This is a genomic window from Pseudomonas sp. NPDC099000, from assembly GCF_044759925.1.
In the GTDB taxonomy this organism is placed as follows: Bacteria; Pseudomonadota; Gammaproteobacteria; order Pseudomonadales; family Pseudomonadaceae; genus Aquipseudomonas.
On sequence record NZ_JBIWAF010000010.1, the window covers coordinates 1 to 56,250 of the forward strand.

52 protein-coding genes and 1 pseudogene (1 of these 53 only partly in view) are annotated in these 56,250 nt (G+C 59.3%); 25 read left to right on the forward strand and 28 right to left on the reverse strand.

The genetic code is table 11. From position 1 onward, the window contains the following. Positions 1-105: bL21 family ribosomal protein (locus ACIQV9_RS14385; RefSeq protein WP_403102762.1), on the reverse strand; the 105-nt coding region annotated here is incomplete at its 3' end. A 240-nt stretch (positions 106-345) separates the two neighbouring features. On the opposite strand from ACIQV9_RS14385, the gene ACIQV9_RS14390 reads away from it, so the two are divergent. From ACIQV9_RS14390 to ACIQV9_RS14400, 3 genes are all read left to right on the forward strand, one after another. Then, positions 346-1,314, forward strand: coding sequence for a polyprenyl synthetase family protein (locus ACIQV9_RS14390; protein WP_403102393.1), 969 nt, complete (start codon positions 346-348; stop codon positions 1,312-1,314). Between the two features lie 190 nt (positions 1,315-1,504). Further along, positions 1,505-1,846: a zinc ribbon domain-containing protein YjdM gene (locus tag ACIQV9_RS14395; protein WP_010467527.1), complete on the forward strand. Its 342-nt coding sequence runs from the start codon at positions 1,505-1,507 to the stop codon at positions 1,844-1,846. A 206-nt stretch (positions 1,847-2,052) separates the two neighbouring features. Then, positions 2,053-2,310 carry a hypothetical protein gene (locus ACIQV9_RS14400; protein ID WP_283181734.1) on the forward strand — a complete coding sequence of 86 codons (258 nt, stop codon included), beginning with the start codon at positions 2,053-2,055 and terminating at the stop codon, positions 2,308-2,310. A gap of 131 nt (positions 2,311-2,441) precedes the next feature. On the opposite strand, the gene ACIQV9_RS14405 is transcribed toward ACIQV9_RS14400, so the two are convergent. The 3 genes from ACIQV9_RS14405 to ACIQV9_RS14415 all read right to left on the reverse strand — a co-directional run bounded on the left by ACIQV9_RS14405 (position 2,442) and on the right by ACIQV9_RS14415 (position 4,190). Further along, entirely contained in the window at positions 2,442-3,059 is a 618-nt protein-coding gene (locus tag ACIQV9_RS14405; RefSeq protein ID WP_403102397.1) for an FKBP-type peptidyl-prolyl cis-trans isomerase, read from the reverse strand. 121 nt (positions 3,060-3,180) lie between these two features. Then, positions 3,181-3,492 (reverse strand): DUF6482 family protein, encoded by a 312-nt coding sequence (locus ACIQV9_RS14410; RefSeq protein WP_403102400.1) that lies wholly within the window; start codon positions 3,490-3,492, stop codon positions 3,181-3,183. A gap of 209 nt (positions 3,493-3,701) precedes the next feature. Further along, complete coding sequence (locus ACIQV9_RS14415; protein ID WP_403102403.1) at positions 3,702-4,190, reverse strand: TIGR00645 family protein; 489 nt, start codon at positions 4,188-4,190, stop codon at positions 3,702-3,704. Between the two features lie 159 nt (positions 4,191-4,349). Here ACIQV9_RS14415 and ACIQV9_RS14420 point away from each other — a divergent pair, with 159 nt between their 5' ends. After that, positions 4,350-6,179: a hypothetical protein gene (locus ACIQV9_RS14420; RefSeq protein WP_403102405.1), complete on the forward strand. Its 1,830-nt coding sequence runs from the start codon at positions 4,350-4,352 to the stop codon at positions 6,177-6,179. A 24-nt stretch (positions 6,180-6,203) separates the two neighbouring features. Here ACIQV9_RS14420 and ACIQV9_RS14425 read toward each other — a convergent pair whose 3' ends face one another. Continuing rightward, positions 6,204-6,524 carry a hypothetical protein gene (locus ACIQV9_RS14425; RefSeq protein ID WP_403102407.1) on the reverse strand — a complete coding sequence of 107 codons (321 nt, stop codon included), beginning with the start codon at positions 6,522-6,524 and terminating at the stop codon, positions 6,204-6,206. Positions 6,525-6,830: 306 nt separating this feature from the next. Then, positions 6,831-9,269, reverse strand: a complete 2,439-nt coding sequence (locus ACIQV9_RS14430; protein WP_109634985.1) for a Lon protease family protein — start codon at positions 9,267-9,269, stop codon at positions 6,831-6,833. A gap of 276 nt (positions 9,270-9,545) precedes the next feature. On the opposite strand from ACIQV9_RS14430, the gene ACIQV9_RS14435 reads away from it, so the two are divergent. From ACIQV9_RS14435 to ACIQV9_RS14450, 4 genes are all read left to right on the forward strand, one after another. Beyond that, positions 9,546-10,034: a DUF3015 domain-containing protein gene (locus tag ACIQV9_RS14435; protein WP_403102410.1), complete on the forward strand. Its 489-nt coding sequence runs from the start codon at positions 9,546-9,548 to the stop codon at positions 10,032-10,034. A gap of 93 nt (positions 10,035-10,127) precedes the next feature. Beyond that, the gene (locus tag ACIQV9_RS14440; protein WP_403102412.1) at positions 10,128-11,981 is read left to right on the forward strand and encodes a DUF4105 domain-containing protein; all 1,854 of its coding nucleotides are present in this window, start codon (positions 10,128-10,130) and stop codon (positions 11,979-11,981) included. Positions 11,982-12,197: 216 nt separating this feature from the next. Beyond that, entirely contained in the window at positions 12,198-12,554 is a 357-nt protein-coding gene (locus ACIQV9_RS14445; RefSeq protein WP_010467512.1) for a hypothetical protein, read from the forward strand. Between the two features lie 70 nt (positions 12,555-12,624). Then, positions 12,625-13,119 (forward strand): GreA/GreB family elongation factor, encoded by a 495-nt coding sequence (locus tag ACIQV9_RS14450; protein WP_403102416.1) that lies wholly within the window; start codon positions 12,625-12,627, stop codon positions 13,117-13,119. Positions 13,120-13,302: 183 nt separating this feature from the next. Here ACIQV9_RS14450 and ettA read toward each other — a convergent pair whose 3' ends face one another. Further along, on the reverse strand, positions 13,303-14,967 hold the full coding sequence (gene ettA / locus ACIQV9_RS14455) for an energy-dependent translational throttle protein EttA (protein WP_403102419.1): 1,665 nt from the start codon (positions 14,965-14,967) through the stop codon (positions 13,303-13,305). 285 nt (positions 14,968-15,252) lie between these two features. Between ettA and ACIQV9_RS14460 the strand changes: the two genes are divergently transcribed. Together ACIQV9_RS14460 and glyA are read left to right on the forward strand one after the other, a co-directional pair. Further along, entirely contained in the window at positions 15,253-19,101 is a 3,849-nt protein-coding gene (locus ACIQV9_RS14460; protein ID WP_403102422.1) for an EAL domain-containing protein, read from the forward strand. A gap of 267 nt (positions 19,102-19,368) precedes the next feature. After that, complete coding sequence (glyA, locus tag ACIQV9_RS14465; RefSeq protein ID WP_403102425.1) at positions 19,369-20,622, forward strand: serine hydroxymethyltransferase; 1,254 nt, start codon at positions 19,369-19,371, stop codon at positions 20,620-20,622. Positions 20,623-20,805: 183 nt separating this feature from the next. On the opposite strand, the gene yjiA is transcribed toward glyA, so the two are convergent. The 3 genes from yjiA to ACIQV9_RS14480 all read right to left on the reverse strand — a co-directional run bounded on the left by yjiA (position 20,806) and on the right by ACIQV9_RS14480 (position 24,214). Further along, complete coding sequence (yjiA, locus tag ACIQV9_RS14470; RefSeq protein ID WP_403102428.1) at positions 20,806-21,774, reverse strand: GTPase; 969 nt, start codon at positions 21,772-21,774, stop codon at positions 20,806-20,808. Positions 21,775-21,935: 161 nt separating this feature from the next. Beyond that, positions 21,936-22,133, reverse strand: coding sequence for a YbdD/YjiX family protein (locus ACIQV9_RS14475; protein ID WP_007895266.1), 198 nt, complete (start codon positions 22,131-22,133; stop codon positions 21,936-21,938). A gap of 14 nt (positions 22,134-22,147) precedes the next feature. After that, complete coding sequence (locus tag ACIQV9_RS14480; protein ID WP_403102431.1) at positions 22,148-24,214, reverse strand: carbon starvation CstA family protein; 2,067 nt, start codon at positions 24,212-24,214, stop codon at positions 22,148-22,150. 158 nt (positions 24,215-24,372) lie between these two features. On the opposite strand from ACIQV9_RS14480, the gene ACIQV9_RS14485 reads away from it, so the two are divergent. Next, entirely contained in the window at positions 24,373-24,741 is a 369-nt protein-coding gene (locus ACIQV9_RS14485) for a PilZ domain-containing protein (protein WP_403102434.1), read from the forward strand. A 129-nt stretch (positions 24,742-24,870) separates the two neighbouring features. Here ACIQV9_RS14485 and radA read toward each other — a convergent pair whose 3' ends face one another. The 3 genes from radA to katB are packed head-to-tail and all read right to left on the reverse strand — an operon-like array spanning position 24,871 to position 28,427. Then, entirely contained in the window at positions 24,871-26,238 is a 1,368-nt protein-coding gene (radA, locus tag ACIQV9_RS14490) for a DNA repair protein RadA (RefSeq protein WP_010467488.1), read from the reverse strand. A gap of 45 nt (positions 26,239-26,283) precedes the next feature. Then, entirely contained in the window at positions 26,284-26,826 is a 543-nt protein-coding gene (locus tag ACIQV9_RS14495; protein ID WP_403102437.1) for an ankyrin repeat domain-containing protein, read from the reverse strand. A 59-nt stretch (positions 26,827-26,885) separates the two neighbouring features. Continuing rightward, complete coding sequence (gene katB / locus ACIQV9_RS14500) at positions 26,886-28,427, reverse strand: catalase KatB (RefSeq protein WP_403102440.1); 1,542 nt, start codon at positions 28,425-28,427, stop codon at positions 26,886-26,888. Between the two features lie 286 nt (positions 28,428-28,713). On the opposite strand from katB, the gene mscL reads away from it, so the two are divergent. Next, the gene (mscL, locus tag ACIQV9_RS14505; protein WP_403102443.1) at positions 28,714-29,127 is read left to right on the forward strand and encodes a large-conductance mechanosensitive channel protein MscL; all 414 of its coding nucleotides are present in this window, start codon (positions 28,714-28,716) and stop codon (positions 29,125-29,127) included. Positions 29,128-29,174: 47 nt separating this feature from the next. Here mscL and ACIQV9_RS14510 read toward each other — a convergent pair whose 3' ends face one another. Beyond that, complete coding sequence (locus ACIQV9_RS14510) at positions 29,175-29,951, reverse strand: ferredoxin--NADP reductase (protein WP_403102446.1); 777 nt, start codon at positions 29,949-29,951, stop codon at positions 29,175-29,177. A 338-nt stretch (positions 29,952-30,289) separates the two neighbouring features. Here ACIQV9_RS14510 and ACIQV9_RS14515 point away from each other — a divergent pair, with 338 nt between their 5' ends. Both ACIQV9_RS14515 and ACIQV9_RS14520 read left to right on the forward strand, forming a co-directional pair. Beyond that, positions 30,290-31,000 carry an autoinducer binding domain-containing protein gene (locus ACIQV9_RS14515; protein WP_403102449.1) on the forward strand — a complete coding sequence of 237 codons (711 nt, stop codon included), beginning with the start codon at positions 30,290-30,292 and terminating at the stop codon, positions 30,998-31,000. A 187-nt stretch (positions 31,001-31,187) separates the two neighbouring features. Next, positions 31,188-32,312: a methyltransferase gene (locus ACIQV9_RS14520; protein WP_403102452.1), complete on the forward strand. Its 1,125-nt coding sequence runs from the start codon at positions 31,188-31,190 to the stop codon at positions 32,310-32,312. Positions 32,313-32,391: 79 nt separating this feature from the next. Here ACIQV9_RS14520 and ACIQV9_RS14525 read toward each other — a convergent pair whose 3' ends face one another. The 3 genes from ACIQV9_RS14525 to ACIQV9_RS14535 are packed head-to-tail and all read right to left on the reverse strand — an operon-like array spanning position 32,392 to position 35,067. Continuing rightward, positions 32,392-32,559: a DUF2474 domain-containing protein gene (locus tag ACIQV9_RS14525; RefSeq protein ID WP_010467474.1), complete on the reverse strand. Its 168-nt coding sequence runs from the start codon at positions 32,557-32,559 to the stop codon at positions 32,392-32,394. 57 nt (positions 32,560-32,616) lie between these two features. Beyond that, on the reverse strand, positions 32,617-33,624 hold the full coding sequence (gene cydB / locus ACIQV9_RS14530; protein ID WP_403102455.1) for a cytochrome d ubiquinol oxidase subunit II: 1,008 nt from the start codon (positions 33,622-33,624) through the stop codon (positions 32,617-32,619). A gap of 3 nt (positions 33,625-33,627) precedes the next feature. Next, the gene (locus ACIQV9_RS14535) at positions 33,628-35,067 is read right to left on the reverse strand and encodes a cytochrome ubiquinol oxidase subunit I (protein WP_403102458.1); all 1,440 of its coding nucleotides are present in this window, start codon (positions 35,065-35,067) and stop codon (positions 33,628-33,630) included. Between the two features lie 547 nt (positions 35,068-35,614). Here ACIQV9_RS14535 and ACIQV9_RS14540 point away from each other — a divergent pair. Beyond that, positions 35,615-36,853 carry an MFS transporter gene (locus ACIQV9_RS14540; protein WP_403102461.1) on the forward strand — a complete coding sequence of 413 codons (1,239 nt, stop codon included), beginning with the start codon at positions 35,615-35,617 and terminating at the stop codon, positions 36,851-36,853. Here ACIQV9_RS14540 and ACIQV9_RS14545 read toward each other — a convergent pair. The 3 genes from ACIQV9_RS14545 to ACIQV9_RS14555 are packed head-to-tail and all read right to left on the reverse strand — an operon-like array spanning position 36,850 to position 40,564. Then, positions 36,850-39,051, reverse strand: a complete 2,202-nt coding sequence (locus ACIQV9_RS14545; RefSeq protein WP_403102463.1) for a xanthine dehydrogenase family protein molybdopterin-binding subunit — start codon at positions 39,049-39,051, stop codon at positions 36,850-36,852. The genes ACIQV9_RS14540 and ACIQV9_RS14545 overlap by 4 nt on opposite strands. Continuing rightward, positions 39,048-40,037 (reverse strand): FAD binding domain-containing protein, encoded by a 990-nt coding sequence (locus tag ACIQV9_RS14550; RefSeq protein WP_403102465.1) that lies wholly within the window; start codon positions 40,035-40,037, stop codon positions 39,048-39,050. Before ACIQV9_RS14550 ends, ACIQV9_RS14545 begins: the two co-directional genes overlap by 4 nt. Further along, positions 40,034-40,564, reverse strand: a complete 531-nt coding sequence (locus ACIQV9_RS14555; RefSeq protein WP_403102468.1) for a (2Fe-2S)-binding protein — start codon at positions 40,562-40,564, stop codon at positions 40,034-40,036. The genes ACIQV9_RS14550 and ACIQV9_RS14555 overlap by 4 nt, the downstream gene beginning before the upstream one ends. Positions 40,565-40,765: 201 nt before the next feature. Here ACIQV9_RS14555 and ACIQV9_RS14560 point away from each other — a divergent pair, with 201 nt between their 5' ends. Both ACIQV9_RS14560 and ACIQV9_RS14565 read left to right on the forward strand, forming a co-directional pair. Next, positions 40,766-41,044, forward strand: a complete 279-nt coding sequence (locus tag ACIQV9_RS14560; protein WP_403102471.1) for a type II toxin-antitoxin system RelE/ParE family toxin — start codon at positions 40,766-40,768, stop codon at positions 41,042-41,044. Positions 41,045-41,057: 13 nt separating this feature from the next. Beyond that, complete coding sequence (locus ACIQV9_RS14565; RefSeq protein WP_403102474.1) at positions 41,058-41,345, forward strand: HigA family addiction module antitoxin; 288 nt, start codon at positions 41,058-41,060, stop codon at positions 41,343-41,345. A 6-nt stretch (positions 41,346-41,351) separates the two neighbouring features. Here ACIQV9_RS14565 and ACIQV9_RS14570 read toward each other — a convergent pair whose 3' ends face one another. Together ACIQV9_RS14570 and ACIQV9_RS14575 are read right to left on the reverse strand one after the other, a co-directional pair. Then, entirely contained in the window at positions 41,352-41,903 is a 552-nt protein-coding gene (locus ACIQV9_RS14570; protein ID WP_403102477.1) for a DJ-1 family glyoxalase III, read from the reverse strand. Between the two features lie 67 nt (positions 41,904-41,970). After that, entirely contained in the window at positions 41,971-42,426 is a 456-nt protein-coding gene (locus ACIQV9_RS14575; RefSeq protein WP_403102765.1) for a DUF4879 domain-containing protein, read from the reverse strand. Positions 42,427-42,641: 215 nt separating this feature from the next. Between ACIQV9_RS14575 and ACIQV9_RS14580 the strand changes: the two genes are divergently transcribed. Together ACIQV9_RS14580 and trmA are read left to right on the forward strand one after the other, a co-directional pair. After that, positions 42,642-43,937 carry an NCS2 family permease gene (locus ACIQV9_RS14580; RefSeq protein ID WP_403102479.1) on the forward strand — a complete coding sequence of 432 codons (1,296 nt, stop codon included), beginning with the start codon at positions 42,642-42,644 and terminating at the stop codon, positions 43,935-43,937. Then, positions 43,934-45,013, forward strand: coding sequence for a tRNA (uridine(54)-C5)-methyltransferase TrmA (gene trmA, locus ACIQV9_RS14585; RefSeq protein ID WP_403102481.1), 1,080 nt, complete (start codon positions 43,934-43,936; stop codon positions 45,011-45,013). The genes ACIQV9_RS14580 and trmA overlap by 4 nt, the downstream gene beginning before the upstream one ends. A 54-nt stretch (positions 45,014-45,067) precedes the next feature. Here the strand turns inward: trmA and ACIQV9_RS14590 are convergent. Beyond that, positions 45,068-45,301: pseudogene (locus ACIQV9_RS14590) on the reverse strand (hypothetical protein); the annotation flags it as partial. A 51-nt stretch (positions 45,302-45,352) separates the two neighbouring features. After that, positions 45,353-45,559: a 4-oxalocrotonate tautomerase family protein gene (locus ACIQV9_RS14595; protein ID WP_010467451.1), complete on the reverse strand. Its 207-nt coding sequence runs from the start codon at positions 45,557-45,559 to the stop codon at positions 45,353-45,355. Between the two features lie 116 nt (positions 45,560-45,675). Between ACIQV9_RS14595 and ACIQV9_RS14600 the strand changes: the two genes are divergently transcribed. The 3 genes from ACIQV9_RS14600 to ACIQV9_RS14610 all read left to right on the forward strand — a co-directional run bounded on the left by ACIQV9_RS14600 (position 45,676) and on the right by ACIQV9_RS14610 (position 48,028). Next, complete coding sequence (locus ACIQV9_RS14600) at positions 45,676-46,587, forward strand: LysR substrate-binding domain-containing protein (protein WP_403102484.1); 912 nt, start codon at positions 45,676-45,678, stop codon at positions 46,585-46,587. A gap of 140 nt (positions 46,588-46,727) precedes the next feature. Beyond that, positions 46,728-47,168 carry a type II 3-dehydroquinate dehydratase gene (aroQ, locus tag ACIQV9_RS14605; RefSeq protein WP_403102486.1) on the forward strand — a complete coding sequence of 147 codons (441 nt, stop codon included), beginning with the start codon at positions 46,728-46,730 and terminating at the stop codon, positions 47,166-47,168. 5 nt (positions 47,169-47,173) lie between these two features. Next, the gene (locus ACIQV9_RS14610; RefSeq protein ID WP_403102488.1) at positions 47,174-48,028 is read left to right on the forward strand and encodes a shikimate dehydrogenase; all 855 of its coding nucleotides are present in this window, start codon (positions 47,174-47,176) and stop codon (positions 48,026-48,028) included. A 73-nt stretch (positions 48,029-48,101) separates the two neighbouring features. On the opposite strand, the gene ACIQV9_RS14615 is transcribed toward ACIQV9_RS14610, so the two are convergent. Both ACIQV9_RS14615 and quiC read right to left on the reverse strand, forming a co-directional pair. Next, a complete protein-coding gene (locus ACIQV9_RS14615; protein ID WP_403102491.1) occupies positions 48,102-48,779 on the reverse strand; it encodes a TetR/AcrR family transcriptional regulator in 678 nt (225 codons plus the stop codon). Positions 48,780-48,881: 102 nt separating this feature from the next. After that, complete coding sequence (gene quiC / locus ACIQV9_RS14620) at positions 48,882-50,783, reverse strand: 3-dehydroshikimate dehydratase QuiC (RefSeq protein WP_403102493.1); 1,902 nt, start codon at positions 50,781-50,783, stop codon at positions 48,882-48,884. 457 nt (positions 50,784-51,240) lie between these two features. On the opposite strand from quiC, the gene ACIQV9_RS14625 reads away from it, so the two are divergent. After that, on the forward strand, positions 51,241-52,542 hold the full coding sequence (locus ACIQV9_RS14625) for an MFS transporter (protein ID WP_403102496.1): 1,302 nt from the start codon (positions 51,241-51,243) through the stop codon (positions 52,540-52,542). A 49-nt stretch (positions 52,543-52,591) separates the two neighbouring features. Here ACIQV9_RS14625 and ACIQV9_RS14630 read toward each other — a convergent pair whose 3' ends face one another. Both ACIQV9_RS14630 and ACIQV9_RS14635 read right to left on the reverse strand, forming a co-directional pair. After that, complete coding sequence (locus ACIQV9_RS14630) at positions 52,592-53,470, reverse strand: DMT family transporter (RefSeq protein ID WP_403102498.1); 879 nt, start codon at positions 53,468-53,470, stop codon at positions 52,592-52,594. A 243-nt stretch (positions 53,471-53,713) separates the two neighbouring features. Next, a complete protein-coding gene (locus tag ACIQV9_RS14635; RefSeq protein ID WP_403102501.1) occupies positions 53,714-54,490 on the reverse strand; it encodes an IclR family transcriptional regulator in 777 nt (258 codons plus the stop codon). Between the two features lie 254 nt (positions 54,491-54,744). On the opposite strand from ACIQV9_RS14635, the gene ACIQV9_RS14640 reads away from it, so the two are divergent. Together ACIQV9_RS14640 and ACIQV9_RS14645 are read left to right on the forward strand one after the other, a co-directional pair. Continuing rightward, positions 54,745-55,638: a neutral zinc metallopeptidase gene (locus tag ACIQV9_RS14640; protein WP_403102503.1), complete on the forward strand. Its 894-nt coding sequence runs from the start codon at positions 54,745-54,747 to the stop codon at positions 55,636-55,638. After that, positions 55,639-56,250, forward strand: the 5' portion of a protein-coding gene (locus ACIQV9_RS14645; RefSeq protein ID WP_403102506.1) for an alpha/beta fold hydrolase. It continues 348 nt past the right edge of the window; 612 of the gene's 960 nt are visible here — the first part of the coding sequence; its start codon is at positions 55,639-55,641; its stop codon lies off the right edge, out of view.

Below are 56,250 nucleotides of genomic sequence, written 5' to 3' on the forward strand. Positions count from 1 at the left end.
TGTAACGGATTCGCCTTTTGCGATTTCCAGTTTTTCGATCTTCAGGTATTCACCTGGGGCGACCTTGTATTGCTTGCCACCAGTAACAATTACTGCGTACGACATGGTATTTCTCCGATAATCCTGCTCACCCAGCTCTTTATAAGAAGAGGTATTGGCTGGCATGGCTGCATAAGGCTGGAAGGCCTGTTTGCAATTGCGTAAGGCAGGTGCTGCCCAGGAAGTTCAGGGTGCGCGATTGTACGCAAGCTGCCGGGGCGATGCAAGAGGCCGTCCATCGTGCCTTGACACCCGCCGACGTGGGTCCTAGCATGCCGCGCAACCCTTCTGGAGCAACTGTCGCTGATGCAACCCCAAGCTTTCTACCGCGCGGTGGCGGACGATTTTAGCGCCGTCGACGGCATCATCAAGAAGCAGCTGACTTCCCGAGTGCCGCTGGTATCGAAAATCGGCGATTACATTACCTCGGCTGGCGGTAAACGCCTGCGTCCTCTATTAGTGTTGCTGTGTGGCAAGGCCCTGGGTCGCGAAGGCGATGACCTGCGCCTGCTGGCCGCGACCATCGAGTTCCTGCACACCGCAACCCTGCTGCACGACGACGTGGTCGACATGTCCGGCATGCGCCGTGGCCGCTCGACCGCCAACGCCATGTGGGGCAATGCGCCAAGCGTGCTGGTGGGCGACTTCCTGTATTCGCGCTCCTTCGAAATGATGGTCGAACTGGGCTCCATGCCGGTGATGAAGATCCTTTCGCAAGCCACGCGCATCATCGCCGAAGGCGAAGTGTTGCAGCTGTCCAAGGTCCGTGACGCCAGCACCACCGAAGAAACTTATATGGAAGTCATCCGCGGCAAAACCGCGATGCTCTTCGAGGCTTCGACCCACAGTGCGGCAGCCCTGGCCGGTGCCACACCGGAGCAGAGCGAAGCGCTGCGCACCTTCGGCGATCACCTGGGTGTGGCCTTCCAACTGGTCGACGACCTGCTGGACTACCGTGGCGACGCGGAAACCCTGGGCAAGAACGTCGGTGACGACCTGGCCGAAGGCAAGCCGACCCTGCCGCTGATCTATACCATGCGCGAAGGCACGCCGGAGCAGGCTGCGCTGGTGCGCAAGGCGATCCAGAAAGGCGGCATCGAAGACCTGGAAAGCATTCGCGAAGCGGTAGAAGCGTCTGGCTCGCTGGATTACACCGCAAATCTGGCCCGTGATTACGTGGCCCGTGCGATCAAATGCCTCGATGCGCTGCCAGCCAGCGAGTATCGCGATGCACTGGTCGAATTGAGCGAGTTTGCAGTAGCCCGCACGCACTGATCCACTTGTTACACCCCAGCTCCTGTGGGAGCTGGCTTGCCTGCGATGGCATCACCGCGGTGCTTCTGACATACCGAGGTGCCTGCATCGCGGGCAAGCCCGACTCCCACAGGAATCGTGTTGACCCACCCCCCGCCTAAAACCCTATACAATGTGCGCTTTTTAACGATCCTGAATCCAAGGAGCTTTAGTGAGCACGTTGCCACCCTGCCCAAAATGCAATTCCGAATATACCTATGAAGACGGCGCTCAGCTGATCTGCCCCGAGTGCGCCCACGAGTGGTCTGCCAGCGGCGAAGCCGAAGCAGCGTCCGATGACACCGTGAAAAAGGATTCGGTGGGCAACGTCCTGCAGGACGGCGATACCATCACCGTGATCAAGGACCTGAAGGTCAAAGGCACGTCGCTGGTGGTCAAGGTCGGCACCAAGGTCAAGAACATCCGCCTGTGCGATGGCGATCACGACATCGACTGCAAGATCGACGGCATCGGCCCGATGAAGCTCAAATCCGAGTTCGTCAGAAAAGTCTGATTCTGCTGTCTTCCATCCCGCGCCCCGCGTGGGATGCTGCTTCACCCTCCCCCGCCTCTCCCAACATATCCTCGCAATAGCCAAACGCCAGCCGTTTTGACCTTACGCAATCTTTACCCGGAAAAAATCACAAATCGCCAATAGATCCTTGCTATTTGATGAATAAGAATTATTCTCATTGAAACACATCAATGGAGATGAGACCCATGACTTATTTGATCGATGCCTGGCTGGACCGTCCACACCCGTACCTCAGGATCCTGCATCGGGAAACCGGGGAAGTCTGTGCGGTGCTTGAAGAAGAAGCCTTGAACGAGCTGCAGGATCAGGGTGATCTGGACGTCAACGGCTTGAGTTCCAGCGAGCCGGTGGTGCTCAAGGAACTGGTGCGCAATCTGTTTCTGTTCTGCTATGCCCGGGCGTTGCGCCCGACGAGCGAACTGCACCACAAGATCGAGGTATGAGTAACACTACAAACCCCGTAGGAGCGAGGCTTGCCCGCGAACCTGACAACTCGGTTCCGACTTGAAACCGAGGTGATGCATTCGCGAGCAAGTCGGATCGCCGCACCGTTCGCTCCTACAGGATCAAGAGCTTACAGAACGTCGAGCAGCTCGACGTCGAATACCAGTACGCTGTGCGGCGGAATGCTGCCAACGCCTTGAGCGCCGTAAGCCAGTTCGCTCGGCACGTACAGACGCCATTTGCTGCCAGCGTTCATCAGTTGCAGGGCTTCGGTCCAGCCAGCGATCACGCCGCCGACCGGGAATTCTGCAGGCTGGCCACGATCGTAGGAGCTGTCGAACACAGTGCCGTCGATCAGGGTGCCGTGGTAGTTAGTGCGCACTTGATCTTCACGGGTTGGCTTGGCGCCTTCACCTTGAGTCAGCACTTCGAATTGCAGGCCCGAAGCCAGGGTGGTGATGCCCTCACGCTTGGCGTTTTCAGCCAGGAAAGCCAGGCCTTCGCCAGCAGCCGCTTCAGCTTTGGCAGCCGCTTCGGCTTGCATGATTTCGCGGATCACCTTGAAGCTGGCGGACATTTCTTCCTGACCCACACGGCTAGGCTTACCGGCGAATGCGTCAGTCAGGCCAGCCAGGATCGCGTCCAGGCTAACGCCCGGTGGCGGGTTGTCGCGCAGTTGATCGCCCAGCTGACGGCCAATACCGTAGCTGACGCGGGTTTCGTCGGTGGACAGATTTACTTCGGACATGACACTGCTCCGCTGTGCGGACGGCCCAGGAACTTGCCGTGCGTGCACAGCGCGTCCCGGAGCGCCCGGAACCAAAAGGGCCAGCAGACTAGCACAGATGCCGTGGCGTTGATGAGAGCTGTCAGTGGTGCCAGGCAGAACGGAAGGCAATCGGAACTTTCAGGTTTCCCTCGACATTGGCACCTAGTCCGCACATTTCATCATGAACCAAGGTGTGTACAAGATTGAACGGCAAGGAGGGAAATGCGTGAAGCATTTGACGCGCGTGCTCGACCGATCGCAGGTGAACCATCTTGTCGTGGGCATCACTCAACGGATACGCCGCACCATGCATGCGCGCTTCCAGCAGGTAGATCCCGCCTTCCATGGAGATCAGGTTCAGCTCATCGATTTTCCCGGCGATGGCATACGCACGCAACTCAACGAAGTTCATGAAGGCACCTCATACGGTGTCGAGCCAATATCAATACATGCATAGGCCTTGGCACCTCAAAGTACAAGCCACAAACGACACCGCCCGTCTGTTTGCGCCTGACTGTAGGAGCGAGGCTTGCCCGCGAAGGCGGTGTGACGGGCAACATCTATATCGACTGACACGGCCCCTTAGCGGGCAAGCCTCGCTCCTACAGGGTTTTGTGTGAATCAATGCTTGGTGAGTTTGTCCAGGTAGCCCATGGCAAACGCCGACACAACGAACGTCATGTGAATGATCACGTACCACTTCAGATGCTCCGGATCGACGTTCTTGGCGTCCATGAAAACCCGCAGCAGGTGGATCGACGAAATCGCCACGATGGAGGCCGCCACTTTCATCTTCAGCGAAGACGAATCCATGGTGCCCAGCCAGTTGAGCTTTTCCTTGTCGTCGTCGATGTCCAGTTGGGAAACGAAGTTCTCGTAACCGGAAATCATCACCATCACCAGCAAACCACCCACCAGCGCCATGTCGATCAGCGACAGCAGCACCAGGATCAGATCCGACTCGGCCATCGAGAATACGTTGGGAATGACGTGGAAAACTTCCTGGAAGAATTTCAGTGCCAGCGCCAGTAGCCCAAGGGACAGACCGAAGTAGATCGGTGCCAGCAGCCAGCGAGAGGCATACATTGCATTTTCGATAAAGCGTTCCATTGAATCTCACACGTGGGCTGGAAATGGCCGCGAGTATAACAGCCCCCCGTTACAGCCAGAAACCGTCGGGAAATCCGCAACCTGCGCGGGTGTCACAAAGTTTTTCTGCTAGTGTCCAGACTATTGACAGCTCAGCGACATCGGACAGGAAGACTGGAAATGGATGTGCGATTGCCAATAACGAGTGCCGGTATTTGCCTGGCTCTGCTGCTGGGCGGCTGCTCACCCAGCGATGAGAAGCGCCAGACCAGCCTCGAGGAAAAGACCGCGCAGTTCGAGAAGTCTCTGGATGCGATTGAGGATCCGAAGCTCAAGGATGCCGTGGCCGAACTCGGCGGTTCGCTGCTGTTGCTCGAGCGTGCGCAACTCAAGCTCGACAGCAAACCCGTGGAAACCGAATACGGCGAAGACGCCCTCGCCGTGCTCAAGCACTACCCCACGCCACAGGCCCTGGTCGATACCTACATCAACGGTCTGTTCGTGCTGCACAAGGATTCCAGTTCCGACTACCTGACCGACCTGCAACCGGTGTTCCCTTTCAACTTCAACATTCCGGCCGCGTTTCTCTTTCCCCATGGCCTGGAATGGCAATCGGTGACCTTGAGCAACAAGCGCGTCATCGCGTTCCAGCCGGAATGGTCGGAAACCGATCCAGGCATTCAACTGAGCCCGTCGAGCTCCAACCTGACCAACCCGGATGATCTGACGGTGACCTATCCGTTCATCGACGGTCTGGACGTGGACAACAAGAACCAGCCCCAACCGGTGAGCCTGCAAGGCAAGGTCGAGGTCATCGCCCCGCGCAGGCTCTACACCTTCGACCTGACGAAGAAAGACGTTGGTCAGACCCGCACCAACGACAACCTCAGCGTCACCTTGCTGAAGCTTGGCAACAACTACGCCGAAATCGAATTCAACAACAGCGCGCCACTGGCCCCCGAAGTCAGCGAAACACCGTTGAACCCGCTGATCGTCCAGGCCAGGGACACCACCGGGCAATTTCTCTCGCGCTCGGGTTCGATCAATGAAACCGCTGCGCAAATTGCCTTCTATCAAAAACAACTGGCGAAAATTCAACAGCAGAAGGCTTGGAGCGAAACCTTCGAAAAGCAGATCGATGAAGAACAGCGCACCTTCGAGGCGCAGCAGAAGAATCATTACAGCAAAGTGTATTTCAACGGTCCGATCGAAACCGTTGAAGTCAGCGTGCTGGACTTCTCGGCCGCCACGGTGACCCGCAAGGACCTGAACCTGCCGGTGCGCCGCTTCGACTCGCACACCACGGAAAAAACCATCCAGCCACTGACCTTACCGGTGGTGGTGTATGACGATCGGGCGCCGACCTGGCTCAAGGGCGCGACTTTGAGTGAGGAACAACTGAAGAAGGGCGTCATCGTCAGTCAGTCGGTGGATGACCCCAGCGCCGCGCGCATTGAGTTCGACCACCTCAGAAGCTTCAATGATGAACTGCTCGGCACATCGTTCAACCCTGGCAATAGCCCGGTCACGTTCTTTACGGAGGATGGCAGCGGCAAACGCGATGAGCCGATCGAGCTGCCGCCGGAGGCTTATGAGATCGACCCGTTGCGTGGCGCTATCACCTATGACTTGAACCTGTTTCCGGAAACACCGGCCTATGCAGTGGGCTCCATGCCGTTGTTTCTGGCGACGGTGGCCAAACAATCGCTCGACGCCCATACGCTGCCCAAAGGCCTGGAACTAAAGGGCAATGCATTGGTGGTTGATTTGAAGCTGTTTCCTGCCCAGGACTGGCGATTTTTCGCCAAAGACGACTCTGGAAACTATCTGAAAGAAATTCTTTCGGTCACTCACGACGCGAGCGCAGAAGGCCCGGCGTTATCTGCCGTGCATTACTTCTATGGCCAGCCAACACGTCTGGAAAGTTATCAGCGAACCGACCTCACCACGGTGCAATATGGTTTCGAGGTCAAACTGGCCGAGGCAGACCTGACCCACCTTGATCAATAGCCGGGTCAGTGCCTGGTCCGAAACTCAGCCACCGAGGTTGCGGCAACGGCCGCCGTTGATTTCCCGCAGTTGGGCTTGCAGGTGCAGGCACCAGATTTGCGGGTCATCGGCCAGCTCGTAGCCATGCAGCGTCAGGCTTTCAACAATCGTGTCGAGGATTGATTCAGCCGCGAAAGGACCATGAAACGGGCCCTGCGCCTTGATGGCCGAAGGTTGTTCGCCAGCCATTCCGGCGGCGAAGAGCAAGGTCCACATGCCCGTATCCCCCGCCAACGGGCGGATGGCACACTCGATACGGGTCACAAGGCCCAGGCATTGACGGGTGAGGCAGAGGTTGCGCGACATGGCGGCGACCCTCGATAGATCCGGTATTCAGCCCCCACGGGAAGGCTGTCTCGATCCAGTGATTACTGTCGATATCCTTGAGCTGAGAATAGAAGAAAAGTTTGACTAGCACGTCAAGTGAGACCAGAAGGCGCCGAATGGTCATTGTGTGAATATTGACGCCAGAGTGATGGCACTGATCGTTCCTCACGCTCTGCGTGGGAATGCAGCCCGGGACGCTCCGCGTCGCTGAAAACGTGACGCAGAGCGTCACCGGAGGCGTTCCCACGCAGAGCGTGGGAACGATCATCAGTTTTCCATTTGGCGTCAGGCCGGTTTGGCCTCGACCAGCGCCTCCAGCGCCGCTTCTTTCTCGGCTTCCTTGAGGTCTTCTTCGCTGATCATTTCCGCGATCACGCGCAAGCGTTCCACCACCCGCGCGTTAACGCTGCCTTCAGGGAACTGGCCATCGGCATCCGGCGCACCGGCCGGTTCGCCGACCAACAGGCTCAACGCCTCGTCAGCCTGACGCACGGCGTAGACATGAAACTGCCCCGCACGCACCGCCGACAACACCTTCTCGTCGAGCATCAGCGTGGCGACGTTCGCCTGCGGAATGATTGCACCCTGCTCACCGGTCAGCCCGCGAGCCTCGCAGAGACGGAAGAAGCCTTCGATCTTCTCATTGACCCCGCCCACCGCCTGCACTTCACCGAACTGGTTGATCGAGCCGGTGATCGCAAAGCACTGCTTGAGCGGCGTTTTCGACAGGGCCGAAATCAGCGTGCACGCCTCACCCAGCGACGCACTGTCGCCATCGACGTAACCGTAGGACTGCTCCAGCGCGATACTCGCGGAAATCGCCAGCGGGAATTCCTGGGCGTAACGGCTGCCCAGATACCCGGTGAGGATCATCACGCCCTTGGAGTGAATCGGCTGGCCGAGGTTGACCTCGCGCTCGATGTCGACGATGCCGCTGCCGCCCGGGTAGACCGTGGCGGAAATCCGCGCCGGCACACCGAACGCCGAGTCGCCGACTTCCAGCACGGTCAGCCCGTTGCACTTGCCGACGGCGGCACCGTCCGTGTCGATCAGGATGATCCCGGCGAGCATGTCATCGAGAATCCGCGCCGAGACCCGCCCGGTACGGGTGGCCTTGGCCTTGAGCGCCCGTTCGATATGCCCGGCATCGGTCATCTCGTCCCCCGCCAGGTGACGAATGAAATCCGCCTCGCTGACCAGCTGGAACAGATCGCCGATACGCGCCGACAAACGCCCCTGGTGCTCGGCCAGACGCGCGCTGTAAGTCGCCAGGCGCGCCACGGCATCAGCCGTCAGCGGCGCCATGCCTTCTTCCGAAGTGCGTGTTTTGAGCAACTGGGCGAACTGCTCCAGGCTCTCGTCGACCATCGGGATGTCTTCGTCGAAGTCCACCAGGACGCGGAACATCTCTTGAAAGTCCGGATCAAGGTCTTGCAGCGTGTAGTACAGCTGACGCGCACCGATGATGACGACTTTGACCTGCAACGGAATGTGTTGCGGCGTCAGGGTCACCGTGGCCAGACGGCCCAGTTCACCGAGCGGCGATTCCATTTTCAGCTTGCGCGATTGCAGGGCGCGCTTGAGCGCATCCCACACGAACGGCTCGCTGAGCATTTTTTCCGCTTCAAGGATCAGGAAACCGCCATTGGCCCGGTGCAATGCACCCGGGCGCAGCTGCCGATAGGTCGTGTACAGCGCGCCCTGATCGGTGCTGTATTCAATGCGGCCAAACAGGTTTTCGTAAGTCGGGTGCGGCTCGAAGACCACCGGCGCACCGCCGCTGGACGAATGACCGACCACCAGGCTCGGGGCGTATTGCTCTTCCAGCAGTTTGCGGGCGATGGCGTCGGTCTTGCTGTCGTCCACCAGTTGCTCGACCACGGTCTTGAGCAGATAGACCTGCATGGCTTGCAGGTAACCGCAAACGGCGGCGTTCTCGGCGTATTTCTCCGACAACGGCGACAGCAGCGGCTGCAAGGCCAAAGTGATGGTTTCTTCGTTGAGGTGACGCAGTTGATTGCTCGACTCGCGCTTCCATTGCGGCAGGCTGGCGAGTTCTTCGTTCAGTCGCTCCTCCAGACCGGAAATATCGTCGTGGAAACGCTCGCGATCGGCTTCCGGCAACTGGGCGAATTCCGCTTCGTCCAGGGCCTTGCCTTCGCTCATCGGCGTGAACGCGATGTTACTGGCGTCGCGGTAAAGCGCGACTTCCTTCTCCAGCGCCAGGCGCTCGATCACGTCCAGTGCCTTGTCGTAGCGCTGATTGAAGGCTCGGTCGATGGCGCTTTTTTTCTGCTGGTAGGACGGGTGTTCGAACACCGCCGGAAAGGTCGCCAGCAGGTTGTCGATCAAGCCGTTGATGTCACCGATGAAGGCGCCGGCGGTGCCCGACGGCAATTCCAGTGCGCGAGGCTCGCGAGGTTCATCGAAATTGTTGACGTAGACCCAGTCGGCCGGGGTCTGCAGGCGTTTGCCTTCGGCTTTCAGGTAGCGTTTGACGAACGAAAACCGGCCGGTGCCGGGCTCACCCATGACGAATACGTTGTAACCGGGGCGCGGCATGGCCACGCCGAACTGCAAGGCTTCGACCGCACGTTCCTGGCCAAGCACACCGCGGAAGGGCTCCAGATCATTGGTGGTAGAGAAGCTGAACTGTTCAGCGGAAAACGGACGGGTCAGCGCTTCAGGCGCTAGACGCAAGCTGGCAGCAACAGGATCAGGCATCGGGCTTCCTTACATCAGGCGGGGCAGATAGCGGCATTCTGGCGCTGCCCATACCTCACTTGCAAGGCGCGCCTCCAGCCAAAGCATAGACAAACCGTCATCTCCAGGCAGGCCGGGGGCAAATCAATGATTTCAACGAATGTTTTGCAAAAAATCACGGAACCCCGGGAACGTGCCTAAACTCCAAACTGCGCGGCTGGATTAATAACTGGCCCACTGGCGCCGGATTGGGCCAGACCCCTTGTCCATTGGTATGCACATAAAGAGAACATAGCTATGAAACGGATTCTTCTCGGTACTCTCTTCACCGCTGTATCCATCAACGCCATGGCGCAGGCGCCAGGCGGCCCGGATTGCGGTTGGGGCAACATGCTGTTCGAAGGGCAGCGTGGCACCCCGGCTCACTTCCTGGCATCCACCACCAACGGCACGTCCGGTAATGCAACATTTGGTATGACTTCCGGCACCAACGGTTGCTCGACCAATGCGTCGCTGACCTATGGCGGCAAATCCTGGATTGCCATGAATGGCATGATGAACGAGCTGTCTGAAGACATGGCTAAAGGTCAGGGCGAAGCGCTGACCACTTACGCTGTGGTACTGGGCGTAGCGCCGGAAGACCGTGCGCATTTCGCCGCCGTCACTCATGAGCACTTCCAGCAGATCTTCAGCAAGGCTGACGTGACCGCTGACGACGTGCATACCAATACCCTGGCCGTTCTGAAGAACGATCCGCGTCTGGCCAAGTACGCGACTCAAGCTTAAGCTCGACCCGCCCGCTCCTTTCGGGGGGCGGGCTTTATTTTTTGGACCTGCCCTCTTTGGGTCTTTGTTTTTTTTCGACTTAAGTTGCCCACTATGCTCAAACGCCTTGCCTGGCTGGCGCTCTGTGTCTGCGCCCCGCTGTCCGCCGCGCCACATGTCGACAATCAACGTTTGCAGCAACTGGCCAACGACCCCTTCTGGATTTCCCTGGGCCACTACGAAACCGCCAAGCTGGGCGGCTGGCGCAGCTATGTCAGCGACAAAAAGTTCTTTCTCGCACCCGACGGCAATGAACACCCCGACCGCGAACTGGCGGCCACCGTGCAGGCGCTGTACGCCCCGGCCAGTGCGGGCGAACAGCACGCCCAATGCGTCTATCCTGCCCGCACCCGCTGGCTGAAGGCGCAGCTCAACCTGACCGATCTGCCGCCCCTCGATTGCAGCGAATTCAAGCAATGGTTCAAGGATGTCTCGCCCCACAGCGCGGTGATGATTTTCCCGGCAGCGTATCTGAACAGTCCGTCATCGATGTTCGGCCATACCTTGCTGCGCATCGACCAGGCCAATGTACAGAGCGATCAAACCGCCCTGCTCAGTTATGCGATCAACTTCGGCGCGTACATCGAAGGCTCGGACAACAGCATCCTCTATGCCTGGAAAGGCTTGATGGGCGGCTATCCGGGCCTGTTCGCGCTGGTGCCTTATCAGGAAAAACTCTCGGAATACCGCAGCCTCGAGAACCGCGATCTGTGGGAATACCGGCTGAACCTGACGCAGGCAGAAACCGAACGCATGGTCGAGCACGTCTGGGAGTTGAAGCAGATCCAGTTCGACTATTTCTTTTTCGACGAAAACTGCTCCTATCGCCTGCTTGAGTTGCTGCAAGTGGCACGGCCGAGTCTGCGTCTGACCGAACAATTCCCGCTGACCGCGATTCCCACCGACACGGTCAAAGCGGTGAAAGAGGCCGGGCTGGTGGAATCCATTCAGTATCGTCCGTCTCGTGAACGGGAACTGCTGAGCCGTGCCGTGCCGTTGACTGACGAAGAACAGGAGTGGGTGCTGAAAGTCAGCGCCGACCAAAAACAATTGCAGACACCCGCGTTCAAGGCTCAACCGCGCGACCGTCAGGCGCTGATCATCGATGCGGCTTACCGCCTCGAACGCTACCGCGCCAACGGTCAGGAGCGCGATCCAGAGCGGGCGCAACGCAGTTTCGAACTGCTGCGGGCGATCAACCAGAACCCCGCCCCTGAGCTGGACATCCCAAGGCCCGGCCTGCCCGAGGACGGACACGAATCCCGCACTTGGCAGGCCGGTATCGGCACCCGGGGCGACAAGGCGTTTGGCGAATATGGCCTGCGCATGGCTTATCACGATCTCAACGATAACGCCGAGAGCTTCCCGCTTGGCGCGCAGATCGAAATCCTGCAGATGAAACTGCGTCAGTACGAAGGCAATCACTGGCAGTTCCAGCAACTCGACCTGGCGACCATTCGCTCACTGACGCCGCGCAATGAGCTGTTGCAGCCGCTCTCGTGGCAAGTCACCGGCGGTCTGGAGCGCGTGCCGGGCAAACATGACGATGAAACGTTGGTCAGCCACGTCAACGGTGGCGGCGGCGGTACCTGGCAACTGGGCGAGGACATGCTCGGTTTTGCACTGGGCACCGTGCGCGTCGAGCACAACAACGACTTCGCAGGCTTTATCGCACCGGCGGCAGGTTTCAATAGCGGTGTGCTGTGGAAAAACCCGCTGGGCAACTTCAGCCTGGAAGCCAAGGGCGATTTCTTCACCAATGGCGAGGTGCGCCGCAGTGTGAGCCTCAACCAGCAGTGGGAATTGTCACGCAACCTGGGCCTGCGCCTCAGTGCCCAGCGCGAATTCAGCCACCTCGCCTCGCCCGAGAACGAAGTGATACTTGAGGTGAAGTGGTATCACTATTGACCCGCAAGCACTGCTTTTCCCTGTAGGAGCGAGCCTGCTCGCGATGGCGGTGTATCAGTCAACGTTGATGTCGACTGACACACCGCATTCGCGAGCAGGCTCGCTCCTACAAAGGAATAGCGGTGTTCAATAGATTTTTCACAGCCCTTGCACATCCCCCTCACGATTCCACTCCTAGACTTCCCTTATAGGCCGTTCACCGGCCGGGAGTTCGAGATGTGGCGTTGCGCAGGTGTGCTGGGATTGTTGATGTTGATCGCGGGTTGCCAGACGACCCACGAAGATTTGATCGCCAAGGGTTACCCACCGGCGTTCGCCGACGGTTTCGATGACGGTTGCAGCAGCGGCCGGCAAGCGGCCGGGGCAATCACCGGGGAGTTTCGCAAAAACGTCCCGCGTTATCTCAAGGACAAGCAGTACGCCGAAGGCTGGAGCGACGGTTTTCGCCAGTGCCAGGCCATGCGCGAAAGCGAGGATCGCGAGGACTATCGCAGCCACCATTGGGACGACCGGGACAAAGCCTGGCAGCAACAGAAGGACCAGGACGCCGCCCGTGCCTATCGCTCGCAATGAGTCGCTGACAGACATCCATCGAAACTAAAAGCCTGCAACCATGGCCCAAACCCTATAACGGGAGAAAACCATGAGTCGCGCTTTCGTCAATGAAGATAACGCTGCCGCGCAAGCCGATCAGCCAGTCGAACGGCAGGTCAGCGCACAGCCCAATTACGTCACGCCCGCCGGGCTTGCGCAGCTTCAGGCGAAAGTCGCCGAGGTGCAAAACCTGATCAATCAACAGAGTGCGAAAGGTGAACTCACGGACAAACAGCGCCAGGCCGACCTTGAGCGTGACTGGCGGTATTTCAATCAACGCCTGCAAAGCGCTCAGTTGGTCGTACCGGCCTCCTCGACCGATAAAGTACAGCTTGGCGCGTGGGTGACCTTTGCCGATGAGCAGGGCCACGAACAACGTGTGCAGTTGGTGGGTGAGGATCAGGCGGATGCGGCGAGCGGTTTGATCAACTGGGGATCGCCGCTGGGGCGGGCGTTGCTCGGTGCGCAGGTCGGGGATGAGGTGGTGTGGAAGCGGCCGGTGGGGGATTTGGTGATTGAGGTTCTGGGTATAGAGGTTGGGTGATCTTCAGGGCCCCTTCGCGGGCAAGCCCGCTCCCACAGGGACAGAAGTGATCGCAATTCCAGCGTTCACTGAAGATCAAATGTGGGAGCTGGCTTGCCTGCGATGGCCGCGCCCCGGTGCAACTGAAGCCCATAAAAAAACGGAGCCCTGAAGGCTCCGTTTTTTCATGCAACCAACCGGCTATCAGGCCAGTTTCTTGTGCCGTACACGATGCGGCTGGGAAGCCGCTTCGCCGAGGCGTTTCTTGCGATCGGCTTCGTACTCGGTGTAGTTACCTTCGAAGAACACCGCTTGCGAGTCGTCTTCGTACGCCAGGATGTGCGTCGCCACGCGGTCCAGGAACCACCGATCGTGAGAGATCACAATGGCGGCGCCCGGGAAGTCCAGCAGGGCTTCTTCCAGGGAACGCAGGGTTTCAACGTCGAGGTCGTTGGACGGTTCGTCGAGCAGCAGGACGTTGCCGCCCTCTTTCAGGGTCAGGGCCAGGTGCAAGCGACCGCGCTCACCACCGGACAGGTCCTTGACGAACTTCTGCTGGTCGCCGCCCTTGAAGTTGAAGCGACCGACGTAGGTGCGCGACGGGATCTCGTAGTTGCCGATGCGGATCTGATCGGAACCGTCGGAGATTTGCTGGAACACCGTCTTGCTGCCGTCCAGGTCTTCGCGGCTCTGATCGACGCACGCCAGTTGCACGGTTTCGCCGACTTCGATGCTGCCCGAATCCGGTGTTTCCTTGCCCATCAACATGCGGAACAGGGTCGACTTACCGGCACCGTTACCGCCGATCACGCCAACGATGGCGCCTTTCGGCATGGAGAACGACAGGTTGTCGATCAACACGCGATCGCCGTAACCCTTGGAAACGTTCTTGAACTCGATGACCTTGTCACCCAGGCGCGGACCGGCCGGGATGTAGATCTCGTTGGTTTCGCTGCGCTTCTGGAATTCCTGCGATTGCATTTCTTCGAAGCGTTGCAGACGAGCCTTGGATTTGGACTGGCGGGCCTTGGCGCCTTTGCGCACCCACTCCAGTTCTTCCTTCATGGCTTTTTCGTGGGCCGACTGCTGCTTGGATTCGGCAGCCAGACGATTGGATTTGGCTTCGAGCCAACCCGAATAGTTGCCCTCGTAAGGGATACCGGCGCCGCGGTCGAGCTCGAGGATCCAGCCGGCAACGTTGTCCAGGAAGTACCGGTCGTGCGTGATCGCGACCACGGTGCCTGGGAAATCGTGCAGGAAATGCTCCAGCCAGGCGACGGAATCGGCATCCAGGTGGTTGGTCGGTTCGTCGAGCAGCAGCATGTCGGGGGCGGACAGCAGCAGGCGGCACAGGGCCACACGACGCTTTTCACCACCGGACAGAAATTCGACCTTGGCGTCCCACGCAGGCAGACGCAGCGCATCAGCGGCGACTTCCAGTTGGCGATCCAGGTTGTGACCGTCGCTGGCTTGCAGGATGGCTTCGAGCTTGGCCTGTTCGGCAGCCAGTTTGTCGAAATCGGCATCTTCCTCAGCGTAAGCCGCGTAGACCTCGTCCAGGCGCGCCTGGGCGTTCTTGATCACGCTGACCGCTTCCTCGACCACTTCACGCACGGTCTTGGTCGGGTCCAGGATCGGCTCTTGCGGCAGGTAGCCGATGTTCAGCTCCGGCATCGGACGGGCTTCGCCCTCGAACTCGGTGTCGACGCCGGCCATGATTTTCAGCAGCGTGGACTTACCCGAACCGTTGAGGCCGAGCACGCCGATCTTGGCGCCGGGGAAGAAGGACAGCGAAATGTTTTTCAGGATTTCCCGCTTCGGCGGAACAACTTTGCCCAGCCGATGCATGGTGAAGACGTATTGAGCCATGGAGAACCTTGGGTCAGTGACAGATGAATGATTGGAGCGCAGGCGAAGCCCGGCCAGACTGTGCGCGTCGTCCGATTGATAACTATCAATGCGTGCGCGCTGAAAAAGTCTGAGTCTAGGAGCTGGAACGCTCCCGCGTAACCGGCAAAGCTACCTGAATGACAGATGGCAGTCCAGCCGTGAGGGGCTGGCACTTAGCCACAACTCAAGGCATGCTAGCCGCCCTTCGGGCGTCCGGCTTATAGTGCACGTCGCGCCAGTCCAGCCAAACCGCAGGATTACAGTTTGTCTAATGTCTCTCCGCCATCGTCCGTGAGCGCACCCCATCCTGCGTCCGGCGCGCCCCTGCGCGGATCCTTGAAGGGTGCGTTGGCGACACTCGTGCTGTTGTTGCTCGCATTGCTGTTCTGGCAGCTGCTCGATCAGTTGCGCGAAACCCAGAAACACCAGCGGCAATACACCATCGACTACACCGCCGACCTGGCCGCGCAAGTCAGCCTGAACATGGCGCTCAACGCCCAGATCGCGTTGAACCTGCTACCGATCGTCGAACAACCGCAAACTGCCGACGAACAGCAGGCGCTGCTGCGCAAGCTGCAACAGTCGCTGCCTGAACTGCGCAGCCTGGCGTTGCTCAGCCCTTCCGGCAAAGTCCTCAGCGACAGCGCCGCCGACAGCCAGGATGCCGATTACCTGGGTGAGCTGGTCCGGCGCAGCCGCGCCCAGGCCCACTATTTCAGCAATGCCGACGACGGTTCAGTGGTACACCTGCTGCTGCATCAGGCCAGTGGCAGCAGCCGTGGTTACTGGGTTCTGCGACTGACGCCGAGCTTTTTCTCGTCACTGTCCAAGCCAACCGAAGCCGGTATCCGCCCGCTGTGGCTGGTGGAAAACCGGGTCAATCACCAGATCATCAGCCGCGATGAAGCGTCGCCTTTGGTCAAACCGAGCGCGTTGTCCCCAGACGATCTGGCCAACAGCGTGTTGACGGTTCCGCTGAGCAGCAGCGACTGGCAGATGCGCGGGCTGTTCCATCGCCAGCAGGTGCTCGAACAACTGTTGCCGGCATTTATCGGCAAATGCCTGTTGGGCCTGGCCTTCTCCCTGCTGCCGTTCATCGCGCTGCTGAACATTCGCCGCCGTCAACGCCAGTTGCATGAAGGCCGTCGCCGCTATCACGATATTTTCGAAGGCACTGGCGTTGCCCTGTGCGTACTGGATGTCTCGGGGCTCAAGACCTTCTTCGACAAGGCCCAGTTGCACAACAGCGAACAACTCAAGGCCTGGCTCGACATACCGGAGCAACGCCAGCAATTGCTCCAGGAACTGCGCATCACCGAGGTCAACCAGGTCGCCCTGCAACTGCTGAACGTCAACGCCTGCGCTCAGGCCTGGAAGTTGTTGATTGACGGCTGTCCGCTGGACGGCACCGCCATCGGCCATCAAGTGCTCGACACGGTGCTCAACCAGCAGAGACAGCTCGAGCTGGAAATCAAACTCCAGGACGCCAATGGCCGCGACCAGCACCTGTGGCTGGTGCTGCGCCTGCCGGAAGATCACGCCGACTATAAAGCGGTGATCCTGAGCATCACCGACATCACCAGCCGTAAGCTCATCGAGCTGTCGTTGCTGGAACGTGAAGGGTTCTGGTCCGACGTGGTGCGCACCGTACCGGATCACCTGTATGTGCAGGACGTGATCAGCCAGCGGATGATTTTCAGCAACCACCACCTGGGCCAGACCCTCGGTTACAACCGTACCGAACTGCACCAGATGGGCGAGTATTTCTGGGAAATCCTCCTGCACCCCGAAGATGCCGATTACTACTACCGCTCGCGCCAGACCCAGCGCCACGCGGGTTACACCCAATTGATGCAATGCCAGCTGCGGTTCCGTCATAGCGACGGCAAGTGGCGGCGCTTCGAAATTCGCGAACAGGCTTTGGCGCGGGACAAACACGATCAAGTCACGCGGATCATCGGCGTGGCCAAGGACATCACCGACCAGATCGAAGCCAGCGAATCCCTGCGTGACAGCGAACAGCGCTACCGGATGCTCGCCGAAAGTATCAGCGACGTGATTTTCTCCACCGACAGCAAGATGTCGCTCAATTACGTCAGCCCGTCGGTGCATGCCGTGCTGGGCTACGACGCCGACTGGATCTTCCAGAACGGCTGGCAATCGACCATCGCCAACCCGCAACAACTGACCGGCATCTACGGCCTGATGGACCGGGTCAGCAAAGCGCTGGATAAACCCGAACAACTGGCGCTGTTGCGCAGTCAGGTGCAGACCCAACTGTTCCTGTTCGATTGCCTGCGGGCCGACGGGCGCAAGATTCCGATCGAGCTACGGCTGGTGCTGGTCTGGGACGAACACGGCGCCTTCGAAGGTGTGCTGGGCGTCGGTCGCGATATCAGCCAGCAACGCCGGGCCGAGAAAGACCTGCGCATGGCGGCCACGGTATTCGAGCACTCGACCTCGGCGATCCTGATTACCGACCCGGCCGGCTACATCGTTCAGGCCAACGAAGCGTTCAGTCGGGTCAGCGGTTATGCCGTGGAGCAGGTGCTGGACCAGTTGCCGAACATGCTGACCGTCGACGAGCAGCAGGAAGCGCATCTGCGTTATGTGCTCAAGCAACTGCATCAGAACAGCACCTGGGAAGGCGAAGTCTGGCTCAAGCGGCGCAACGGCGAGCATTATCCGGCCTGGGTCGGCATCACAGCGGTGCTCGACGATGAAGGTGACCTGGCCAGTTATGTGTGCTTCTTCAGCGACATCAGCGAGCGCAAGGCCAGTGAGCAGCGGATTCACCGCCTCGCCTACTACGACGCCCTGACCCACCTGCCGAACCGCACGCTGTTCCAGGACCGTCTGCACACCGCGCTGCAATCGGCCGAACGACAGAAGTCCTGGGTCGTGCTGATGTTCCTCGACCTCGACCGTTTCAAGCCGATCAACGACTCCCTGGGCCATGCGGCCGGCGATCGCATGCTCAAGGAAATGGCCACGCGCCTGCTCGGTTGCGTCGACGATGACGACACCGTGGCGCGCATGGGCGGCGATGAATTCACCTTGTTGCTGCAACCTCGGGCGAACCGTGAAGTGGCCTTGAACCGGGCGATTCATGTGGCCGAGCAGATCCTCGCCAGCCTGGTGAAACCGTTCGTGCTGGAAGGCCGCGAGTTCTTCGTCACCGCCAGTATCGGCATAGCTTTGAGCCCGCAGGATGGCAACGAGCTCAGTCAGCTGATGAAGAACGCCGACACCGCGATGTACCACGCCAAGGAGCGCGGCAAGAACAACTTCCAGTTCTATCAGGCGGACATGAACGCCAGCGCCCTGGAGCGCCTGGAACTGGAAAGCGACTTGCGCCATGCCCTGGAGCAAAACGAATTCGTTCTGTACTACCAGCCGCAGTTCAGCGGCGACGGCAAACGCCTGACTGGCGCCGAAGCGCTGCTGCGCTGGCGTCATCCACGTCGTGGCCTGGTGCCGCCGGGGGATTTCATTCCGGTGCTCGAAGAGCTCGGGCTGGTGGTGGATGTCGGTGACTGGGTGATCAGTGAAGCCTGCCGTCAGCTCAAGACCTGGCATCAGGCCAAGGTGCGGGTGCCGAAGGTGTCGGTGAACATCTCGGCCCGGCAGTTCTCCGACGGCCAGCTCGGCACGCGGATCGCCACCATCCTCAAGGAAACCGGCCTGCCGCCGGCGTGCCTGGAGCTGGAACTGACCGAAAGTATTTTGATGCGTGAAGTCAGCGAAGCGATGCAGATCCTCGCCGGGCTGAAAAACCTCGGCCTGAGCATTGCGGTCGATGACTTCGGCACCGGTTATTCATCGCTCAACTACCTCAAGCAATTCCCGATCGACGTGCTGAAAATCGACCGCACCTTTGTCGATGGTTTGCCGTCCGGCGAACAGGATGCGCAGATTGCCCGGGCGATCATCGCCATGGCCCACAGCCTGAACCTGGCGGTAATTGCCGAAGGTGTGGAAACCCATGAGCAACTCGACTTCCTGCGTGAGCATGGGTGCGATGAGGTTCAGGGGTATCTGTTCGGACGACCGATGCCGGCGAGCCGGTTTGAGGCGCAGTTCAGCAATGATGCGTTGTTCATGTTCGATTGATTGAGCGGCCCTTGTGGCGAGGGGGCTCGTCGGAACGCCGCACCGCCCCGTTGGGTCGCGAAGCGGCCCCAGCATTCTTCCAGTCAAACTGTGCAAGCAGCTTTTGCGACTGCTCCGCAGCCGAACGGGGGCAAGCCCCCTCGCCACAGTCACCGCTGATCCCGTCATGAAGCCCACTTGTCTGCGACATGATGTCCTTTCATATGCCATCTAAAACCCATTGGGTTAGAATACCCCCCTTTTCTGCCCCGATCCTTGAGGACCGCCATGTTCAGCCGTGATTTGACTATTGCCAAGTACGACGCCGATCTTTTTGCCGCCATGGAGCAAGAAGCTCAGCGCCAGGAAGAACACATCGAGCTGATCGCTTCGGAAAACTACACCAGCCCAGCGGTGATGGAAGCTCAAGGCTCGGTACTGACCAACAAGTACGCCGAAGGCTACCCGGGCAAGCGCTACTACGGTGGTTGCGAGTTCGTCGACATTGTTGAGCAGCTAGCAATTGATCGAGCAAAAGAACTGTTCGGCGCCGATTACGCCAACGTTCAGCCGCACGCCGGTTCGCAAGCCAACAGCGCCGTTTACCTGGCCCTGCTGCAAGCGGGCGACACCATCCTGGGCATGAGCCTGGCTCACGGTGGTCACCTGACCCACGGCGCCAGCGTTTCCTCCTCCGGCAAGCTGTACAACGCCGTTCAGTACGGCATCGACGGCAATGGCCTGATCGACTACGACGAAGTCGAGCGCCTGGCCGTTGAGCACAAGCCGAAAATGATCGTGGCCGGTTTCTCTGCCTACTCGCAGATCCTCGACTTCCCGCGTTTCCGCGAAATCGCTGACAAAGTGGGCGCGTACCTGTTCGTTGACATGGCCCACGTGGCCGGTCTGGTCGCCGCTGGTGTCTACCCGAACCCGGTTCCATTCGCTGACGTCGTGACCACCACCACGCACAAGACCCTGCGCGGTCCACGTGGCGGCCTGATCCTGGCTCGCGCCAACGCCGACATCGAGAAGAAACTGAACTCCGCGGTATTCCCGGGTGCCCAGGGTGGCCCGCTGGAGCACGTGATCGCCGCCAAAGCGATCTGCTTCAAGGAAGCGCTGCAGCCTGAGTTCAAGACCTACCAGCAACAAGTGGTGAAGAACGCCAAGGCCATGGCCGGCGTGTTCATCGAGCGCGGTTTCGACGTGGTTTCCGGCGGTACTGAAAACCACTTGTTCCTGCTGTCGCTGATCAAGCAGGAAATCTCCGGTAAAGACGCCGACGCCGCTCTGGGCAAAGCCTTCATCACCGTGAACAAGAACTCCGTGCCAAACGATCCACGCTCCCCGTTCGTCACCTCCGGCCTGCGCTTCGGCACTCCGGCTGTGACCACTCGCGGCTTCAAGGAAGCAGAGTGCAAAGAGCTGGCCGGCTGGATCTGCGACATCCTGGCTGACCTGAACAACGAAGCGGTGATCGATGCCGTTCGTGAGAAGGTCAAGGCCATCTGCAAGAAGCTGCCGGTGTACGGCGCTTAATTGCACCGCTGAACCGCAGCACTAAAAAACCGGCCACGTGATGGCCGGTTTTTTTTCGTCCTGGATTTGCAGGGTTGCCCTGCAACATAGAATCTCCCACATTGGATCTGCGGCGTTCACAAATCCCTGTGGGAGCGAGCCTGCTCGCGATGACGGCATAAGCCCCGCTGAAAATGTCACGCTTTACTCCGCAGCAACCCGCGCAAACCCCTCGCGAATCTTCTCTTCCGGCAAATCATCGGCAATAAACACGATCACGCTTTCCCGCGCCTCGTCGTCCGACCATTCGGTGTCCCAGTCGAAACCGTACAACTTCAGGACCCCCTGAAACACCATCCGCCGCGGCTCGCCAACGATACTCAACACCCCTTTGTAGCGCAGCAACTGCTTGCCATGGTCTTCCAGCAGTTCGTTCATGAACTCGCTGAGCTTGTCGATATCCAGCGGCTTGTCGGTGCGCAACACCAGGCTGGAAATCCGGTCGATGGAGGGCGCTTTGGCCACCGGGCGCAAACTGACGCCGCCGAGGTCGGCATTCAGATTGAAACCGCGCACGTCGAGCAATTCGGCCAGGTCGATCTTGCCGTGTTCGACCACGCGAATCGGCGCGCGACGGTTGATGCGGGTCAGGCGTTCGCTTAGCGCGGTAAACGTCGCTTCGTCGACCAGATCGCGCTTGCTCACCAGCAAACGGTCGGCGAAACCGATTTGCGCCTGGGCGATGGTTTGCGTCAGGTGAGTGTCGGCGTGTGCCGCGTCTACCAGGGTGATGATGCCGTCGAGGATGTAACGCTCGCGCAGTTCTTCATCGATGAAAAAGGTTTGCGCCACTGGTGCCGGGTCGGCCAGGCCGGTGCATTCGATCACCAGACGGTCAAAGGCGATTTCGCCGCTGTCCAGGCGTTCGAGCAGCAGGTACAAGGCCTTGGTCAGGTCGGTGTGGATGGTGCAGCAGACGCAGCCGTTGGACAGCGTCATCACTTGCACGGGTTCGTCGCCCAACAGCTGGGTGTCGATACCGGCGTCACTGAATTCGTTCTCGATCACGGCGATTTTCAGGCCGTGTTCGGCTTTGAGCAGGTGACGCAGCAGCGTGGTTTTGCCGGCACCGAGGAAGCCGCTGAGGATCGTGACTGGGATGGGAGAGGACAACGGAGTCTCCTGTTTCACAAAATTGAGATGGGAACCCAAAACAAATGTGGGAGCGGGCGTGCCCGCGATAGCGATTTACCATTCAACATCAATGTTGACTGATAGTCCGTCATCGCGGGCAAGCCCGCTCCCACAGGGATTGCATCAAGCCGGCTGTTGCATCAACAGCACTTCGGCCCACCCTTGCCACCGTAACGAGCCTCTTGACGTTCCCGGAAGAACATCTCGTAGCTCATCACCGGTTTGTCCGGGTGTTTGGTTTGCATATGCTCGACGTAGTTGTCGTAGTCGGGCATGCCGACCATCAGGCGCGCGGCCTGACCGAGGTATTTACCGAGGCGACTCAGGTCATTGAACATCGTGCAATCCTCGATTACGCATCCGGCAGCGCCTGGAACGGTGCTTCTTTATCCGTGCGTTCTTTGCTGCCCCAGGCGGAAATACCGACCTTGAGCGCATAGAACAGGATACTGAAGACCACGAACAGGAACAGCGCGGTGAGCGTTGCGTTGGTATAAGCGTTGAAGATCACGTGCTGCATCTGAGTGATGTCCTTGGCCGGGGCGAGGATCTGACCATTGGCCAGCGCGTCGCTGTATTTTTTCGCCAGCGACAGGAAGCCGATCGCCGGGTTGGCGTCGAACAGCTTGATGAAGCCGGCGGTGGTGGTGCAGATCAGCAGCCAGACCGCTGGCAGCATGGTCACCCAGACATAGCGTTGGCGTTTCATTTTGATCAGCACAACGGTGCCGAGCATCAGCGCGATACCCGCCAGCATCTGGTTGGAGATACCGAACAGCGGCCACAATGTGTTAATACCGCCCAGTGGATCGATCACGCCCTGGTACAACAACCAACCCCACATTGCGACACAACCAGCGGTCGCGATCAGGTTCGCAGTCCAGGATTCGGTGCGTTTGAGCGCCGGCACGAAGGAACCGAGCAAGTCCTGCAACATGAAACGCCCGGCACGGGTGCCGGCGTCGACCGCAGTCAGAATGAACAGTGCTTCGAACAGGATCGCGAAGTGGTACCAGAACGCCATGGTGTTTTCACCCGGCAGGACACTGTGCAGGATCTGCGCAATACCAACCGCCAAGGTCGGCGCACCGCCGGCACGGGCCAGGATCGTGGTTTCACCGATGTCCTTGGCCACCGCTTGCAGCGCTTCCGGGGTGATTGCAAAACCCCAGCTGCTGACGGTTTGAGCCACAGCCACCACATCACCGCCGACGACTGCCGCCGGGCTGTTCATGGCGAAGTACACACCTGGCTCGATCACCGAAGCCGCCACCATCGCCATGATAGCGACGAAGGATTCCATCAGCATGCCGCCGTAACCGATATAACGGGCGTTAACTTCGTTATCCAGCAGTTTCGGCGTGGTGCCGGAGGAGATCAGCGCGTGGAAACCGGAAACCGCGCCACAGGCGATGGTGATGAACAGGAACGGAAACAGACCACCCTTCCACACCGGACCGGTGCCATCGATGAACTGGGTCAGCGCCGGCATTTTCAGCTCGGGCATGGTGATCAGGATGCCGATCGCCAAGGCCACGATGGTGCCGATTTTCAAGAAGGTCGACAGGTAGTCGCGCGGCGCCAGAATCAGCCAGACCGGTAACGAGGCGGCTACGAAACCGTAACCGACCAGCATCCACGTAATCTGCACGCCTGTGAAGGTAAACGCCTTGGCCCAGACCGGATCAGCGGCAATCTGCCCACCGAGCCAGATCGACCCCAGCAGCAGCAACACGCCGACCACGGAGATTTCGCCGATGCGACCCGGGCGGATGTAGCGCATGTAGATGCCCATGAACATCGCGATCGGGATGGTCGCCATCACCGTGAAAATCCCCCACGGGCTCTCCGCCAGGGCTTTCACAACGATCAGCGCCAGCACCGCGAGGATGATGATCATGATCAGGAAGCAGCCAAACAGCGCGATGGTCCCGGGGATACGGCCCATTTCCTCACGGACCATATCGCCCAACGAGCGGCCGTTGCGGCGGGTGGACATGAACAGGACCATGAAGTCCTGAACCGCACCGGCCAGCACCACGCCGGCAATCAGCCACAGCGTACCGGGCAAATAGCCCATCTGCGCGGCCAATACCGGACCAACCAGTGGCCCCGCGCCAGCGATGGCGGCGAAGTGGTGACCAAAGAGGATGTGTTTGTTGGTCGGCACGTAGTCCAGACCATCATTGTTGATGACGGCGGGGGTGGCCCGTCGCGGGTCGAGTTGCATCACATTGTTGGCGATGAACAGACTGTAATAGCGGTAGGCAACCAGATAAATGGCCACGGCCGCGACCACTATCCACAAGGCGTTGATCGCCTCGCCTCGGCGCAATGCCACGACACCAAGGGCGCACGCTCCTACGATTGCCAGCAGCAGCCAGGGTAGATGGCGTAGCAGGCTATTATTATTTTTCATTTTATGATTCCAGCCAGGGTGGACAAGAAAGACAGCCATTCGGAGTTTAGCGCTAACGGCCGCAAAGGCCATACCCCGACATGCGTTGAGCCATCACTTTGCTGGCAGCCTTTGACGATGCGGGTCTATAGTCAGCGAACATTTACGAGGATTGCGCCATGAGCGAGCACCCTGCCGATCGCCGCCGCTTCAAACGAATTGCGTTCGATGCCAAAACCGAGCTGAGCCAAGGGGAATTCATCTGGCCGGTGAAGTTGATCGACTTGTCGCTCAAGGGCCTGCTGATCGAGAAGCCCGAGCCGTGGCTGGGTAATCCAGACTGGCATTTCCTGGTCGATATACATTTGAACGAAGACGTCGAGATCAAGATGGATGTGATGTTGACCCACGATGATCATGGTCAACTCGGGTTTGTCTGCAAGCACATCAGCCTGGAATCGATTGAGCGTCTGCGGCGATTGATCGAGTTCAACCTGGGAGATCCCGAGGAACTGGAACGTGAATTGGGCGCCTTGATCGAAATCTGAAGATTCGTCGCAAACCCTGTGGGAGCGAGCTTGCTCGCGATAGCGGTTTAGCATTCAACGATGATGTTGACTGATAGTCCGCCATCGCGAGCAAGCTCGCTCCCACAGGTTTTTGTACTATCCGGCAGGTTATTCGAACAGAGCGTCGAGGGCCTGCTCCAGTCGGGTCACGGCAATAATCTGCAACCCCGGCGGCGCTTCCTTGGGCGCATTGCCCTTGGGCACGATGGCGCGTTTGAAGCCGTGCTTGGCCGCTTCCTTCAAACGCTCCTGGCCACTCGGCACCGGGCGTACTTCGCCCGACAGCCCGACTTCACCGAACACCAGCAAATCATGGGGCAGCGGGCGGTTGCGCAAACTGGACATGACCGCCGCCATCAACGCCAGGTCGGAGGCCGTTTCCAGCACCTTCACCCCGCCGACCACGTTGAGGAAGACGTCCTGATCGTGGGTCGGAATCCCGCCGTGACGATGCAGCACCGCCAGCAACATCGCCAGACGATTCTGATCCAGCCCCAGCGTGACCCGACGGGGGTTCGCCAAATGGCTGTCATCCACCAGCGCCTGAACTTCCACCAGCATCGGCCGCGTCCCTTCCCACGTTGCCATGACCACGCTGCCCGGTACTTCTTCCTGCGCACGGGTCAGAAAAATCGCTGACGGGTTGGAGACTTCCTTCAAGCCCTTGTCGGTCATGCCGAACACGCCCAATTCATTGACCGCACCGAAACGGTTTTTCACCGCACGCAGCAATCGCAAGCGCCCATCGGATTCGCCTTCGAAATACAGCACCGTATCGACCATATGCTCCAGCACTCGTGGTCCGGCCAATGCGCCTTCTTTAGTCACGTGGCCGACCAGGAAAATCGCCGTACCGCTCTGCTTGGCATACCGCACCAGCAACGCCGCACTTTCCCGAACCTGCGACACGCCGCCCGGTGCCGATTGCAGCTGTTCGGTGAAAATCGTCTGGATCGAGTCGATCACCATGACCTTGGGTTTTTCAACCCGGGCGGTGGCAATGATGGTTTCGATACAGGTTTCAGTCATCACCCGCAGCTGGTCCTGAGGCAAACCGAGACGGCGGGCGCGCATGGCCACCTGTTGCTGGGATTCTTCGCCGGTGACGTACAGCGCCGGCATGACTTTGGCGAGGTTGCACAAGGTTTGCAGGAGAATGGTCGACTTGCCGATGCCCGGGTCACCGCCAATCAGCACCACCGAACCATCCACCAGGCCACCGCCCAACACTCGATCAAGTTCGCTGGACGCAGTGGAGAAGCGCGGAATCTCTTCGACGCTGACTTCGGCCAGGGTCTTGATCTGCGCCTGTTGGCCGGTCCAGCCGGTGCGACCGCTGGGTGCTGCGGCGCCGCCGCTCTCGACCATGGTTTCGGTCAGCGTGTTCCAGGCCCCGCACTCGCCGCACTGGCCGGCCCACTTGGGGAAGGTTGAGCCGCACTCGGTGCAGCCGTACATGCGCTTGGCCTTGGCCATCTGAACTCCCGGCAAAAACCGCGATGATAGCTCAGCTGACGCGGATCAGCGCGGCGTCGCTGTGCGGATTTCACCCCTGGCCAGACGCGCGGCGCTGTTGCCCAACGGATCTTCGGCATTCAGGTCAGCGCCCCTGGCCTTGAGCTCATCCAGCAATTCGACCCGTTTGAACAGTCCCGCGTACATCGCGGCCGTCTGGCCAGCGCCGTTACGTTGGTCGGGGCTGCAATGGGCGGCCAACAGGGTTTGGGCGATCTGGATTTCGCCCTTGAAAATGGCGCCCATCAGGGCGGTGTTGCCGCGTTGGTCCTGAGCGCAGGCATCGGCCCCGGCCGCGAGCAAACGGTCCACGGCGGCTGTCTGCCCGTGATAGGCCGCAAGAATCAGCGCGGTGTAACCCTTGCTGTCGCGGGTATCGAGGGAGTAATCGGCGTCAATGAAGGTATCGAGCATCGGCAAATCGCCACGGCGGGCGGCGTCGAAGTAGTAATCCTGCAGTTGAATCTTCAGTGCCGCAGCGTCTTCGGCCGGCCCGCCTAATACGCTGAACGACATGCACGCCAGAAACAGCGATAGACAAAAACGCATTACAAGCTCCTTGGTCTGACGGGACCTCGTCAGAGGCCCCGCTTTTCAGGCAAACGCGATCAGTCCGCCAGCTTGGCCGCCAGCGCCTTGACCCGGCCCAGATCACCCTTGGCCACCCTGGCAACGCCAGTCCCGTACTCCGGGTCGGCCTTATAAAGGAACGACAGGATGATGTGCTTGCTCTCGTCATCGGTGGTGGCCAGTGAGCCGCCGAAGCTCTCGATCAAGTCCTCGCGCTCCTTCTTGCTGAACGAGCGATACAGATCGCCGGCCTGCTTGAAGTTCTGCTCATGCTGGATCTTCGCCTGCTGCGTGCTGCCCGACAGGGCCGACTGGCTGTAACGTGCGGTTTGTGGCTCGTCACGAGGCAGCAAACGGCTCGGCTGATAATTCACGCCGCTGCTGCTGTGGCCGATGTTCATCGCGCCATCCTGATTGCCGTTGTTCACGGCGACCTTGGGTGCATTGATCGGCAATTGCAGTGCATTGGCGCCCAGGCGATACAGTTGAGTATCGGCATAAGAGAACACCCGCCCCTGTAATAAGCGATCTTCGGAAGGTTCGATGCCTGGAACAAGATTGGCCGGTGCCATGGCAACTTGTTCCGTTTCCTGGAAGACATTTGCCGGATTACGGTTCAACACCATTTGTCCAACTTTTCGCTCAGGAACTCCGGGCCAGATTTTGGTTGCATCCAATGGATCGAAATCAAACTTGTACAGGTCTTGAGAATTTAACACCTGGACGTACAAGTCCCACTTCGGAAAGTTACCCTTGTCAATATGAGTTACCAAGTCATTGGTCATATGGCTGTAGTCTTGACCTTGAACTTTGGTTACTGCTTTGGGATCGAGGTTATTAATCCCCTGCAGACTTTTCCAGTGAAACTTCACGTAGTGAACTTCACCCTTGGCATTAACCAACTTATAAGCGTGAACACCGTTACCGTCCATTTCCCGATAACTGGCCGGTGTACCGGAATTGGAATACAACTCCGTCAAGGTGCGAGTGGCTTCCGGAACATGAGAGAAGAAATCGAAGCGGCGGGCATCATCGTCCAGGTTGGTACGCGGGTCCGGCTTGAAAGCGTGGACCATGTCCGGGAACTTGATCGCATCACGAATGAAGAAGGTCGGGAAATTGTTGCCGACCAGGTCCCAGTTGCCGTCTGCGGTATAGAACTTGGTGGCAAAGCCGCGGGGATCACGCAGGGTTTCTGGCGAATGGTTGCCGTGGACGACCGCCGAGAAACGCACAAACACCGGGGTGCTCTGACCGCCGGCGAACACCTTGGCCTTGGTCAGGTCACTCAGGTCGTCAGTCACGGTGAAGGTGCCGTGGGCTCCGGTGCCGCGGGCATGCACGACGCGTTCGGGAATTCGTTCGCGGTCAAAACGTTGGAGTTTCTGGATCAGTTGCACGTCCTGTAGCAGCACCGGACCGTTGGCGCCGGCGGTTTGCGAGTTCTGGTTGTCGCCCACGGCAGCACCGTTGTCTCGGGTCAGGGTCGAAGCGTGGACGGAGAAGGACAGCAGGCTGGCGGTTAATACGCCGAGGGTGCGCCGAGAGGGGAAAGCCCCAAGGCCAATGGTCGAAGTCATATCAGGTTCCTCTGTTTTCAAGGCGCACTCCAAGTGCGCTGCCCAGAGGCTAGAGGCCCGGACCGCAGAACATAAATAGAAAGAACGTACTGCGATGATTCATAAAATTGTTTGGCTAATCAGCTTGTTAGCGCGTAATTCGCGCGCGATTGGTGGCACTTTGCAAACTAATTGGCGGCAAATGTGTCGATAAACACGAGCATTGTAAGAAGGTGTTTCGAGCAAGGGCCGTCATGCTGATTTACACTGCGCTCCACCAACCTCATCTGTAACAAGGAAATAACCTATGGGCGTGATAAGTGAGTTCAAGGCCTTCGCGGTCAAAGGTAATGTGGTCGATATGGCCGTCGGTATCATCATCGGCGCCGCCTTCGGCAAGATCGTTTCATCGTTTGTCGGCGACGTGGTGATGCCGCCAATCGGCCTGTTGATCGGTGGGGTGGACTTCAGTGACCTGGCCGTTACCCTCAAGGCAGCCAACGGCGATGTCCCGGCGGTGGTGCTGGCTTACGGCAAGTTCATCCAGAGCCTGATCGACTTCATCATCGTCGCTTTTGCGATCTTCATGGGCGTCAAAGCCATCAACCGTCTGAAACGCGAAGAGGCCGTCGCGCCAACCTTGCCGCCGGTTCCAACCAAGGAAGAAGAGCTGTTGAGCGAGATCCGTGACCTGCTCAAAGCCCAGAACAATCAGCCCTGAAGGCTGGTTGCATGCAGAAAAACGGCGCCTCCGGGGCGCCGTTTTTTTTACCAGAAGTTTTCCACCGCCACCTGGCCGGGTCGTCGACTGAGGCTCAAGTGCATGTCCCGCTGCTTGAGCAGCTTGCGTGTGTCATCGATCATCTGTGGATTGCCGCAAAGCATGACCCGCGAGTGCTCGGGCGTAAGCTCGACGCCTGCCACCCGCTCCAGTTCGCCATTTTCGATCAGCGTGGTGATTCGCCCGTTCAGGGCGCCGGGGTGCTGTTCACGCGTGACGGTCGCAATGAACTGCAACTTGTGCGCGTATTCAGCCAGATAGTCGCGTTGCGTCAGCCCTGCGATCAGCTCCTGATAAGCCAGCTCGCGGGCCTCGCGTACGCTGTAGACGAGGATGATCCGCTCGAATTTCTCCCACACCTCGAAGTCCTGCAGGATCGACAAAAACGGCGCCACGCCCGTGCCTGTGGATAACAACCAGAGATCACGACCATCGACGAAACGATCCAGCGTCAGGTAACCAAAGGCCTGGCGGTCGACCAGCAGCGTATCGCCGACCTGCAGTCGACTCAATTCACTGGTGAACTCCCCGCCCGGCACGACAATGGAAAAGAACTCGAGGAATTCGTCATGGGGCGAAGAGACCATTGAATAGGCGCGCCACACGGTGCTGCCGTCGGCTTTCGTCACGCCCAGCCGGGCGAATTGCCCCGCCCGAAAACGAAAGCCGGGGTCTCGGGTGGCACGCAATGTGAACAGATTGGGGGTCAATGGCTGAACGTCAGTCAGGGTCTGGCGAGTGAATTTTTCGGCACTGGCGGTCATGGGGTGCTCCATTCAGCAGATGAACCAGTGTCCCGCAAAACGAGCGCTGTAAACACCGGTGGTTTGTAGTGGCTTTAGATGAAAGGCCATTATTTCGCCTGCACTCTCTGCATTTTAAAATGATTACTAACCAGTAGCTACATAACTAAATTGTAATAGATGAAGGATGAACCCCATATAACTTCGCCTTTGCGGGCTAAGAACCAGTTACGTATTTTTCGGACTTTTCAAGAGCAAAAAAATTGCAGCGTATGTGTAGGAATGGTCCTACACTCGGAGCGTGCTGGATTTCGGATCCAATGTGCACCCCCTGAGAAAAACCACATGGAGTTCAACCGATGGAAATGTGGAAGGATTCACAATTAAGGCAGATATCGAACGCACGGGATGTTGAGTCTGCATACGAGATGTCACTTAATCTCGTTCAAGATCTTGGCTTTAAATTCTGTGCCTTTTCAATAACCTCACATTTGCGAGGGCCGCACTTCGAGAGGGTAAATCTCAACAATTACCCAAGCGAGTGGAACGTGAAATATGCACAAAGTCATTTCAGCGATGAAGATCCGATACTGGCTCATTGCAATCGTTCAACGCTGCCAATTCTATGGGAAGAGAAGATCTACTCGAAAACACCAGGACTGTGGCAAGCACAAAAAAAACTGGGTTTGCAGCATGGCTGGTCGCAATCGCTTCATGATGAAAACGGGCTCTGCAGCATGTTGAGCCTGGCCAGGAGCAACGACCCCATCAGCCCCTATGAATGGTATGAAAAACTGGGCTACACGATATTCATCAGCCACCAATTACACAGCCTCGTCGCGAAAAAACTGCCTGTGCGGGTCAAGGATGACTGCAGCCCCCAATTATCGGCACGGGAAATCGAAGTGCTGAAGTTGTCGGCCGATGGCAAGACGGCATGCGAAATAGGTATGATCCTGGGGCGCACCGAACGCACCGTAAACTTCCATGTACACAGTGCAATCCAGAAACTGGGCGTCAACAACAAGATCGCTGCAGTGATCGCCGCAGCCAAGGCATCGATGTTCTGAGCGAGATACCCGGATAATCAGTGAGGGAAGTCCGCAAGTATTCCAAAGAAAAAACCTGCCATTACGGTTCCTCCAGAGTGATGACGTGTAAAATTTCACGCTGCAGTCCACTCGGACGGTCCCGCCCGCAAAAACGCATCTGGCCGCGGGACACCCTATCCGTTGATCACCCAGAGCCCCCCGCCTCATGCCCCTGCTCGAAACGCCCTTCGCCCAACTCGATCTGATCCGTCAGCCAGAACAGCAGAATGAACCGCTGCAAGCTTTTGATGCCGCAGATGAATACCTACTCAATCATCTCGCGGAGCAGCAACCGGCCGCGGACACCCGGGTGTTGGTGCTCAATGATAGCTTCGGCGCATTGGCCGCGAGCCTGGCGGGAAACGTCATGGTGACCAGCAGCGGCGATTCGTTCCTGGCTTTCCAAGGCCTGGAAAAGAACCTGATCCGCAACGGCCAGGCCTTCGACGCCGTACCGCGCGTGCCTGCCAACGAAAGATTTGTCGGCCCGTTTGACCGTGTGTTGATCCGGGTGCCGAAAACCCTGGCCTTGCTCGAAGAGCAACTGATTCGCCTGCAAAGCCAACTGGCTCCAGGCGCCCAAATGATTGCTGCAGCGATGGTCAAGCATCTGCCTCGCGCCGCGGGTGATCTGCTGGAGCGTTATATCGGCCCGGTGCAAGCCTCGTTGGCGGTGAAAAAAGCCCGACTGCTGATCGCAACGCCTGAAGCCAAAAGCCCAGCCGTGTCCCCCTACCCTTCACGCTATCAACTCGACACACCGGCGATCGAACTGCTGAACCACGCCAATGTGTTCTGCCGCGAAGGGCTGGATATCGGCACTCGAGCATTTCTTCCACACTTGCCACAGAGCCTCGGTACCGCGCGCGTTGCCGATCTCGGTTGTGGTAACGGCGTACTGGCAATCGCCAGCGCTCTGCAAAACCCTGAAGCCCATTACACGCTGGTGGACGAGTCGTTCATGGCAGTGCAATCGGCCGCCGAAAACTGGCGCGCTGCTTTGGGTGATCGTGACGTGATCGTGCGTGCCGGCGATGGCCTGGCCGGACAAGAGCCGCAATCGCTGGACGTAGTGCTGTGCAATCCACCGTTTCACCAGCAACAGGTCGTGGGCGATTTTCTCGCCTGGCGCATGTTCCAGCAGGCGCGCGAAGCCCTGGTGACTGGCGGTGCGCTGTACATCGTCGGCAACCGTCACCTGGGTTACCACAGCAAGCTCGCGCGGCTGTTCCGTGGCGTAGAGCAAGTGGCGGCCACGCCGAAATTCGTCATTCTCAAAGCCCGCAAATAATCGCAGATAAAAAAAACCCTCCGTGACAGGAGGGTTTGAATCCGTGCCGCAAGGCAACGGGATGGGAATGTCGGGTATTTCAGTGCGTGGACAGACCTGCGGCGTTCATGAACATGCGCATCAGACTCGCCACGATAAACAGGGCCCCCACGCTACCGACCCAGATCAAGGCCAACCAACCAAGGCGCTGCCAAAGCGGTTTCTTCTCTGCTGCCTTGATTTCCTCCAGGGAATGTTTGCCAGCCATCATCTTGACCTCCTCTGAAACGGCGCAGGTTCAAGCCCTGCGCCATTGTCGTGTGCGCTAGTGATAACCGTCTTCGTGGGTCACCTTGCCGCGGAACACGTAGTAGCTCCAGAAGGTATAACCCAGGATGAACGGGATGATGAACAGCGTACCGACCAGCATGAAGCCCTGACTCTGCGGAGGCGCGGCGGCGTCCCAGATCGAGATCGACGGCGGCACGATGTTGGGCCACAGACTGATGCCAAGGCCGCTGTAGCCAAGGAAGATCAGCACAAGGGTCAGCAGGAACGGCGTGTAGTTCGCATTGCGGGCCACGGCGCGAATCAGACCGTACATGGTCACCAACACCAGAATCGGCACGGGCAGGAACCAGAAAAGATTCGGCAGCGTGAACCAGCGAGCGGCGATTTCAGCGTGAGCCAGCGGGGTCCAGATACTGACGATACCGATCACCGCCAACACCACGAATGCCAATGGCCGCGCCAGATCATGCATCTGCTCCTGCAACTTGCCTTCGGTCTTCATGATCAGCCAGGTGCAACCCAGCAGTGCATAAGCCACTACCAACGCGAGACCGCAGAACAGGGTGAACGGCGTCAGCCAGTCCAGTGAACCGCCTGCAAACTGGCGATTGACCACCGGCAGCCCATTGATGAACGCACCCAGCGCCACCCCCTGGAAGAACGTCGCGGCAATCGAGCCACCGATAAACGCCTTGTCCCACAGGTGACGCTTGTCGTCCTTGGCCTTGAAGCGGAACTCGAACGCCACGCCACGGAAAATCAGCCCGATCAGCATGAAAATCAGCGGCAGGTACAGCGCCGAGAGCACTACCGAATAGGCCAGCGGGAACGCGCCGAACAACGCCGCGCCGCCCAGTACCAGCCAGGTTTCGTTGCCGTCCCAGACCGGGGCGACGGTGTTCATCATCACATCACGGTCGGTCTTGCCCGGGATGAACGGGAAGAGAATCCCGATCCCCAGGTCGAAGCCGTCCATGACCACGTACATCATGATGCCGAAGATGATGATCACGGCCCAGATCAGCGGAAGATCAATACCCATGACTCAAATCTCCTTGGTCAGGCTGGGATCGTGGTCGTCGTCGGCTGAATCGTCGGCGGCGGACAGCGGACGGGCCGGCGTGCGTTTCTTGCCTGGACCACCTTCGGGCGTTTCCGCGCCTTCGTCGATCTTCGGCCCTTTGCGCACCAGGCGCATCATGTAGCCCAGACCGGCACCGAACAGCGCGAAATACACCACCACGAACAGGATCAGCGTAATGCTCATCTGCATGAAGCTGTGATTGGAGGACGCGTCCGCCGTGCGCATCAGGCCATAGACCACCCACGGCTGACGGCCGATTTCAGTGGTAAACCAACCGGCGAGGATCGCGATCAGGCCGGACGGCCCCATCCACAACGCCAGGTAGAGGAACGGTCGCGAGGTGTACAGCTTGTCGCTCTTGCGCAGCCACAGGCTCCACAGACCGGTGAAGATCATCAGCATGCCCAGACCCACCATGATCCGGAATGACCAGAATACGATGGTGGAATTCGGCCGGTCCTCAGGCGGAAACTCCTTGAGCGCCGGCACTTGCTTGTCCAGGGAGTGGGTCAGGATCAGGCTGCCCAGGTATGGAATTTCTACCGCGAATTTGGTCCGTTCTTCTTTCATGTCCGGCCAGCCGAACAGGATCAGCGGGGTCGGCTCATCACCATGATTTTCCCAGTGACCTTCGATCGCGGCGATTTTCGCCGGCTGGTGCTTGAGCGTGTTGAGCCCGTGGAAGTCGCCGATGACGGCCTGGATCGGCGCCACGATCAAGGCCATCCACATCGCCATCGAGAGCATCGTGCGGATCGCCGGGTTGTCCTTGCCGCGCAGCAAATGCCAGGCCGCCGAGGAGCCGACGAAGAAAGCGGTGGCGACGAACGCGGCCGTGGCCATGTGCATCAGGCGGTACGGGAATGACGGGTTGAAGATCACGGCGAACCAGTCGGTTGGTATGACCTGGCCATTGATGATTTCGAAACCTTGCGGGGTCTGCATCCAGCTGTTGGAGGCGAGAATCCAGAAGGTCGAGATCAGCGTGCCGATGGCCACCATCACGGTGGAGAAGAAGTGCAAGTTGCGCCCGACCTTGTTCCAGCCGAACAGCATGACACCGAGGAAACCGGCCTCAAGGAAGAACGCCGTCAGGACTTCGTACGTCAGCAACGGCCCGGTCACGGAACCGGCGAAGTCCGAAAAGCGGCTCCAGTTGGTGCCGAACTGATAGGCCATGACCAATCCGGACACCACGCCCATGCCGAAGTTGACGGCAAAGATCTTCGACCAGAAATGGTACAGATCGCGGTAAGTGTCGTTGTTCGTCTTCAGCCACAGACCTTCGAGCACCGCCAGGTAACTCGCCAGGCCAATGGTGATGGCCGGGAACAGGATGTGGAATGAGATGGTGAACGCGAACTGAATTCGGGCGAGATCAAGCGCCTCCAAACCGAACATAAGTCTTCCTCTGTCAGGTAATACCGGCTGAAGGCTTGCGGCCTGCACCCACTGCCCCCACGGATATGGAGTGTGGCGAATTTGCATTCGTTCTTTTTTTAACAACATCACAACGTAGGGAGTCTGGCCATCTGGCCGCCGGATCATTTCCACAAGGGTCTTGATCTGGATCAAGCAATGGTTGAAAGAGTAGTCCGATTTTTGACGATGGACGGTGTGGTCTTTTGACGCGTGACAGGTTGCCTCATAGCTCTGCTCATGAACTGAAACACATTACCTGTGGGAGCGAACGTCCTGTGGCGAGGGGGCTTGCCCCCGTTCGGCCGCTCAGCGGCCGCAAGATCGGCTGATGCGGTGTACCAGTTGCCATGAGAGCCAGGGAATGGGGCCGCTTCGCAGCCCAACGGGGGCAAGCCCCCTCGCCACAATAGGTCCGAGCCAATCTTATGAGATCGGTGTCTAGCTAACTGAATTTTCCCGGCCTGCAACTTCTAGTTACAGGTTGGTGATAATCTCGACCCTCTCCTCGCTCAAGACCTGCCCTCAGATGCCCAGCCAAGCGCCCTTGCTGTTACGCCATCACCGCCCTTTTATCGCGTTTTGGCTGGCTCGGGTGTTTACCGCCAGCGGTTTTCAGATGCTCACCGTGGCCATCGGCTGGAATCTGTATCAACTGACCGGCAATGTGCTCGATTTGGGTCTGGTGGGGTTGGTGGAATTTGCCCCGCGGGTGCTGTTCATGCTGCACACCGGGCATGTCGCGGACCGCTATGACCGGCGCAAGGTCGCGGCGATCTGTCAGTCCCTGCAGGCGTTGATTGCCCTTTCACTGGCCATTGGCAGCGCGACCGACCATGTCAGCCGGGAAATGATCTTCATCCTCGCGTTCCTGCTGGGAGCCGCGCGCTCCTTCGAGATGCCGACCACCCAGGCCTTGCTCCCAAGCATCGTGCCCAGCGCGCTGTTCCCCCGCGCCGTCGCCGCCGCGCAGTCGGCCCAGCAATCGGCCACCATCGTCGCCCCGGCCCTGGGCGGTTTGCTCTATGCCTTCGGTAGCGTCTGGGTGTATGGCCCGACAGTGATCCTCTACATCATTGCCTGCCTGTTGATGCTCAATCTGCCCGCCCGACAAACGCCGCTGAACAAGGGCAAAGCGACCCTGGACTCGTTGCTCGCGGGCATCCGCTTCATTCGCAGTCGCCCGGACATTCTCGGGGCGATTTCCCTGGATCTGTTTGCGGTATTGCTCGGCGGCGCGACAGCGTTGCTACCGGTGTTCGCCAAGGACATCCTGTTGACCGGCCCATGGGGCTTGGGCCTGTTGCGTTCCGCCCCGGCAGTCGGTGCGCTGCTGATGTCGCTGTACCTGGCGCGATTTGCCGTGGAGCGCAAAGTCGGGCGGGTGATGTTCACCGCCGTCGGCGTATTCGGCGTCGCGACCATCGCGTTCGGCCTCTCGACCTCGTTTTGGTTTTCCCTGGCTGTGCTGGTGGTGTTGGGCGCGGCAGACATGATCAGCATGGTGATCCGCGCCTCCTTCGTGCAACTGGAAACCCCGGATGAAATGCGCGGTCGGGTCAGCGCCGTCAACGGTCTGTTCATCGGTGCTTCGAACCAGTTGGGCGAGTTCGAATCCGGCCTCACCGCCCACTGGTTCGGCACCGTGCCGGCGGTGGTCATGGGCGGTATTGGCACACTGGTCGTGACCGGGGCGTGGATCAAACTGTTCCCGACCCTGGCCAACCGCGACCGCATGCATGTGCCGGTGGAAGAAGTCAGGGTCTAAAGAAGCTTGTCGAGGGTGATGGGGAAGTCCCGCACCCGCTTGCCGGTGGCGTGGTAGATGGCGTTGGCCACTGCCGCTGCGACCCCGACGATACCGATTTCGCCAACGCCCTTGGAGCCGAGAGCGTTGACGATCTCGTCGTGTTCTTCGACAAAAATCACATCAATGTCGCCGATGTCAGCGTTAACCGGGATGTGGTATTCGGCCAGGCTGTGGTTCATGTGACGGCCCAGGGCATGGTCGGTTTGCGTCTCCTCGTGCAATGCCATGCCGATGCCCCACACCACGCCGCCGAGAATCTGGCTGCGAGCCATTTTCGGATTGACTACGCGCCCGGCCGCTATCGCGCTGACTACCCGGTTGACCTTCACCGTGCCCAGGTCCTCATCGACCAGCACTTCGACGAACACGGCTGAATGGGTAGCGGTGGCGTAGGCTTCGCGCTTCTTGTCCGGTTCGGCGTCGACCTGAGCTTCGATCGTTTCATCGCCACAGTCCCGAGCCAGGTCGGCCAGTTTCAGTCGCGCATCGCCAAACGAAAGATGTCCGTTTTCAAAAACGGCTTGTTCCGCGGTCACGCCTGCGAACGCGGGCGAAGTCTGCCGCGCCACGGCGAGCAGTTTTTCCTTCAGCGCGTCGCAGGCCTGCTGAACGGCAGTGCCGACTGATGACACGGTGAATGATCCGCCCTGCAACGGCGCAGTCGGCAATGAAGAGTCGCCGAGGACAAAAGTGACATCCTCTACAGAAACGCCTGACGCCTGGGCGGCTATTTGCGTCATGACCGTGTAGGTGCCGGTGCCGATGTCGGTGGTGGCGCTACTGACGGTCAGCTTGCCGTTGTGATCGAGCGACGCCTTGGCGCTGGCCTTCTGCTGCATCGCCTCCCAGACGCCTCCGGCCATGCCCCAACCCACCAACTGTCGTCCCTGGCGCATGCTGCGCGGTTCGGGATCGCGTTTTTCCCAGCCAAAACGTTTGGCACCCTGGGCGTAACATTCGCGCAGCTCTTTGCTGGAATAGGGTTTGTCTTCGTTCTGATTGCGCTCCGCGTAGTTGATCAAACGCAACTGCACCGGATCGATTGCCAACGCACAGGCTAGTTCGTCCATCGCGCATTCAAGGCCAATCAGCCCCAACGCCGCGCCCGGCGCTCGCATGTCGAGCGGCGTGAACACATCCAGCGGCACCAGTTTGTAGGCCAATTGCACGTTGTCGCAGTGATAGAGCATGCCGCTCCACTCCACCACATGCTCGGTGAAATCCTCAAAACGCGAAGTCTGGCCAATGGCGGTGTGGGCGACGGCAAGCAGACGGCCATTGGCAGCGGCGCCTAATTGCAAACGCTGCAGGGTGCGGGGGCGATAGCCGAAGGTGAACATCTGCTGGCGCGTCAATGTCACGCGCACCGAGCGCTTGAGTTGCAGCGCCGCCATGACTGCCAAAGGCAGTTGATACTGCGGACGCAGGCCCGAACCGAATGCGCCGCCGACATACGCCGCGAAGATTCTGACCTGCTCTTTCTCAAGTCCGAACACCTTTTGCACATACGACTGACAGTTCTGCGGGCCCTGGGTCTTGTCATGGATGTGCAAGCTACCGTCGGCCTGATAGAGCACCGTGCTGGCGTGCGGCTCCATTGGATTGTGATGCTCGATCGGGGTGCTGTAGTTCAGGTCCAGGCTCATGGCCGCGCCGGCGAACTCAGCCTGAAAGTTTCCACGCGGCTTGGGCAGTTCGGCAGGTGCCGGATGGGCTTCGCCTTGCAGGCATAGCAGATCGGTCTGATGGGCGTCGGTTTCGTATTCAATCTTGATCAATGAACCGGCATGGCGCGCCAGCTCTAGGTTGTCCGCGACAACCAGTGCCAACGGTTGCCCGCTGTACAAGACACGATCGTTATACAACGGACGGAACGGTGAACCGTCGGCCGAGTCGGCGTCCTCATATTCTTTGTCGTAGCTGGCGATCTTCGGGCGATTGGTATGATCGATCACCGCTACGACCCCAGGCAACGCCAAGGCCTTCGATGCATCCATACCAATCACCCGACCGCATGCAATGGTGCTGGAAACAACACTGCCATGAAGCAGACCGTCCTCGGGAAACTCGCCGGCGTAGCGCGCCTGTCCCGTCACCTTGAGCTGGCCGTCGACCCGGTCAAGCGGCTGTCCCATGGGTTGAGTGTAAGTGTTCATCGGGCTTGCCCTCCCTGCGCGGCATCGCTCAGTGCGCGGACGATAGCCCTACGCGCCAGTTTCACTTTGAAAGCGTTGTGTTCGAGCGGTTCGGCGTTTTGCAGCAAAGCATCGGCGGCGGCGGTGAAGGTTTCGCGGCTGACCTCTTTGCCGACCAGCCAGTCCTCCACGGCCTTGTCGCGCCAGGGTTTGTGCGCCACGCCGCCAAGGGCCAGTCGCGCCTCGCGAATGATCGGTCCGGACAAATCGAGCGCTGCTGCGACCGAAACCAATGCAAAGGCATATGACGCGCGATCACGAATTTTCAGGTAATGGCTGTGTTCGGCAAAACCGGTGGCGGGTAATTCGATGGCGATGATCAGTTCATCGTCGGCGAGTTGGTTGTCACGCTCGGGAGCATCGCCCGGCAGACGGTGGAAATCGGCGAACACGATAGTCCGCGCACCGCTGGGACCTTGCACGTGTACCACGGCCTCCAGCGCAGCCAAGGCCACACACATGTCTGAGGGGTGGGTAGCGACGCACGATTCACTCGCGCCGAAGATCGCATGAATCCGGTTCAGCCCGTCCCGCGCCGGGCAACCGCTGCCGGGTTCCCGCTTGTTGCATGGCACGCCAGCGTCATAGAAGTAATAGCAGCGCGTGCGTTGCAGCAGGTTGCCGCCGGTGCTGGCCATGTTGCGCAATTGTGGTGACGCGCCGGCCAGAATCGCCTGGGACAACAGCGGGTAGCGCTGCTCGATCAACGGGTGCCACGCCAGGTCGGCATTGCTCACCAGGGCACCGATCATCAGCCCCCCTTGGGCCGTTTCAGTGACATCGCGCAAGGGCAGCCCGGTAATGTCGATCAAGTGCTCCGGACGGGTGACATTTTCCTTCATCAAATCCAGCAGGTTCGTACCGCCGGCGATGAAACGCGATGCCGGGCCGGCGAGATGTACGGCGGCTTGTACCGAATCGGGTTTGCTGTAGTGGAAAGGATTCATTGGCCACCCCCCTGCTCAGGTTGGCGGCAGGCGGGAAGCACTTCTTTGATGGCGTCGCGAATATTGTTGTAGGCACCGCAACGGCAGAGGTTGCCGCTCATCAGTTCTTGAATATCTGCGGTGGTTTGCGCCCGCCCTTCATTGACCAGACCGACCGCCGAGCAGATCTGCCCCGGTGTGCAATAGCCGCACTGAAAGGCATCGTGCTTGATGAAGGCTTGCTGCATGGGGTGCAATTCGTCGCCAGTCGCCAACCCCTCAATGGTGATCAGCTCCGCACCGTTGCACATCACCGCCAGCGTCAGGCAGGCGTTCACCCGTTTGCCGTTGAGCAACACCGTGCAGGCGCCGCACTGGCCGTGGTCGCAGCCTTTTTTTGTACCGATCAGGTCCAACTGCTCACGCAGCAGATCCAGCAACGAGGTCCAGGGCAAGACGTCGAGCTGTCGCTCCTGACCGTTGAGCGTCAGGCGTAACGGATGACGGACGAAGGACGGCTGCGCCGCCTCGGGAGTGGTCGCACTCATAAACACCTCACGGTTGGTCGTACGTTCGCGGCGTTTTGGCAAACCGCCGTCATAAGGGGTACGACTTCGGGGTGGGATGAGCGTTCAAGGGAATTGATGGGCGTGAAAATGGCTGAAATACAGGTCGATGCACATATTCGCCGACAAGGTGCAGTACATAGATAGTGCATAAAGTGTAATGTATCGCCTTACACTCGACCCATGATCAAATCATTTCAACACAAAGGCCTTCGCGGCTTCTATGAAACCGGTTCGACTCGTGGGGTTCGCGCAGACCATGCAAAGCGTCTGGCTCGGATGCTCCAGTTCATGGACCGCGCAGAGCTGCCTGGCGACCTCGACTTGCCGGGATGGCGGCTGCACCCACTCCGAGGTGAGTTGGCCGGATATTGGTCATTGAGCGTTTCGGGGAACTGGCGAGTTATTTTTCGTTTTATCGGATCGGATATCGAACTGGTCGACTATCTGGACTACCACTGACAGGAGGCAGGACATGCCCATGCACAACCCGCCGCACCCTGGCGAAACGCTTCTGACGGATGTATTGCCCGAGCTACGCATCAGTGTCACAGAGCTGGCACGTCACCTGGGATTCGCTCGTCCGCATCTTTCGCGTGTACTGCATGGCCACGCGCCAATCAGTCCGGATTTGGCGGTGCGTCTCGAGCGCGCCGGTATTGGCAAGGCGCGCATGTGGTTAGGCGTCCAGACCGACTACGATCTCTGGCAAGCGGAGCATCGTGAGCAACCGATTATCCAACCCATTGCCAGTCACGCCTGACATGTTTCAAACCACCAACTCCGCCGCCACGGCAGCTCGCGTGGCTTTACCGCAGAGTTGCTCCACCAGCGTCAGGGCAAACTGCAGTGCCGCACCCGATCCCTGGGCGGTGATGCAGTTGCCGTCGACCACCACGGGCTGGTCAATAAAATTACAACCCGACAGTTGATGGCTCGCCGATGGCAGGCAGGTCATGCGCCGCTGACGCAAGACGCCAAAGGCTTGCAACGCCAGCGCAGGGGATTCACCGATGCCCGCGAACAGACGCCCGGCGGCAGCCTGGTCCTTGATCAACTGTTGCAGGGGTTGATGCGCGGCGAGGTGTTGTGAGCCCACCTCTCCTCCAGGCAATGCGAGAAGGTCGAACGGCTGGGCGAGCAAATCCACCAGCATCGCATCGGCGGTCAGGCGGGTACCGCGGGCACAAGTGATCATGCGTCGGCCCTCGATGCTCGCTGCCACCACTTCAACCTTGGCGCGGCGCAGCACGTCGATCAGGGTCACGGTTTGCAGGTCATCGATGCCCTCGGCGAGGGTAATCAAAGCTCTAAAGGTCATGGGCGCGGTCCACAGAATGATCTTTAAAGCGTAGTCAGCTTTCCTGACCCTTGTTCGAGCGCAGGCGTTACTTGATGTAAAGCTGTGTCGACATCGTGTTGCGGGGCGCGTTGATCGAGGTGTTGCTGAAGGTGAAGATCCCGTTCTGCTTGCCCTTCAGATCGAAGATATACAGATAGCCGACGGTATTCGCGCCTGGGGTGCACTCGGTCAGGTTACCGGTTTGAAAGGCACACACCGGCGTCCGGGTGCCGTCTACCTCAAAACCATCCAGCGCGACATGCGGGTCACGGCCATAGCCAATCTCCAGTACGTAGACCTTGATGCTCGGACCGCTGTGGTCGCAGCTCGTCTGCTCCTGTTTCTCGACAATGTTTTCAAGACCACAGCCCGGCGATTCGACCTTGATCACTTTCACCTGGCTCAATGGCTGCGCCATCGCTGCCGAGGCGGTTTGCGCCCCCAGCCACAACGCCATCGCAACGCCAATCACCATAACCCCACGCTTATTAATGCAATACATATCGCCCCCCCAAAACCAGCGCGCAGTATGGCTCACTTCGCTTTTGCACAAAACATCGGCGACGATCGCAGCCATAAGCAGCCACAGCCCCACGCTGCTGGTATGATGCGCGGCTTTTTCCGGCCCACAGAAAATTACCAGGCGCTATCAACGGCCTGTGCTTTGCTGTTGAGGTCGATACATTCACGGCGCCCGGCGCGCCACGGGGAGCAGACATGCTGGAAAGGCTGTTTCAACTCAAGGCACACAACACCAACGTGCGGACCGAGATTCTCGCGGGCGTCACGACCTTCTTGGCCATGGCCTACATTCTGTTCGTCAACCCGAGCATTCTCGGCGAGACCGGCATGGACAAGGGCGCGGTGTTTGTCGCGACCTGTCTGGCGGCAGCAATCGGCTCCACGGTAATGGGCCTGATCGCCAACTACCCGATCGCGCTTGCGCCGGGCATGGGCCTGAACGCCTTCTTTACCTACACCGTGGTCCTGCACATGGGCCACACCTGGCAAGTGGCGCTGGGGGCGGTGTTCATCTCGGCGGTGCTGTTCTTCCTGCTGTCGATCTTCCGCATCCGCGAATGGATCATCAACAGCATCCCGCTGCCGCTGCGTTCGGCGATTGCCGCCGGTATCGGCCTGTTCCTGGCGCTGATTGCCCTGCATAACGCCGGCATTGTGGTCAGCAACCCGGCGACCATGGTTGGCCTCGGTGACTTGAAACAACCGGCACCGATCCTCGCGACCCTCGGTTTTGCCCTGATCGTTGCCCTCGAAGCGCTCGCCATTCGCGGTGCGGTGCTGATCGGCATTCTGGTCGTGACCATCGCGTCCATCGCATTGGGCTTCACGCCGTTCGGCGGCGTGATGTCGATGCCGCCGTCCCTGGCGCCAACCTTCCTGCAACTGGATATCAAAGGCGCCCTCGACATCGGTCTGGTCAGCGTGATCTTCGCCTTCCTGTTCGTTGACCTGTTCGACAACTCCGGCACCCTGATCGGCGTCGCCAAGCGCGCCGGCCTGATGGGCAAGGACGGCCACATGCCGAAAATGGGCCGCGCCCTGATCGCCGACAGCACCGCGGCCATGGCCGGTTCGCTGCTCGGTACATCGACCACCACCAGCTACATCGAATCCGCCGCCGGCGTGAGTGCCGGTGGCCGCACCGGCCTGACTGCCGTCGTGGTGGCGATCCTGTTCCTGCTGGCGCTGTTCTTCTCGCCATTGGCGGCCAGCGTTCCGGCATTCGCCACCGCCCCTGCGCTGCTGTTCGTCGCAGTGTTGATGACATCCGGCCTGGCCGAAATAGACTGGGACGACATCACCGTCGCCGCACCGGTCGTGATCACCGCCCTGGCCATGCCCTTCACGTATTCCATCGCCAATGGCATCGCCTTCGGTTTCATCTCCTGGACCGCGATCAAATTGCTGTCCGGCCGCGGCCGTGAGCTGAACCCGGCGCTGGTGATTCTGTCGATTCTGTTCGTGATCAAGTTGGGTTGGTTCAACGCATGACTTTTGATTCCCAGGCCTACGCCGTCCAGCTCGAAGACAAGGTCACGCGCCTGCGCGACCTGCTGGCCCCGTTCGATGCACCGGAACCTGCGGTGTTTGATTCGCCGCTGAAAAATTTCCGCCTGCGTGCCGAATTCCGCCTGTGGCGCGAAGGCGGCGATCGGCATTACGCAATGTTTTCCCAGGAAGACAAACGCACGCCGATCCTGATCGAAGAGTTTCCGATTGCCAGCCTGCGCATCAATGAGCTGATGCCGCAATTGAAGGCGGCCTGGAAGGCGAGTGCGGCGCTGAGCCACAAGCTGTTTCAGGTGGAGTTCCTGACCACCCTGGCCGGCGATGCGATGATCACGCTGTGCTATCACCGTACGTTGGATGAACACTGGCACGCGGCAGCGACGAAACTGGCCACCGACCTGAACGTCAGCGTGATCGGTCGCTCGAAAGGCAAACGCGAAGTGATTGGCCAGGATTACGTGGTCGAGAAACTGGACGTCGGTGGCCGCACGTTCAGCTATCGCCAGCCCGAAGGTGCCTTCACCCAGCCCAACGGCACCGTGAACCAGAAGATGCTCAACTGGGCCTACGACGCCCTCGGCGATCGCCCGGACGATTTGCTGGAGCTGTATTGCGGCAACGGCAACTTCACCCTGCCACTGGCGACCCGCGTGCGCAAAGTGCTGGCCACCGAAATCAGCAAGACGTCGGTTAACGCGGCGTTGAGCAACCTCAGCGAAAACGCTGTGGATAACGTCACCCTGGTGCGATTGTCCGCGGAAGAGCTGACCGAAGCCCTGAACGAAGTCCGCCCGTTCCGTCGCCTGCACGGCATCGACCTGAAGAGCTACGAATTCGGTAGCGTCTTCGTCGACCCGCCTCGCGCCGGCATGGACCCGGACACCTGCGAGCTGACCCGGCGCTTCGACAACATCCTCTACATCTCCTGCAACCCGGAGACCCTGGCGGCCAACATCGCACAGTTGCACGACACCCATCGCATCACTCAGTGCGCGATGTTCGACCAGTTTCCGTGGACGCATCACATGGAATCCGGAGTGTTGTTGACGCGTCGTTGAATGTAAGTCGCTTAGACAAATCAGCCGTCATCACGACGGCTTTTTTGTGGGTGCTCAATCGGTGACATCCGCCTTGCGCGGACGCCCGCCTTTACGGCCATTGGCCCGCGCGGCCTCTGCTTTGGCGGCGCTGCTTTGGCGACCATTGCGCGAGGCGATGACCGAGGCAGCCATGTCCATCAACGGCTTGCTCGCCGAAATCATCCCGGCGATGGACACGTGCAGATCCTTGCCTTCATGACAGAGGGCGGTGCCGGAAAAGCCGACTTTCAGGTCTGAGAAATCCTCGCGCCCACAAAAAAGCCGTCGCGAGGACGGCTCTCCGGGCTTGTCGCATCATCATCCCGGCAGGTTTTTTCGATACTCGGTGGTGGTCATGCCGGCGTAACCCCAGTTATCGGTGTCGACTTCTTCGATCACGATGTGGGTCAATTTCGGATCCTTGCCGAGGACTCGCTCCAAGGTGTCGGTAATCTCGGCAATGACCTGGGCTTTCTGCTCCCGGGTGACGCCGTCACGGGTAATGCGCACGCTGACGAAAGGCATGATGCTGCTCCTGGCCGGTTATCAAGGAAGACGCCGGTCAAGTAAAGCACCGCCGGGTCGATTTCATCTACAGTGGCGAAATCCAGTCCCTCATTTGATCCGCGGTGTCATCCATCATGCAGCGAGTATTCGACGATCTTCAGCTGGGCAGCATCGAACTGTTTTGCCTTGCGGCCGAGGCCGGCAGCTTTACGGCGGCCGCGTTGGTGGCCGGGGTCACACCGGCAGCCGTGAGTCGATCGGTATCGCGCATGGAAGAACGCCTGGGCGTGCGGCTGTTTGCGCGCACTACTCGCAGCGTCAAGCTGACTGACAGCGGTCGCCGCTATTACGAGGAATGTCGTCAAGCCCTGGCGCAGTTGGTCGAGGCTCAGCGTGAGGTCATGGGCCAGCAACAGCAACCGTCCGGCACGCTGCGCATCAGTATTCCCACGACGTATGCGCACCACCGGATCTTGCCGTTGTTGCCGGCATTCCGGGCGCGTTTTCCGGACGTGAAAGTCGAGTCGCACATCAGCAATCGCAACATCGATTTCGTCGGCGAAGGCTATGACATGGCGATCCGCGTGCGGGCGATTCCGGATTCCGGCCTCATTGCCCGGCACCTTGAGGACGCTGCACTGGTGATGATTGCCAGTCCCGAGTACCTGAAACGCGCAGGTGTCCCGCAAAGCCTGGACGACCTTGCGCAGCACGAATGCATTCAGTACGAACTGCCCAGCAGCGGTCGTCGCATTGCCTGGCTGTTCAACGACAACGGCGCACCGCGGGAGATTCTTGCCGAGGGCAGCCTGAGTTGTTCTGACGACGTGCTCGGCGGCGTGACCCTGGCCAAACACGGGGCGGGACTGTTTCAAACCTACCGCTTCATCGTCGAAAACGAACTGGCCAATGGTTCGTTGGTGGAGGTGCTCAAACCTTATGCCGGACGCTCCCGGCCCTTCACATTGCTCTATCCGCAGAGCCGTCATATGCCGCTGAGATTGCGCGCGTTCATCGATTTCCTGGTTGAACATCTACCGCGATAAGCCTTGAGACTGTCCGATCACCGCACACAAAACCTCAATGAAACCTCTCTTCAATTGACCGAACTAACCAGCTAGTACAATTTATCTCCACAGGCTGAACACTCCAGCCCATTCCAAAAATAATATGTGGAGAGACTTCGATGTCCCCTATCGTTCTGGTGCTCAACGGCCCGAATCTGAACCTGCTCGGCACCCGTGAACCGGCGACTTACGGCCACGAAACCCTGGCCGACATCTCGGCGCTGTGCGGACGCGCCGCCGAGGAATTCGGCCTGGCGGTGGAATTTCGCCAGACCAACCACGAAGGCGAATTACTCGACTGGATTCACGCGGCCCGTGGCCGATGCGCCGGGATTGTCATCAACCCGGCGGCCTGGACACACACATCAGTCGCAATCCGCGATGCCTTGATCGCCAGCGAATTGCCGGTGGTCGAAGTCCACCTGTCCAACGTTCACGCCCGCGAGCCCTTCCGGCATCACTCCTTTGTTTCCGCCATTGCCACTGCGGTAATGGCCGGTTTCGGCAGCCACGGTTATCGCCTGGCGCTGGATTATTTCAGCCAACGCTTGAAGGGGTGAACGCCGTGACTCAGAACAACGCGGTACTGGCCGGGCTGATCGGCGCCGGCATCCAGGCGTCCCGTACTCCGTCGCTGCACGAGCATGAAGGTGATGCCCAGGGTTTGCGTTATCTCTATCGCTTGATCGACCTCGATCAGTTAAAACTCGACAGCAGCGCCCTGCCCGACTTGCTGATGGCCGCCGAGCGCATGAACTTCACCGGATTGAATATCACCTTCCCGTGCAAGCAGGCGATCATCCCGCTGCTCGACGAATTGTCGCCGGAAGCTCGCGGCATCGGGGCAGTGAACACAGTTGTATTGAAGGACGGTAAACGCATAGGCCACAACACCGACTGCCTGGGTTTTGCCGAGGGTTTTCGCCGGGGATTGAAGGACGTTGCCCGTGAGCGCGTGGTCCAGATGGGCGCTGGCGGCGCCGGTGCGGCAGTGGCCCACGCGCTGTTGAGCGAAGGCGTACAGCTGTTGAGTATTTTCGACGTGGAGATCAGCCGCACGCAGGCACTGGTGGACAATCTCAATCAACATTTCGGCGCTGGCCGGGCCGTGGCGGGGCATGATTTGCCGAGCACGTTGGGCCAGGCGAACGGGTTAGTGAACACCACGCCCATGGGCATGAAAAAACTGCCGGGCATGCCGGTGCCGGTGGAATTGCTGAGAAGTGAATTGTGGGTGGCGGAGATTGTTTATTTTCCACTGGAAACCGAGTTGCTACGCAATGCTCGCGCCCTGGGTTGCCGAACGCTGGATGGCGGCAACATGGCGGTGTTTCAGGCGGTGAAGGCGTTTGAATTGTTCAGTGGTGTGGTGCCGGATGTGCAACGTATGTTGGAACATTTTCAGAGCATGAATGGCTGAAAAGCTTCGCGGGCAAGCCTCGCTCCTACAGGATTGTGTTGAACTGTAGGAGCGAGGCTTGCCCGCGAAGGCGTCAGGCCTGCAAATACCGCAAGACCGACTCGCAGATCATCTCCCGATGCCGCTGCTTGATGCTCTCGTCCGGCAAGTCGATCTGAAAGATCTCACCAAAGGTGTGGCGGTTCGACACGCGATAAAAACAGAACGAGCTGATCAGCAGATGCACATCCAACGGCTCCAGCCCTGAACGGAACACGCCTTCTTCGGCCCCGCGACGCAAAATCACGCCCAGTGAATCGAGGATGGTGTTGTTCATCGCCTTGATCGCGTCGGAGCGCTTCACGTACTCAGCGTTGTGAATATTCTCGATGCTGACGATGCGCACGAAATCGACGTTGCGATCATGGTGATCGAAGGTGAACTCCACCAGCCGCCGAATCGCCTCCACCGGCGCCAGTTCGGCCAGGTGCAGGTGGTTTTCGGTGTTGCGGATATCGCCGTAGAGTTTCTCCAGCACCTCGACGTAGAGCTGTTCCTTACTGCCGAAGTAGTAATAGATCATGCGTTTGGAGGTGTGGATGCGCTCGGCGATGGCATCGACGCGAGCACCGGAAAGCCCTTGCTGGACGAACTCGACAATAGCCTCTTGAAGGATGTTCTCGCGGGTCTTTTCCGGGTTGTTCTTGCGACTCTTGCGCGGCCCGGCAATCGGTTCGTCGGGCACTGCGGAGAGTTCTGAAGTTATCGTCATTGCGGGCTCACGGCCATCACTGCACAGGCTGGCGATTATGGGCCGCGCCGCACAGTGAAGGAAGCCGCGCGGCAGCGGTTTGTCGCCGTGTTTACGATTTTCCTACAACTTTGCCGGACGTACGGCACCGCTTCGGGATTTGGCCATCGCCGCCAGGCGCACTGCTACGTTGGCCGCGCCGTAACCGGCGTAGCCATTTTTGCGCTGGATGATTTCAAAGAAGAACCGCCCTTCGAACGGCTCGGTATAAACGTGGAACAGCTCGCCACCCTGGGCATCACGGTCATAAAGAACGTTGAAATACGCCAGTTCACTGAGGAATTCGTCGTCGAAATCGAACCGTGCTGCGAGGTCATCGTAGTAATTGAGCGGAATATCCAGCAGCGGCACGCCCGCCTCTTTGGCACGACTGACTTCGGCAAAGATGTCATCGCAGTCAAATGCGATGTGATGCACGCCGGAGCCGCGATAACTCGACAGCGCGTGTGAGATCGCGGTGTTGCGGTTTTCGGAAATATTCAGCGGCAAGCGGATCGAACTGTCCCGGCTGCGCAGCGCCCGACTCTTCACCAGGCCATACGGATCGGGCAGCACCACTTCGTCATCGGCCTCAAAATCCAGCAGGCTCTTATAGAACAGCACCCAACTGTCGAGGCTGTCGGCCGGCAATGCCATCGCCATGTGGTCGATGCGCTTGAGGCCGCCACCGGTCACGGCGGGCGGTTGCAGATTGAAATCGGTGCCGTAGACATCGGCGTCCTGATCCACCAGATAAATCAGGCTGCCATCCGGTGCGCGCACGGCAGCCAGTTCAAGCTCATTGGGGCCGACCAGCCCGCGATAAGGCTGGCCTTTATAGGCCACGGCCCGAGCCAGCGCACTGGCACTGTCCTTGACCCGCACGGCGGTGGCACACAGCGAAGGACCGTGAGCTTCGAAAAAACTGTGGGCAAACGAGTAAGGCTCGGAATTGAGGATCAGGTTGATATCGCCCTGACGCAGCAGGCTCACGCTCTTGGAGCGATGTTGCCCGGCCTGGACGAAACCCAGTCGCTGCAGCCAATGGGAGAGTTTGGCGCCAAGGCTTTCGTCCACAGCGAACTCGAGAAACTCGATGCCGTTGTATTCGCTGGCCTTGGGCGTCTCGAACAGAATGTCGAGGCTGGCCGCCGGTGTCGTTTCCAGTGCCAGACGCTGACGGGTTTTCTCCTCCAGATACAACAACGACCGCAAACCGTCGGCGGCGTTGGCCCGAGGCGGTGCGGCGCGGAAACCATCGTTGAAGATTTCCAGCGACAGCGGCCCGGTGTAGCCACTCTTGATGATCGGAGCCAGGAAGCCCGGCAAATCGAATTCTCCCTGGCCCGGGAAGCAGCGAAAATGCCGACTCCACTCCAGCACGTCCATGGCCAGGATCGGCGCGTCGGCCATTTGCACGAAGAAGATTTTATCGCCTGGGATCTCGGCGATCGCACTCGGGTCGCCCTTGAGCGACAGCGTGTGAAAGCTGTCCAGCAACACGCCAAGGCTTGGATGATCGGCCTGACGGACGATGTTCCACACCTGTTGATACGTGTTCACATGCCGGCCCCAGGCCAGCGCTTCGTAGCCGATCCGCAGCCCGCGCGCGCCGGCGTGTTCGGCGAGCAGGCGCAAGTCATCGATAAGGATCTGTTCATCACCGATGGAATCGGTGGACGCGTTACTGCACACCAGCACCAGGTCGGTTCCCAGCTCCTGCATCAGGTCGAACTTGCGCTCGGCCCGTTCCAGGTTGCGATGCAAACGGTCACGGCGGCAGCCTTCAAAGTCGCGGAACGGTTGAAACAGCGTGATCGCGATCCCGAGATCGGCGCACCTCTGCTTGATTTCCCGCGGGCTGCCGTCGTAGTAGAGAAGGTCGTTTTCGAAAATCTCCACCCCGTCGAAACCGGCGGCGGCAATGGCTTCGAGTTTTTCCGGCAGGGTACCGCTCAAGGAAACGGTGGCAATGGAACGCTGCATATTTCGACTCCCGGTGTGGAGACAATCTTGTTAGAGGCACTGTGGCGAGGGGGCTTGCCCCCGTTCGGCTGCGAAGCAGCCGTGAAATCTGGCGATGCGGTGTCACAGGTATATCGCGTGCTCAGGGTTTACGACTGCTTCGCAGCCGAACGGGGGCAAGCCCCCTCGGCACATTTCGACAGCTCCTACAGGGATCGCGTTTTTCTTGGGGGGAATTATTGGCCTGGCGAACTCACACAGCAATTCAAAGTGTACTACCCGGTTAGTTTTGCGTGCGATTATCGAACACAATGCCGATTGGCGAATTGACGATTTTTCGTCCACTGCCCACCATCGACTGCACATTGAGTCCGGTCGCAAACACCGGTCTCGGTGACCAAAGAACCAGAACACCACATAAAAATAATCGGTGGCCTACATGACTCCTTCTCAAAGCTCTCCCGTGGAGCGTTCCTCCATGACTCCTGCCATCGGCGGCGTCGGCGACAAGATTCGCGGCGCCATGGCGGTCGGCAAAACCCGTTGGGGCATGCTGGCACTGGTGTTTTTCGCCACCACGCTCAACTACATCGACCGTGCCGCACTGGGCGTCATGCAGCCCATCCTGGCCAAGGAAATGAGCTGGACGGCGATGGACTACGCCAACATCAACTTCTGGTTCCAGGTCGGCTACGCTATCGGTTTCGTGCTGCAAGGCCGGTTGATCGATCGGGTCGGCGTGAAGCGCGTGTTCTTCTGCGCGGTGTTGCTCTGGAGCCTGGCGACCGGCGCCCACGGCCTGGCCACGTCGGCGGTCGGCTTCATGGTGTGCCGATTCATTCTCGGTCTGACCGAAGCCGCCAATTATCCGGCCTGCGTGAAAACCACGCGCTTGTGGTTCCCGGCCGGAGAACGCGCCGTGGCCACCGGCATCTTCAACGCCGGCACCAACGTGGGTGCGATGTTCACGCCGATGCTGCTGCCGCTGATCCTGCACGTGTGGGGCTGGCAAGCCGCGTTCCTGTGCATGGCGTCACTGGGCGGAATCTGGTTGCTGTTCTGGGGTTTGAAGTACTTCAACCCGGAAGATCATCCGAGCGTCAAACAATCGGAACTGGACTACATCCAGAAGGAAGTCGAGCCGGAACAGGCCCGCGTCCCGTTCTCGAAAATCCTGCGCATGCGGGGCACCTGGGCCTTTGCCCTCGCCTACTCCATGACTGCGCCGGTGTTCTGGTTCTACCTGTACTGGCTGCCGCCGTTTCTCAATCAGCAATACAACCTGGGGATCAACGTGACCCAGATGGGCATCCCGCTGATCATCATCTACCTGACCGCCGACTTCGGCAGCGTTGGCGGCGGGATCCTCTCTTCGTTCATGATCGGCCGCGGCATGAACCCGATCAAGGCGCGACTGTTGTCCATGTTCCTGTTCGCCTGCTGCATCGTCGGCGTGATCATGGCGGCGGGCTCGAGCAGCCTGTGGGTCGCGGTGTTCGCCATCTCCCTGGCCATCGGCGCGCACCAGGCCTGGACCGCGAACATCTGGAGCCTGGTGATGGACTACACGCCTAAACACATGATGAGTACGGTGTTCGGCTTCGGCGGCATGTGCGCCGCCATCGGCGGGATGTTCATGACCCAGTTGGTCGGCCACATCCTGACCGTCACCAACAACAACTACACCGTGCTGTTCACCCTGATTCCGGCGATGTACTTCATTGCCCTGATCTGGATGTACTTCATGGCACCACGCAAGATTCCTACCGTCACCGAGTAAAATGCCCTCCGTTGGCAGGCCTGGTTCCAGGCCTGCCTTTTTGATTTTCCTACCGACGACTCTGTTGCCACGCCGCCGCCAATCCGCTGCAGCAAATCACCGCGATCCCGACCACCGTGGTCAGGGTCGGTGTGTGGGAAAACAGCAGCCAGCCCAGCAGACCGGCAAACACAATCTGGCAGTAACCGAACGGTGCCAACAACGCGGGCGCGGCGTGGCGGAAGGCCTGAGTCAGAAACAGGTGCGCGGTCATCCCGCAGGTCCCCAGCGCCACCATCATGAAGCCATGCCCCAGGGTCGGCACTTGCCAGAAGAACGGCACCAGTGCGCTCATCACCAGGGTGTTGCACAAGCCGGCGAAGAAGTTGCTGGTGGTCGGGCTGTCGATGTTGCTGAGCTTGCGAGTGAGCAACTGATAAAAGCAGAAAAACAGCGCCGAACAGAGCGGCAGCAGCACCGCCGGCGTGAACAGATCGCCACCGGGATGGACGATGATCAACACACCGATAAATCCGCAAATCACCGCGATCCATTGGCCACGTGTCACGCGCTCCCCCAGCAGCGGCACCGACAGTGCGGTCACCAGAACCGGCGCAAGAAAGTTCACCGCCGTCGCTTCGGCCAACGGGATGTACTGGAGGCCGGTGGTAAAAAACAAACTGGTGCCCAATAAGCACAACGCCCTCACCAGCTGCAGCATCGGCCGCTTCGTCCGTAGGACGCGCAACCCGGACTGCGGCAGAAAAATCCCGGCCATCAACAAGGTGTGCACCACATAGCGGGCCCAGACCACCATCACGATCGGATAGAAGCCTGAGAGGTATTTCGAAAAAGCGTCATGGCTGGAGAACAGGAAAGTCGCAACGACAATCAGCAAAATCCCTTTGAAGGGTTGGTTGACGCCGGAGAGCGGTGTGCTGGCGGTCATGGGGATCCCTTGCGAAGTGAAACGTATCGCGGACGGCGAATTCCAATAATTTAGAACCTGGTTCCAGATTCCAACACAAGCATAGGCCGAAAGTGTTCGAACATCGCACGGTTTTGCGATCGACAAAAATCCAATATGGGAGCGAGCTTGCTCGCGATGAGGGACTCAGCTTCGACATCTCCTTGTTTGAATGTCCGCTATCGCGAGCAAGCTCGCTCCCACAATGGGGTTGTGCTGACTGAGTTAACTGAACAACTCCGACGCCAGACTCGCCGCCGCCAGTTCCTCGGTATACCTCAACAACAGCGGCGCCAATTCATGCAACCGCGCCCCCGGCATCCGCGCACTCGGCCCGGCAATGCTCAGCACACCGATTACTCGCCCCTCGCTCGGGTGCCGCACCACCGCTGCAATCGCCGAGGTGCCCACCGCCGAGCTTTCCTCGACCCAGGCGTAACCCTGCTCCCGCGCCATACGCAGGCGTTCCAGCAGTTCAATGTTGGAACGCGGAGCATTCGGACCGAGGTCTTTTGGCCGCTCGCCCCCCTGACGCTCCACCAGCGACAACGCCTCGGCATCGCTCATGCACGCCAGCCATGCATGCCCCGACGCGGTATAGAACAACGGCGCATCACGACCCATTTCCGGGTCGTAACGCAGGCCGGAACGAGCCCCCTGCGACTTGGCAATCCAGATCTGCCGCTCGCCTTCAATCACCCCAAGACGCACCAGTTCCCCGGTTTCCTGGGCCAGGCGATCCAGCACGGGCTGAACAATATCGGCGCCGCTACCCGACAGATATCGAAACCCCATCGCCACCAGTTTGGTGGACAAGTGATACCGCAGGTTCTCCGGATTCTGCCGCACATAACCCAGCCGGATCAGCTCCGCGAGCAGACGGTGGGTTGCGCTTTTAGGGATATCAAGTTGCTCCGCGAGCATTTGCATCGGCAGACCGCGAGGGTCACTGGTGAGGCTTTCGAGCACGTTGAAGACACGTTCGATCTGACTGCCGGCCATGGGAGGTTCCACCTACAATTTGCCTGATTCTAGAAGACGAACCGTGTAATGCGAAATCTGGAACCCGATGTTCGATAGACACTACGCCTCACTTACTCAATAAAAACCCGTCCTCTGACGGAATTCGATGGGTGATCCATGTTCCTACAGTCAGCGAGTCGACCGGCCAGTGAACGAAAAGCCGGACAGCCGGACTGGCGCCGCCCCCACACACCAGCAACACTCATCACCACGGACAATCAGAGGATTCCCACATGCTATGGAAAAAAGGCCGACGCAGCGACAACGTGGTCGACGCCCGTGGTGATGATGTCGGCGGTGGTGGCGGGGGGATGCGTTTTGGTGGCGGCAAAGGCCTGGGCCTGACTGCGATCATCCTGATTGTGGGGATCGGCTGGCTCACCGGCCAGGATCCGATGCAAATCCTCGGCGAACTGACCGGACAAATGACCGAACAATCGGCCCCGGCCACCAACCAGACCCGCAAGGCGCCGCCGGCCAATGACGAAGGCGCCGAATTCGTGCGCTCGATCCTCGGCGATACCGAAGACACCTGGGGCCAGATTTTCCAGCAGGCCGGTCGGCAGTATAAAAACCCGACGCTGGTGCTGTTCAGCAACCGGGTGAATTCGGCGTGCGGTCTGGCGACGTCGGCGACCGGGCCGTTCTATTGCCCGGCCGACCAGAAGGTCTACCTGGACATGGCGTTTTTCCAGGAGATGTCGCAACGCTTTTCCGCGGCCGGTGACTTCGCTCAGGCCTACGTGATCGCTCACGAAGTCGGACACCACGTTCAGACGTTGCTCGGCGTTTCCGCGAAGATTCAGGCAGCCCGCCAGCAAGGCCGGCAGATGGAAGGTGATGCCGGCTTGCTGGTGCGTCAGGAATTGCAGGCCGATTGCCTGGCCGGTGTCTGGGCCAACAATGCGCAGCAGCGTCTGAACTGGCTGGAACCGGGTGACATCGAAGAAGCTTTGAACGCGGCCAACGCCATCGGCGACGACCGTTTGCAACAACAGGGGCAGGGTCGGGTGGTTCCGGACTCGTTTACCCATGGCACATCGGCGCAAAGGGTGCGCTGGTTCAAAACCGGATTTGCGCAAGGCCAGGTGGGCCAGTGCGATACCTTTGCGGCGAAAAACCTTTAAATGAATAAGTGGTTGTTGATGTTGTTGTTCACCTGCGCAAGCACCCAGGCTGCGGAGCATGGCGTCAAAGAGATCAGCCCTGGGCGGTTGTTGCTGAAAGAAGGCGAGATGGCGGTCGGGCTCGGCCCGGCGCCAGCGAAAATCGAACGCGTGCTGATCATCATCCATGGTCGCTTACACAACGCTGAAACCTATCGCCAGAGCGCCGAGCGCGCGGCGGAACTGGCCGGGCAAAGTGCAAGCACCCTGGTGATCGCCCCGCAATTCCTCAACGAAACCGACATCGCGCAGCATCCGGTGGCCGACACGGTGTTGCGCTGGCAGGGCGATGACTGGATGGCTGGAGGTTTATCCTCCGCTCCTTTTGCGCTGAGTTCCTTTGCAGCCCTCGATCAAATCATCGAGAGAGTCAGCGACCGCAGGCAGTTTTCGGATGTGAAGCAAATCATCATCGCCGGCCACTCCGGCGGCGCTCAGATGGTTCAGCGCTATGCGCTGCTGGCGCATGAGCAACCGGCTCTGACGGCCGCCGGCGTGAAGCTTCGCTACGTCGTCGCCAACCCTTCCTCTTATGCGTACTTCAATGAGCAGCGGCCGGTGGCGTTCAACCAT

What these genes read in the sequence shown, in the direction of transcription:
- ACIQV9_RS14545 (WP_403102463.1), bottom strand. Translation starts at nt 39,051, where the DNA reads ATGAACACTTACACTCAACCCATGGGACAGCCGCTTGACCGGGTCGAC.
- ACIQV9_RS14480 (WP_403102431.1), bottom strand. Translation starts at nt 24,214, where the DNA reads ATGAAAAATAATAATAGCCTGCTACGCCATCTACCCTGGCTGCTGCTG.
- radA (WP_010467488.1), bottom strand. Translation starts at nt 26,238, where the DNA reads ATGGCCAAGGCCAAGCGCATGTACGGCTGCACCGAGTGCGGCTCAACC.
- ACIQV9_RS14445 (WP_010467512.1), top strand. Translation starts at nt 12,198, where the DNA reads ATGTGGCGTTGCGCAGGTGTGCTGGGATTGTTGATGTTGATCGCGGGT.
- ACIQV9_RS14535 (WP_403102458.1), bottom strand. Translation starts at nt 35,067, where the DNA reads ATGTTCGGTTTGGAGGCGCTTGATCTCGCCCGAATTCAGTTCGCGTTC.
- ACIQV9_RS14565 (WP_403102474.1), top strand. Translation starts at nt 41,058, where the DNA reads ATGCCCATGCACAACCCGCCGCACCCTGGCGAAACGCTTCTGACGGAT.
- ACIQV9_RS14425 (WP_403102407.1), bottom strand. Translation starts at nt 6,524, where the DNA reads ATGTCGCGCAACCTCTGCCTCACCCGTCAATGCCTGGGCCTTGTGACC.
- quiC (WP_403102493.1), bottom strand. Translation starts at nt 50,783, where the DNA reads ATGCAGCGTTCCATTGCCACCGTTTCCTTGAGCGGTACCCTGCCGGAA.
- mscL (WP_403102443.1), top strand. Translation starts at nt 28,714, where the DNA reads ATGGGCGTGATAAGTGAGTTCAAGGCCTTCGCGGTCAAAGGTAATGTG.
- ettA (WP_403102419.1), bottom strand. Translation starts at nt 14,967, where the DNA reads ATGGCTCAATACGTCTTCACCATGCATCGGCTGGGCAAAGTTGTTCCG.
- ACIQV9_RS14550 (WP_403102465.1), bottom strand. Translation starts at nt 40,037, where the DNA reads ATGAATCCTTTCCACTACAGCAAACCCGATTCGGTACAAGCCGCCGTA.
- ACIQV9_RS14390 (WP_403102393.1), top strand. Translation starts at nt 346, where the DNA reads ATGCAACCCCAAGCTTTCTACCGCGCGGTGGCGGACGATTTTAGCGCC.
- ACIQV9_RS14540 (WP_403102461.1), top strand. Translation starts at nt 35,615, where the DNA reads ATGCCCAGCCAAGCGCCCTTGCTGTTACGCCATCACCGCCCTTTTATC.
- ACIQV9_RS14520 (WP_403102452.1), top strand. Translation starts at nt 31,188, where the DNA reads ATGCCCCTGCTCGAAACGCCCTTCGCCCAACTCGATCTGATCCGTCAG.
- ACIQV9_RS14510 (WP_403102446.1), bottom strand. Translation starts at nt 29,951, where the DNA reads ATGACCGCCAGTGCCGAAAAATTCACTCGCCAGACCCTGACTGACGTT.
- ACIQV9_RS14600 (WP_403102484.1), top strand. Translation starts at nt 45,676, where the DNA reads ATGCAGCGAGTATTCGACGATCTTCAGCTGGGCAGCATCGAACTGTTT.
- ACIQV9_RS14525 (WP_010467474.1), bottom strand. Translation starts at nt 32,559, where the DNA reads ATGGCTGGCAAACATTCCCTGGAGGAAATCAAGGCAGCAGAGAAGAAA.
- ACIQV9_RS14435 (WP_403102410.1), top strand. Translation starts at nt 9,546, where the DNA reads ATGAAACGGATTCTTCTCGGTACTCTCTTCACCGCTGTATCCATCAAC.
- ACIQV9_RS14595 (WP_010467451.1), bottom strand. Translation starts at nt 45,559, where the DNA reads ATGCCTTTCGTCAGCGTGCGCATTACCCGTGACGGCGTCACCCGGGAG.
- ACIQV9_RS14400 (WP_283181734.1), top strand. Translation starts at nt 2,053, where the DNA reads ATGACTTATTTGATCGATGCCTGGCTGGACCGTCCACACCCGTACCTC.
- ACIQV9_RS14485 (WP_403102434.1), top strand. Translation starts at nt 24,373, where the DNA reads ATGAGCGAGCACCCTGCCGATCGCCGCCGCTTCAAACGAATTGCGTTC.
- ACIQV9_RS14410 (WP_403102400.1), bottom strand. Translation starts at nt 3,492, where the DNA reads ATGAACTTCGTTGAGTTGCGTGCGTATGCCATCGCCGGGAAAATCGAT.
- ACIQV9_RS14635 (WP_403102501.1), bottom strand. Translation starts at nt 54,490, where the DNA reads ATGGCCGGCAGTCAGATCGAACGTGTCTTCAACGTGCTCGAAAGCCTC.
- cydB (WP_403102455.1), bottom strand. Translation starts at nt 33,624, where the DNA reads ATGGGTATTGATCTTCCGCTGATCTGGGCCGTGATCATCATCTTCGGC.
- aroQ (WP_403102486.1), top strand. Translation starts at nt 46,728, where the DNA reads ATGTCCCCTATCGTTCTGGTGCTCAACGGCCCGAATCTGAACCTGCTC.
- ACIQV9_RS14615 (WP_403102491.1), bottom strand. Translation starts at nt 48,779, where the DNA reads ATGACGATAACTTCAGAACTCTCCGCAGTGCCCGACGAACCGATTGCC.
- ACIQV9_RS14430 (WP_109634985.1), bottom strand. Translation starts at nt 9,269, where the DNA reads ATGCCTGATCCTGTTGCTGCCAGCTTGCGTCTAGCGCCTGAAGCGCTG.
- ACIQV9_RS14560 (WP_403102471.1), top strand. Translation starts at nt 40,766, where the DNA reads ATGATCAAATCATTTCAACACAAAGGCCTTCGCGGCTTCTATGAAACC.
- ACIQV9_RS14555 (WP_403102468.1), bottom strand. Translation starts at nt 40,564, where the DNA reads ATGAGTGCGACCACTCCCGAGGCGGCGCAGCCGTCCTTCGTCCGTCAT.
- ACIQV9_RS14515 (WP_403102449.1), top strand. Translation starts at nt 30,290, where the DNA reads ATGGAAATGTGGAAGGATTCACAATTAAGGCAGATATCGAACGCACGG.
- ACIQV9_RS14570 (WP_403102477.1), bottom strand. Translation starts at nt 41,903, where the DNA reads ATGACCTTTAGAGCTTTGATTACCCTCGCCGAGGGCATCGATGACCTG.
- ACIQV9_RS14580 (WP_403102479.1), top strand. Translation starts at nt 42,642, where the DNA reads ATGCTGGAAAGGCTGTTTCAACTCAAGGCACACAACACCAACGTGCGG.
- ACIQV9_RS14625 (WP_403102496.1), top strand. Translation starts at nt 51,241, where the DNA reads ATGACTCCTGCCATCGGCGGCGTCGGCGACAAGATTCGCGGCGCCATG.
- ACIQV9_RS14495 (WP_403102437.1), bottom strand. Translation starts at nt 26,826, where the DNA reads ATGCGTTTTTGTCTATCGCTGTTTCTGGCGTGCATGTCGTTCAGCGTA.
- ACIQV9_RS14415 (WP_403102403.1), bottom strand. Translation starts at nt 4,190, where the DNA reads ATGGAACGCTTTATCGAAAATGCAATGTATGCCTCTCGCTGGCTGCTG.
- ACIQV9_RS14405 (WP_403102397.1), bottom strand. Translation starts at nt 3,059, where the DNA reads ATGTCCGAAGTAAATCTGTCCACCGACGAAACCCGCGTCAGCTACGGT.
- ACIQV9_RS14630 (WP_403102498.1), bottom strand. Translation starts at nt 53,470, where the DNA reads ATGACCGCCAGCACACCGCTCTCCGGCGTCAACCAACCCTTCAAAGGG.
- ACIQV9_RS14475 (WP_007895266.1), bottom strand. Translation starts at nt 22,133, where the DNA reads ATGTTCAATGACCTGAGTCGCCTCGGTAAATACCTCGGTCAGGCCGCG.
- ACIQV9_RS14420 (WP_403102405.1), top strand. Translation starts at nt 4,350, where the DNA reads ATGGATGTGCGATTGCCAATAACGAGTGCCGGTATTTGCCTGGCTCTG.
- glyA (WP_403102425.1), top strand. Translation starts at nt 19,369, where the DNA reads ATGTTCAGCCGTGATTTGACTATTGCCAAGTACGACGCCGATCTTTTT.
- ACIQV9_RS14640 (WP_403102503.1), top strand. Translation starts at nt 54,745, where the DNA reads ATGCTATGGAAAAAAGGCCGACGCAGCGACAACGTGGTCGACGCCCGT.
- ACIQV9_RS14450 (WP_403102416.1), top strand. Translation starts at nt 12,625, where the DNA reads ATGAGTCGCGCTTTCGTCAATGAAGATAACGCTGCCGCGCAAGCCGAT.
- katB (WP_403102440.1), bottom strand. Translation starts at nt 28,427, where the DNA reads ATGACTTCGACCATTGGCCTTGGGGCTTTCCCCTCTCGGCGCACCCTC.
- ACIQV9_RS14575 (WP_403102765.1), bottom strand. Translation starts at nt 42,426, where the DNA reads ATGTATTGCATTAATAAGCGTGGGGTTATGGTGATTGGCGTTGCGATG.
- trmA (WP_403102481.1), top strand. Translation starts at nt 43,934, where the DNA reads ATGACTTTTGATTCCCAGGCCTACGCCGTCCAGCTCGAAGACAAGGTC.
- ACIQV9_RS14440 (WP_403102412.1), top strand. Translation starts at nt 10,128, where the DNA reads ATGCTCAAACGCCTTGCCTGGCTGGCGCTCTGTGTCTGCGCCCCGCTG.